Genomic DNA, 57671 nt, shown 5'->3' with positions numbered 1-57671 from the left:
GCAGAAGAGGAATGTGTAAAACTAAAGGATAAGATAAGCCAATATGATTTGGATAATATTTTTAGAGACATCCTTAGACTAAGGAACGAAGATAGGATTGATGATGTTAATATATTTGTGTCTTTCTTCAGTCATCCAGTGTGTTTCAGTCTCTATAATAAGAGTTTTTTAAGTAGTTGTTTATCAGACTTTGTAGATGGTAAAATGTTTGTCCGAATTATTGCTCATGAATTAATGCACGGTTTTTCAAATGGTGAGACAATTAATATCTTAAGGGGACTTGTTAGTAAAGATGATTTTCTTAACAAGACCTACAAGACCTTGGTTGAAAAATACTCTGGTGCTGAAGAGGAGCAATTTGTAGTAGCAGTAGAATATTACTTATCTGTAATAAACAGACTTTCTACATATGAGGACATTATTGAAATAGCAAAACAAAGATACGGAGGCTGCATGCCGATTTCCTTGATTATTTTTAACTTACTAGTTCAAGAAAAATCAGTACCTGTAAACTATAATCTTTGGCTCTCTCAAAAATTTAATTCTGGCTGCATAAATGGCGATAATATCGAAAAACAAATTGAAGAAATAGCTCCAGGGTTCATTAATTGTTATGAAAAAAGTTAGAAAAAGATACAAATATAAGCCTATGGAGGTGTAATTATGTTAGTATGTCCAACATGTAAATGCGAATATGAAGAAGGGTATACATTCTGCAATGACTGTAACTGTGAGTTAGTTCAAGTACCAGAGGTTTCTAATGAAAATATAATTGTTAATAAGGTTCCAAAGAAAGTGGTATTAACTGTAAGGTCATTAATTTCTGTGGCTGTATTTGTTGTTGGTATTATAATTTTAATGAGTAGTATAAATTTAGCAGATGCTGAAATGGCCAATATTATGAAGAGTCATGGTGGCAGTATGGATACTAGCTATTATTTGATTTATTTGGAACAGTCTATAATAAAATACAGGACACTTGGCTGTATATTATCAATATTGGGCGGTTTGGGTGTATTGATAAATACAAGAATTAAGTGATAATAGTAAATTATCATACATTAAATTTTATGTTTAAAGGGAGATCTTATTGAAACATCAAGTTACATGATTTTAAGATTATATAAATAATTTCATGATGCTTTTTAGTCGCAATTTGAAAAATATTGCGACGTAACATGTGAAATTTAGAATACGAACAATGCTCTTTGAAAATTGAATAATGCAGTAAAAAAATTATTTTAAAATACTCTAAGGTCTACAGTTTTCTTAGAGTTAATTGGTGTAATATGGTATAATAAATGATAATTAAGACAGAGTAGTAGGAAATTGCGAATTAAGTTGGTTTATATACTATATATAATACAACACAAAAACATTAATTTAATAGAATACGGGGGATAGAGAAATGAAATTTATGGGTCCTATTATACTGGTTGAAAATCTTGAACTTTCAAGGAATTTTTATGAAAAGATTTTAAAGCAAAAAGTAATATATGATTTTGGAGTAAATGTTTCTTTTGAAAGTGGTTTAGCAATTCATTTAAGAACTCACTTTGAAGAAATACACAGAATGAAAGGTTCTCGTATGATTTCATACGGGTCTAATAGTGTTGAGTTAAATTTTGAAACAGAGGAATTAGATGATATATATAATGAACTCAAACAATTAAAGGTCGAATTTATACATGAAATACAAGAAGCACCTTGGGGGCAAAGAGGGATAACTTTCTATGACCCTGATAAACATATTGTATCAATAGGAGAAGCAATGGAAGGTGTAGTAAATCGTCTTTATAAACAAGGACTATCCGTTGATGAAGTAGTTAGCAAAACTGCCATGCCAAGGGAATTTGTTGAACAAGCAATTAAATATGTACTTAATTAGAAAGAGTATTTCATAGATGATGGTAATTGTAATATATGTAAATTGTAAAGATTTAAATTTCATTTAGAACTTGGTTTCGATGAAAGAAATAGGGAAGTCAGTTCTAAGAAAAATCTGTGAGGATAAAATTTTGTTCGCAATCTTCTTATTTAACGTCATGTAAATAAAAAACTAATAATTAATTAAAACACTGCATTATTCATAATTGAGTTTTGCAGTGTTTTTACGTCGTAATTCAAGAATAAGGCGTCGTAACTAACTATATTATGTCTTGGTGGAAATTGTTTTTTGATGATATAATTACAAGGTGTTAAGTAATAGTAGTAGATAAATAATAACTACTTATTATTTATAAATTGAACGTCAGAGAATAATAAAGAATGGAATGAAAAATGGAGAAATTATGAATAAACGAGAGAGGATTCAAACAGTCTTTTTATATGGAGTTTTCATTTGTTATATACTTTTTTTAATTAAATTATTGTTATTTTCAAGAGTTTCGCTTTTTGATTTGTTTAATAATCAAAGGAATTCAGAGAGGTCAATCAATCTCATTCCTTTTTATAGCATTAAGGAATATATATTTAGCAATTCGGCCACTATAAAAAGATTCGCTTTTAGTAATGTGGTTGGCAATATAGTTATCTTTATGCCTCTTGGTACATATTTGTTATTATTCAAGAAAAATAAAAAAGTAATAAACAATCTGTTCTTTATATTCATAGTGAGTTTATTTATAGAAATCATTCAGGGGATTTTAGGCATTGGAGCATCTGATATTGATGACATAATTTTAAATTGTTTGGGTGGACTAGTTGGCATATTAGGGTACAAGTTTTTATTGTTTATATTGAGGGATAAGAAAAAAGTACGTGTTGCTATTACAATACTTTCTGCAATAGGATTACCTGTTTTATTATTTCTATTATTCAAGGTGAGATTGAGATTATGAATATTTACTTGAAACACCGCATTATTCAAATGAATCTTGCGGTATTTTTACGTGGTAATTCAAGAAGATTATGACAAAAGTCATATGCGAGCATGACTATTTGCAGTATGTTTTAATCAATATTTTGCATATAATTGAATTGGAAATAAAATGAAGTTAGGTTAGGGGGGGAAGCGTATGAAAATACAGTTATTAGGGAACTGTACAATATTATTATCAAGTAAAAATTCACAAATATTATTTGACCCATATTTTAATAATTTCGGAAACTTATTTTATAAGAGAACCGCTTCAGTTTCAACTTATTATAAATCTATTGACCACCTTGACGCAATTTTACTTAGCCATGAGCATTTTGACCATATGGACATAATGTTTTTGAACAAATTTAAAAACAAATGTCCTATATATTCTCCAAAGGGGTCACTAAAACCATTAATTTTTAAGAGTAAGTGGATTAGAAAAGGTGATGAACTTAATATAGGTGATTTTTCAATAACTGTTGTACAAGCCAATCATTTATGTCCTACTGTTGGATATATTGTTAGAGCAGAAGGTTCAACAATATATTTTTCTGGTGATACTTATTATGGAAAGTTCATGAAGAGTATATCTGAAAAATTTACAATAGATATCGCAATGTTAACTGTAACACGATATTTGCTACCAATGACAATGGGAGAGAAAGGCATGCTAAAATGTTTAAATGACTTAAAGCCTAAATATTTTATTCCAATACATCAAGATATTGCACAAAGATTTTCACTTAATAATTCTAAAATATCTTTTAGCAGACTAAATGATAAGATTATGGAAGAAAATTTATCTACTAAGACAGTCTGGCTAAATAATGGAGATGAATTTAAAGTAACACCAATAAAAAACTAATAATTACTTAAAACACCGCATTATTCAAATGAATTTTGCGGTGTTTTTACATAATACGTTAGCTTATTAAAATGGATCTATATTTAAGACAGTTTTTTCAGGGTATGGACTAGTTTTGGACTTAACTGTAACTGTAAAGTCGTACCTTATGCCTAAGGCTTGACTTGATGGTATAATTGCAATTATTTTTATTATTTTGCTTGTATTAGGGGCTAAGTTGGACATAGCAGGTAAATCAGCACTATATAAAGTATTTGGTGAGATATCAGCTATTTTAACATCGTCAATATAAAGCTTATAAGATATAGCAACTTTTTGTATAGTTAACGTAAAATCGTCGTAGCCTCCGCCAGTGTTTTTAAAATAGGTTAGTATCTCTGCTGTACCACCAGGTGGTGTAACTAAGAAAGAAGTTGATGGATTTAGTGCATATAGTGGGTTTGGATTTAGAGAAACCCCAGGTTGCAAAATACAGCTGAGCACATTACTTTTTTCACCGCTATATACTTTGGTAGGAGATATATCATTGTAATAGGCTACAGCGGTAGCTTGTGTATTGATTGTGGTACCAGCTTTTAAATTTGATTTAGGAAGCAGAGTGAAAGTAACGTAGCCAGAAGAGCTTGAAGCTAGCATTGGTATAGTTATAGCAAGTTTTTTTGAAGATGAATTATAAACAGCACTACATAACACTGAGGCATCTAGTGAAGAAAATAAAAAATTAGTGTCTATCGGAATTTCTATAGTTCCATTTACTATGCTGATAGCACTATTGTTTTGAAAAATCAATTTAAACTGCATTATAGCATTGGTGTTTATATTTGCCTTCTCAGTATATACAGTAGAAGTTGTCTTGTCCGTTGCGTTTAAATTCATAATAATATTTGGATGATTAACTGTTATGGTTAAACTCTTACTAATTGTACTAAAAGCTCCTCCTTGTATTTGTTGATATAAGCATTGAACAGTATTGGTTTGAGTTGAGGTTGTTGCATTAACACTCTTATTTGCATTACTTATTTTACTGGTAAAGATATAAGCTATAGTTTGAGCTTTTAATCTACCATCTACAGTGCCTTCACTAGGAAAAGTTACAATATTAGAAGAGACAGCAGGTGTAATATTAGTTCCATTTTTATAGGAAGGTCCTACATATATCTGTCCGCCGCTTGGAAGGGTATCTCTTATAAAAAGTCCATAGGCTATAGTTCCTTCAGGAACGGTTACTGTTAGTTCGTAGGTTATAGGGGAACCTACCTTAAAAGTATCGTTATAATTAGTTTTTGTTAGAGTAATCGCTGCTGAAGCTATTGTAACTGAAGCACTTTTGTTTAGACCAGTGTATTGAAAATTAGTTGAGGATGGGTTATAAATTTGTGAATAAGGATTAGTGGTAGTTGCTGTAGTTGTTAAACTAATGCCAGGAGCAAGTTGTGAGTTTATTGTAACTTTGTAGGTTAAAGCTATTGAACTACCTGGAGAGAGTTTATTTATATAGAGAACAACATTACTTCCTTGAACAACTGGAGGATTATAGTTCCCAGAACCAGTTACTTTTAAACTATTCAAATCAATTGTGAACCAGCTTGCTAATAAAGCATCTGTTAGTGTAAAGTCGAAGGCATCGGTTTCAGTTCCTAAATTATTAGAATTGCTTATGGTTATGGTATAAGTGTAAACTTCATTTGCTTTTATAGCATTTTTATTAGGACCTAGTACAGTTTTAGTTAAAGTTAGATTTGGAGCACCTATATTGAAATTTACTTGAGAACGACCACTGTATGCATTCCCATAGGTGTTAATACCTTTAAGTTTCATAAGGTTTGCATTTTGTGAGGAAGAGCCAAGCAGTGCTATAGGTACCTTAAACTTAATAGTGCTTGAAGACATTCCTGGAATATCACCATAATAGAAATCTATACCATGAGGACTTATGAGCTTTGGAGAAGTAATAGGCTTAACTCCAGAGTATTCATAAGAAAGATTATCTATTGGATCAGCAGATAGCGGAAAAAAGTCATCTATATAAACTTCTTTTTGAATAGCCTTTAGTGAAGAAGCATTATAGCTTAGGTTGTATTCAGCAAGGTCACCAGGAGCTAAAGTATTTATATTTTTCCGAGTTCCATCCTTATAATAGGCTCTAACAAACTGCTTAGTTATTTCACCAATAGCAATTGAGCAGCTAACACTGGAATTATCAGAGACTTGACTTAAGTTTGGAACAAGAGCACCTGTAATGTCTGTAGTAGCTAAAAATGGATCGGATGCGACTACAGGTAGATTCAAACCCTGACTATTAAATTTATATCTATAATAGCTATCGACCTTGGCATTAATGGTAACACTCTTACTAGAGTTTTCAGTGGCTAGTGAAAAATTGTAAGTTAAATAGAACCCTTGAAGTGTAGGATTATCTAAAACTGAGGTTGGATTAACTGAACTTGATATATAGTAAATTCCATCAGGGATGAAGTAGTGTACAAGTATACTTTGAATATTGTAGTACTGACCTACTTTAAATACATAGGTGTAGCTTACATTATTCTGTACATCAACATTAGCTTTATTTATAGAGGTGGTTATTATTAAGTCCATGGCTGAAAATTTAGTGCTGCTATCAGAACTAGAGATAACAAGTGGATCAGCTGAAACCATATTAACTGACATATTAAGAACAGTACCGTGAGTAATAAAACCTCCGGTATTATTATTATACTGATTCCAAACTGCATAGCTAAAGGTTAAGGTAGTGCTGCTGCTTACTGAAAGATTTATATTACCAAAGTACAGCTGAGTATAAAGCTTTCCATTTTTACTAATTAGGCTTACAGTAGGAGAATTAAACTGAGAGGCATCTGTTCCTGAAACTGAAAGGTTACCTATATATCTTATACCGTCATCTAAAAGCATAGTTATATTCACTAAAGAAGAGCTTATAGAATTGTTAGTGAACTTGCAAGTGGCTGTGGTAACCTGAGTATAGTTAGCTTGGGAAGCAGATGTTCCAGCACCCTTCAATACCTTTCCTGATGTAGCTATAGTGCTTGAAAATCTAATTGTAGTAAAGGTCATAGATATGCTCTGTGTGATAATCTCATTGTTTATATCGTAAATACCTCTCGGCATCGTATCAGCTTGGCAACTTACACTTATATTTGAGAAGGTATATCCAAAAGGAACATAGGTACCATTCTTAAATTTAGTATTACATTTTACTGTAATACTAAATAAAAAATTGATTTCCATTGGGGCTAGATCTTTAATATTTACCCATGAGTAGGTTGTGCTATTATCTGAATTTGAAGTTGTAGAGGTTTGAGGTAGCGTGGAGGAAGAAAGCGACATTCCATCAGGTAAGGTTAAAGTAAGCCCTAAATTATATAATCTTTGGGTAGAACTAATATTTTTAATGCTTATATCAAAAGCAGAAGTATTTCCTACTATAATTGGTACATTTTGAGTTTTGTCAATACTCATAGTAAGTATACTAGAAGGCATAGTGATACCACTCCTTATAAGTTTTATGCTTCAGTATATTCAGATTTAGTGGTGTTTGCTTAAATTTATGATTAAAAAATCACAATGCTGTAACGTATATTTGTTTTTAAAAATATCATATAAGGAGGCTTTTTATAGATGAGTCATTTGGAAGGCATTGTCTGAAGATATGTTTTATCTGTATATAAGGCTTATAATACTATGACTAAGAAAAGGAGAAAAGCAAATGGCAACTATAGAACGATTTTCAGCAATTGACAAATGTCAATTGGTGTCAACAGGAAACTCGTTAGTTGTATGTGGAAGCACTACTGCGCCAGATATAAATACATCTGACCTTATAAAAACAGATGGAACCACTACAAGAGATTGGACTCAAGCAGGGAGTACAGCAAGCTTAGATATTTTATCTAACAGCACAATAAGATATGCAGAACTCGTATGGTACTCTACAGTATTTAGTAATGTGTCAGGTGCTTTAGATCTTAGGAGTGTGCAAGATACTCCTATAAGTTTTACAACGCCAAGTGGTAGTTACTCAATAACTCCAACCTATACTGAAAGTTATACTTCAATTTCTGGAACCATAGATAGGTTTAGAGCTGCAGATGTTACCTCTTTAGTAAAGTCTGCTTTATCAGGGAGTTATTCAGTTATCGGTGTACCTATAAGTGTACCAAGTACAGGACTTAGTAACTCAAGAGGTGGATGGACTTTAGTAGTAATATATAGAAACGACGTCTTTAAGCCACAGAAAATTATATATAGTTCAGGTATAGCAGTTGCAACTCCAAGTACACCGCTTCAATATGCAGTCACTGGCTTTACAACTGGAGCAGATCAAGGAAATCTTAGAGGAAGTGTAACTTTAGTTTGCGCTAATGGTGAGCCCCTTAGTGGAAGCGAAATTGTATCAGTTGGGCCATCCTTTGCTGAGCTTACTAATATAGGTAATTCTGTAACTAGTCCCAATCCTAATCCAGGAACATCACCTAATAATCCAGGAAATAACTTTTTCACTGGAGCAATTAATGTAGCTAATCCACTAAGCAGCAGTAATGGACTTTTAAATATCATAGGTACTAATGGAATAAATAACAATGATGGGTTTGTACCTACACAAAAATTAGGAGCTAGAAATAAATGGGATATAACTAATGTAGATATATCTAAAACCTTAGTTCCTAATCAAACCTTATTAGCAGGACAGATAACAGAAGTCGTTGAAGGCGATGGAGTACAGCTTGTTGCTATAGGAACACAGGTACTTTCAAAGGCTCCAAATATAATTGCAACCTTAAATCTATACGATATTGATGGTGATGGAGAGTACAATGTAGAAGTAGGAGAAACTTTAGTTTATGCAGTTAAAATAAGAAATGATGGTGATTTAGCAGCAAACAATGTGATAATATCAGCATTACTTGATTCAACTACCTCATTTATACCAGGTTCAGTTACTATAAATGGAGTAGCCTATCCTTCAGCAAATATTTCAAATGGAATAAATCTTGGAACAATAAGTGCTAGAGGTATAGTAAATGTACTATTCACTGTAAGGATGAATTCAATTCCAGTTGGTGGAATGCTCCATCAAAATGTGAATTATAACTATCAATTTACCTCAGGCTTAGATAATATAACGAACTACGGAGCCACTAATACTATTGAGGTAATAGTACAGGACGGTTTATTATCAATAACAAAAGCTTCTTCAAAAAATAATATAACAATTGGAGATACTGTAACTTATACTGTAAATATTAAGAATATAGGAACAGAGCTTGCTTTAAATATGTTCTTTCAAGATAAGCTTGATGCAGCTTCATCTTTTGTAGATGGTACAGTGTTAATTAATGGAACAGCTTATGGAAGCTATAACCCTGTAGCAGGCTTTACTTTGTCAAATTTAGCTGTTGGAGATAGTATTCAAATAGTATTTCAAGCAAAAGTGAATTCATTGCCAGCTTCAACAAAGGTTACAAACGTAAGCTGTATATCTTTTGGATATATATATAACCAATTCGGATATTTAAGAGAAAAAACTATATTCAGCAATTCAACTTCTATTCAAGTTCAATATGTAGAAGTTATAGGAGAAAGATGTAATAACAATAATTATCCGAAAGTTGGAGATACAGTAACTTATACACTAAGTCTAACTAATGTAGGAAATCAACCTGCAACAAATGTTCAAGTCTTAGAACCTCAAATCCCAGGTGCTTCTTTTGTAAGTGGAAGTGTTGTGATAAATGGAGTTTCAAATACCAATCTCAATCCTTTTACAGGCTTCACTTTAACAAATCCAATAAATCCAGGTCAAACCACAGAAGTTCAATATAAGGTACTGATAAATAATCTTAATCCTGCAGATTTAATAGAAAATATTGCAAAGGTTCCATTTAAATATCAAATAAGCTCTGGTGGGACAGTTATAGATGCAGAAAAGGACTCTAATAAAGTTGATACAGTTGCTAATTTTGTATGTATGAATGTAAATAAAAGCGTAGACAAAGCCTATGCAGAAATCGGAGATATACTATACTATAAAGTTGACGTAACTAATGGTGGTAATATCAATGCTTTTAACACTGTATTTTTAGATAGTCTACAACCAGAAGTCTCCTTTGTCACAGGATCAGTAGCTATTAATGGTATCTCATATTCTTCCTATGATCCAACTAGAGGTTTTACTATTGGAAGTGTATGTCCAGAAGAGGTTGTTGAAGTAACCTTCCAAGCAAAAGTAAATACTATACCAGTTCCAAATATAATTTATAACCAAGCAAGTTTGGTATATAGTTACAAGCCAGATCCTAATGGCAGTGTTTTATCAGGTACTATTTTATCGAATACAGTTCAGACTATTATAAATAAAGCCCAATATACAGTAGTTAAAAGTGTAGACAAAGCTTATGCTGAAGTTGGAGATACTATTGTATATACAATAGCTATAAATAATACAGGAACAGTTCCTCTAACTAAAATGAAGTTTGCAGATTTTCTTGGAGTATATTTAGTATATTATACAGGAAGTCTTTATATAAATGGGGTTAATTACCCTGAGCTTGATCCAAGCAGCCAATTTCCAATAAATGATATGAATCCTGGAGATACTACAACAATCGTCTTTGGAGCAACAATCATAAGTAATCCTCCAGTGGGATATATCTCTAATGTAGCTGAAGTAACCTTATCTTATAAACAAAATCCAGATAGCATGGAAGTAACTAAGACAGAGTATTCTAATGAAGTGAAAACCTATGTTCCAAATGCGGTAATTGCACTTCTTAAATCTGTAGATAAAGCTTATGCTTCAGTGGGGGATATCTTAACCTATAGCTTTACAGCTACAAACACTGGAAACACTAATATAATTAATACTTTGTTTTCTGATATTATCCAAGCAGAGGCTTCCTTTGTTTCAGGTTCAGTAATCGTAAATGGAGTAAACAAACCTAATTATGATCCACAGGCAGGATTTACCTTAGGAACACTAGCAGCTGGACAGGTGGTGTCTGTAGAGTTTAAAGTGATAGTAAACAGCTTACCGACTCCAAACACCATAAAAGATAGTGGAACAGTGAATTTTAGCTACTATGTAGATCCAGCACAGCAGCCTATAAGTAAAACTACTAACAGTAATACAGTAACTACTATAATAAGCTCTTATTCAGCAACTCTAACTAAAGTAGTAGATAAGGCTTACGCAACAATAGGTGATGTTTTAACTTATACAATAACTGCAAATAATACTGGTACAGTGACGTTATCAAATGTTAGTTTTATAGATACGCTTACAAATGGTGCAACCTTCCTGCAAGGCTCAGTAGTAGTTGATGGAGTAAGTAAACCAAATGCAAATCCTTTAACAGGCTTCACTATTAACAATATATTACCAGGTGGGAATACTGTTATATTATTTAAGGCAACCGTAACAAGTGTTCCAACACCAGCACAGATTAAGAATACTGCTTATATTGCTTTTAAATATCAAATGAGCCCAACCTCACCATATTTGGATGGAAGTTTAACTAGTAATACTGTAACTACTAATATAACTACGATATCCGTTACTAATACAAAGAGTGTAAGCAAGGTTTATGCAACAGTAGGCGATACCTTAACTTATACTTCAACAATTGTTAACAATGGTAATACTAATCTTATCAATACAACCTTTATTGACAATGTTCCAAATAATACTACTTTTGTTGGTGGTTCTGTTAAGATAAATGGAGTTTCTTATACTGGATATGATCCTAATCTAGGATTTACCTTGGGAGTTATAAATCCAGGAGGTACTGCAATAGTAACCTTCGACGTAACAGTAAATAGTGTTCCACTAAATGGCTTTGTAAACAACTCATCTGTTTTAAACTATCAATATAAGATAGATCCAAATGGTCAGCCTATATCAGCAAATGTTACAAGTAATACTGTCACCACCTTTATCAATCTGGGTGATATGACAATTACTAAGACAGCAGATAGAACTATTGTAAGAATTACAGATGTAATAACTTACAATTTTGTTTTGTCTAATGCTGGAAACACTGCACTTAAGAATATACTTTTCAAGGATATTATTCAAGCTGAGTCATCATTTAATAATGGATCAGTTTATGTAAATGGAGTAAACAGACCTAGCTTTAATCCGAATACTGGCTTTGTGCTAAATGACATTCCTGTAGGGCAGCAAACAACAGTAAGTTTTACAGTAACTGCAAATGAAATACCACAGAATAATATCTTATTAAATAAAGCTGATGTGACTTATAGCTATTATGTTGATCCTAATGGAAATCCAATAACAAATACAAAGTCCTCAAATACAACTACGGTATATGTTTACAACACTATAGTATCTGCTAATAAGCTTGTAGACAAGGCAATAGCGAAGCTTGGTGATACTTTAAACTTTACTATAGCCATAAAGAATGAAGGTAATGTTCCAGCTCAGCATGTATTCTTCCAGGATATTTTGGATTCACAAATATCTTTCATAGCTGACTCAGTTTATATTAATGGAATACAAGAGCTAGGCTATAATCCTAACAATGGCTTCAATTTAAGTGATATTGCAGCAGGAGCAACTACAACTGTAACCTTCGCTGCAACAGTAGTAAGTAGGTCAACTGATAATTTAATATTAAACTATGCTACTATTAACTACGACTATACTGTAGGTACAGAAGTTATCACAGCTACAATAAATACAAATACGACTCAAACCTATGTAGCAGTAGGAGAGTTAACTCTTACAAAATCCGTTGATAAGGTTTATGCAACCCTAGGAGATAACTTAGCATATACAGTACTTGTTAAAAATACTGGGTCTGTAAATGCAACTAATATAAGCTTCAAGGATTTGATTTCAGCTTCAGCAACCTTTAACAGCGGAACTGTAGTAGTAGATGGAGTAGCTCAGTCCACTTATGATCCAAATATTGGGTTTACTTTGACAGACTTAGCACCAAACGGATATCATACTGTAAGCTTTACAGTAAATGTTAAAACTTTGCCTCAAAGTGGTAATATTAATAATACTGCTGATGCTACCTTCACTTATAAGCTTACACCAACAGACAATCCAGTTACTATAACAACTACTTCTAATACTGTAACTACCTATATTAGGATTGGTAATCTAACAGCTACAAAGGAAGTTGATAAAACCTATGCTACTATTGGTGATATCCTTAATTATACCGTAACCATAAATAATACAGGCAATTCCAATTGCTTTGCTGTATTCTTTAAGGATATAATCCAAAATAATGCAAGCTTTGTAAGTGGTTCAGTAAAGGTTAATGGGGTAACACATGTAGACTATAACCCAATAACTGGATTTAATTTAGAGGATATACCTGGATACGGAAATGCAGTAGTTACCTTTGCTGTTACTGTTCAAACCTTACCTCAAAATTATATTATCTATAACAATGCTACAGTAGGTTACAAATATTATATTAATCCTGCAAATCCTCCTGTAGTAGTAGAGGCAATAAGTAACACTGTATCAACTCTTATAAATGTTGGAGCTTTAACTGCAACTAAGGCTGTCAGCAAAGCATATGCTACTTTAGATGACTTAGTTAGCTATACAGTGACTATTTTAAATACAGGAAATACCACAGCTAAGAACGTAAACTTTAGAGATGTAATACCACAAGGTTTAACCTTTGTCACAGGTTCAGTAACAATAAATAATGTGTCTTATCCAAGTTTAAACCCATACTCTAGTTTTACTTTAGGTAATATAATTGCGGGAGATACCGTAGTTGTTAGCTTTGATGCTGTTGTAACTTCAATACCAACACCATCCCTTGTAAGCAATACAGCTAACATTACCTTCTCTTATAGAATAAATCCTAATGGACCTGATATACCTGTTATAGTAAACTCAAATGCAGTAACAACTCAGATAAATCAAGGTTCAATAACTCTTAATAAAACTGTAGATAAAGCATTTGCAACTATGGGATATGTATTAACTTACACTATAGTTGTGACAAACACTGGTAATGTAAGAGCAGATAATGTCATATTTACAGATAATCTTCAAAGTGATATAAGCTTTAATCAAGGTTCAGTAAAGATAAATGGAACTACAATGCCTGATTATAATCCAAATGCAGGCTTCACTTTAGGAAATATTGAACCTCTGAGCCAAGTTATCGTAGTATTTACAGCAACAGTAGTGGATGCACCAACTCAGGATGCAGTATTAAATACAGCTTTTGGAACCTTCTCTTATAAGATAAATCCAAATGGCTCGTATTATAATAAAACAACACAATCTAATACAGTATCAACGATTATAGTAAAACCTAATCTTAATGCAACAAAAGTAGTAAATAAGGCGTATGCAACCTTGCAAGATCTCTTAAATTATAGCGTATTAGTTAAAAATACAGGAAATACACCTATTTCACAATTATTCTTTGGTGATTTCTTATCTGATGGAGCAATATTTAAAGCAGGAACAGTTACTATTGATGGAGTAAGCTATCCAACTTATGATCCACTAATAGGCTTTAACTTGCCAAACAATCTTCTAGCTGGATTGACTTCTTTAGTTGAATTCCAAAGTATAGTGACAAGCTTACCAATTCCTCCAGTTGTAACAAACTATGCAGTATCAAATGGTTTATATTATGTAGATCCAAATGGACCTACCTATCCTATAAGTGCGACCTCAAATACTGTAGCTACAAATATTAATATTGGAAGTCTTTCAAATATTAAGACAGTAGATAAGCTTTATGCAAAGGTAAATGATACTGTAACTTATACTTCAACTATAATAAACACTGGTAATGTCTATGACACTAATATCTTTTTCCAAGACTTATTACAAAATGAATTAAGTTTTATAACTGGTACGGTATCAGTAAATGGTGTGATATATCCAACGTTAAATCCACAAACAGGTTTCGCTTTAGCTGATTTAGCACCAGGGCAATCTGTGACAATAGTCTTTACTGCAAAAATAACTGCTCTTCCAACCCCTGCTTATGTAGTAAATAACTCTCTAGTTAATTTTAGTTATAAGATTGATCCGAGTGGCACTTCTATAACAAAGAATCAACAGAGTAATACCGTTACAACTAATGTAGTGTTAGGAAAGTTAAATGTAGTTAAGACTGTAGATAAGCCAATAGCAACTATTGGAGATACTCTAACCTACACTATAACTTTAACAAATGTAGGAAATGTTATAGATAGTGAGGTATTCTTCCAAGATAATCCTTCTGAAGGAGTAAGCTTCGTAACAGGCTCTGTAAAAGTAAATAACGTAAGTCAGCCAGGTTACGACCCAACAGTTGGCTTTAGTCTAGGGGATATAGGTGTTGGTAATGTTGTTACAGTACAATTTAAAGTAAATGTAGTAGCTGTACCTTCGACAAATCAAGTGACCAACCAAGCTGTTGTACCATTTAAATATGTTGTAGATCCAAAACAACCTCCATTTAGTGATACTGCTTATTCAAATACAGTAACCACAAATATCGCGTATGGTAATTTAAACGTAACTAAAGCTGTAAACAAACAATATGCAACAATAGGAGAGCAGCTCACTTATACCATCACAATTGTAAATACTGGTAATATCGATGCGACTAATGTTGTATTTGTAGATCCAACTCCTCACAACTCAATGTTTGTAATTGGTTCAGTAACTGTAAATGGAGTAGCATACCCAAGCTATAATCCATCAGCAGGTTTCAATCTTAATACAATGACTCCAGGTCAGATAATTACAGTAGTATATAAGGTTGAAGTTGTGAATTTATGTTAAGGGTTTAAGCAGATAAAATAATAAAAACAGCCTGTTCAGAGCATATTTGAACAGGCTGTTTTGTTATTTTTAAATCTTAATGTATTTCAAGTAATATCAGGCTTTGAATTAATAATCTGTTGTTTTCTAAGATTACCTTTTGAAAGTTATCTACATGGAATTTTATGTTATTTATTTCCTCAAGATTTAATAAATTCATACTTTCTGGTACTAGAACAGAAACTATAAAACTATCGATAAAATCATCAGAATAAAAATTCATTTTTGAAGTTTTATTAAGCTTATCAACTATACAAAACAAGGTGTAATCAATATTTCCGATTAGGATTAATCTTAAGCATTTTGTTAAAGGAGAAGAGGCTACTGATATTATAGGAGTTGAAACTAACTTTTTAATAGACAATGAAATATCCTCTGTAATGTCGATATCGTCTATTAGTTGATTATCTTTAAAAGGTAGATTTAGTATGCTTAAAATATCAAACTGTTTGAAGATTGCTTTAATATAAGTAGTGGCAATATCGCTCTTCAATATTATTCTTGTTGGAGGAAGTTCAATATTAAAAAGATAATCATAGGCAATTTCAAAAAAATTATATACATTTTTACAGGAAGAGTCCTCATTAATAAGCATTTGAAAGTTTACTAATATTTCATCACAAGGATGCAAATCGCCAAGATATAAACCTTCCTCTGGAAAGGTACAGGGGATACTTTTGTTATTTACATATAAGGTATTGACTACAAAACTAGTTAGAAAAGATTTATGATCTATGAAAGTTATATTTTCAATCAGTTTATTCGATATGTTTTTTATAGTTACTGTATAAGTTAGCAGATCAAATACTACTGCTTCAGATTTGTTGACACAAATTGTTAAGTCTAAAACCTTATCGATGATTTTTGTGCAAACCACATTGCTAACTACAGTTTTTTTTATCCTATGTCCTCTTGGTCTTAATTTGTAATCAAAATCAGCTCTGCAGATATTAACCACTTCCATAGAGTACCTACCTAGAATTATTCAAGGATATATTCATTTTCATATTTTAATAATAGTGAAACTGCCACAAATATCTTTCCTTTTACAAGTACTGCTGCAGTTATATCTTCAATATAGTAGCTTAGATTAATTGGACCATCAATGCAAATATCTACTGGTACTACTATAAAAGTGCTGAAGGGTAATTTTTTATTTATAGTAAAACATTTTTTAATATTGTTAGGGTAGTGACAGAAAATTTTACTTTCAAAATGACCGATAATTATAAGTTTCTTTCCAGTAAGAATTTGTCCTTCAAAAGAATTTTCGCAAATTGTATCTACAAAACTAGCACCATCTATTATTAAATCTAATTTATTTCCCTCAAGACATTTATTATTAAAACCATCAAATGGGGCCGAAATGCTATCTGATACAGTAAATTGAGTGAAGCAAGTTCTTTTTGTGTAAGGTATTGAGCCAGTGAAGTTAGAAGATAATTTCTTTAAGATAACATTAGGCATTTTCTAAAACCTCCATAATACTTTTGTTCATTAAAAACTTAAATATGTTTTTATTAAATATAGGCTTAGTTGTAGAAATATCAATGCTTATAACATTATATGAAGTCTCAAATATATGTGTTATTAATTATAGATATAGCTCTTAACTTATAATAGATGATTCAAAAAATGGACAGATTGAGGAGTGAAGTATTTCATAGGTAATTAGAAAAAATTGCTGTGGGATATATTGGAATATAGTGATATAATTACAAGTAATTTAGAATTTATGGAAAGATAGAAGAATTACATTGAACAGAATATTTTAGGCAAAAGCAATGAAATAAACTTTAATGAAAGAGGATACTTATGAAAACACCTATATTAGAAACAGATAGATTAACATTACGACCATTTTATATGGAAGATGCACAAGAAGTATTTGAATGTTGGGAAAGTGACCCTGATGTAGCTAAGTATATGTTTTGGGAAAGTCATAATGATGTAAATAAAACTATTGGTTGGGTAAGGGAAGAAATAAGTAAGATAAATGCTGATGATTGGTATAGGTGGGCAATTTTATTGAAGGAAACTGGAGAGCTAATAGGAACTGGATTGATTTATGTTGATGAAGAATATTCAAAATTTGAAATAGCATATAATTTAGGTGAAAAAGCATGGGGATTTGGATACACAGTAGAGGCAATGCAAGAAGTAATAAAATTTGCTAAGGAAGAATTACGGATAAAGGAATTAATGGGTAGACATGCAAAAGAAAATGTTGCTTCCAAAATAGTATTGGAAAAGTTAGGCTTTACATATATTAAAGACATACCATATGAATGTAATAGAGGAAAAAATATATACGATGGGAGAGAGTATATTTTAGAATTGTAGAAAATTATAAAAATGAGAAATTTGAAATAGATGGAGCAGCATAAATGTGTTGATGCAAACTTTTTTTCATGAAGAGACTCGTGATTTCTTATATGAAGTTAAAGTGTAAAACATTATTACACTTAAGCAGGGCTAATATTAATATATGGTGTACAAAAAGGGGGGGATTTATATGGAAATTATTTTGATTCTTATAGTGATTGTTATTACTTATTTTACTATCAAACTAGCAGTAAAAAATGCAATATATGAAAGTTTAGAAGATATAAGAGGCACAATAAAAGAAGCAATAACTGGGGAATTATATGAACATGAACGTAGAAATACAGATAAATAGTGTAGAAAAAGTCTATATCTGTTTTGTTATTTTTTGTGAAAAAATATATATAGATTAGTAATTTTAAAAAAGCCTTCTAGTATGTATTAAATAAATGTTGTTACTGATACTTAAATGGACAATCTATAAAATATCAACATTTATCTAATACAGAAGCTAATGCTATAAAACATATATACATACGGGTTCCATTGTATGAGGTATTAGTCCATTAAATGTCATACTGGAAGAATTATTACTGGCGAAACATTTATTACTCATAATGAAAGAGGGGATCTAGTACAGAAATTTAATCCTGTATGTGTTGATATGGAAAGTGCTAGTGTTGCACATACATGCTACGTTAATAGAGTACCCTTTATAGTCATTCGCTCAATGTCAGATAATGCAGACGAAAATAGTTCAGAACAATTTAAAGCTACCGTTGAATTGGCTGCACAAAATTCTATAACAGTAGTTGAAGGACTAATAAGAAAGCTAAGTTTATCTATAGCATAGGAATGAATTGAGATACATGAAGAGTATTTATTTGATAGATAATTATAAGGAAAGGATGATGGATAGTTGGAGTTCAACCGTATATTAGATAAGTGGGATATTTCAAATGAGCCTATTAAGCAAATCTATAGTTCTGCTTGGCAAATTGGTGATAAATATGTCTTAAAAACTGGAAAAGACATAAATAACCTTCATAGCAATCTATTGATAATAAAAGCTTTATCAGAGCAAAATATACCAGTAGCTACAGTAATAAAGACCATGGATGGATTAGATTATATAGTTGAAGATAATTCTTATTTTTTTATAAGTAAAAAGATAGATGGTGAGCATTTAACTGATATTTATAATAGTAATTATCCTGAATTAGCATATTTAATTGGACAAGTAATTGGTAAGCTACATGTTGCTTTTAGAGAATGTCAGGAGGATATTTATTGTTATGATAATAATTTCTATGATGAGATTGTTGGTTGGGTATGTCAAACCTTCAAAAATAAAGATATAACTTTAATACCAGACAATATTTTAAAGCAATGCGTTTCGGAATTAAAAGATGTTTATCCTAATTTGCCTCGTCAGTTAATACATAGAGACATACATCCAGGAAATATGCTGTTTCAGAATAATAACTTAACAGGTTATATAGATTTTGACCTAAGTGAAATCAATGCACGGGTTTTCGATATATGCTATATGTCTTTGAGTTTTTTGATTGATAATACTGATGACAAACAAAAGACAAAGAAGTGGTTTGAAATATTAAACAACGTAGTTAATGGGTATAACTCTGTAACACCATTGAGCTCTGAGGAGAAAAAAGCTATGCCAGTTATGATGCTTGCAATCGAAATGCTTTTTGTAGCTTACTTTGTTAACAATGATAATACAGAAGCTGCTGAAGGATCTGCGAAAATATTGTTATGGTTGTGGGAGAATAAAGAACAAATCAGCTCTCAAATGGAATTATTGTGAGTTTAAAATGATTAAATGGAGAATATGAAAAAATGTGATACAAAGATTATTTATATAATACGAGGAGCGTTAAAGATGAAATTAGGAGCAACGTTATACATTAAGAACACAGTTGAAGCCGTGGAGTTCTATAAGGAAGCCTTTGGAATGACTTTGGGATATAATGAGAAATTTCAAGATGGAACATACATACATGCGGTGTTACTTAGAGATGGACAGGAAGTATTTGCCGTAAGTGAATCCCGAAATGATGACTTCGTAAATGCTATGCTATCCTCATCATTAAAAGATTCGCGTCCCACTATGAGTTATGGAATTAATTTTGATAACGAAGATGAAGTTAGAAAGGCATATTCCATGTTAGTAGAAGGAGGGAAGGTGCTTTTTCCATTAGGGTCACTTCCTTGGAGTTCTTGTTGCGCTGATGTGGTAGATAAATATGGTGTATATTGGTACATAACTGTGTAAATATATAATTCCAATAAATTGAACAATATAAGTGAAATCTTTAGTTAGGAACTGATTGATAAGTTTTAAATAGGGGGAGAATATTGTGGCTAATCAAGATATTTTGAATGTTGAGGATGTATTTAATATGTTAGATTCCAAACTTGCTGACCAAGCAATACAATGGAACAGTTTTTACTCAGAGAGATGGGCTAAGGCTCCATTTATAGTATATCCTGATTTACCTGATGAAAATCTAAAACGATATTTTGCAAGTGGAGTAATTGCTCCCAAAAACGTCCTTGAGCTTGGTTGTGGGGAAGGAAGAAATGCTGTATATATGGCTAAGTTAGGTAGTGAAATAACAGCAGTAGATTTATCTGAATCAGCAATTGCTAATGCTAGGATATTTGCTGAAAACAACAATTGTAGTGTTAATTTTATATGTAAATCTATTTTTGAATTAGATAACAAAGAATATGACTTTATATATGATAGTGGTTGCTTTCATCACTTGCCTCCACACAGAAGAATTTCATATGTTGAACTATTAAGAAATTCATTAAAGCAAGGTTCTTACTTTGGACTAACATGTTTTGCTTGGGGAGAAAAATGTGCAGATGAAGTTACGGACTGGGAATATTATGAAAAACACCGTAAAGGAGTTGCATTTACCAAGGAAAAACTTGAGCAAATATTTTGTAAAGACTTTGAAGTTGTAGAGATAAAAAAATATAACGAGGGAATAGAAGGTACTTTGCAAGGATTAGGTTTTATGTGGACGGCCTTATTTAAAAAGAAATAACTTTTGATATGGTGAACAATATTCTTATTTAACTTCACCTTAATAAAAACAGAAAATTACTTGAAACACCTCATTACTCACAATTGAATTCTGAGGTGTTTTTTTTGTATCAATCAAAGAATAATTTAGTAAGTGGCTTTTAACATCGCCTAATTTTAACATTTCTATGAACGATGTTTTTATGTAACTAAATTGTATTATTTTGGAGAAAGTATATGCTATAATTTTGTATATTATAATATTTTAGTAAAATAATTCAAGTTCATAAAACATAAATACTATAAATTATATGATGGGAGTAATTAGGAGGAAGGGTATGCAAAAGTGGGAGTATAAAATAATCACTTGTAAAAGAAATATTGGATTTTTTTCAGACTATAAATGGAATAATGATATGGAATCACTGCTGCCAGGACTTGGTGAAGAGGGATGGGAGCTTGTAAACGTGGTGGCTGAGTCCTCAGCATGGGGAGACAATAATTCAGGGGCAACTACAGAGGAAAAATGGATTTTTAAAAGGCCGAATTGTTAAAAATGAAAATTTGGTATTATTGGGAGGCACAATTATGTCGATGATGGATAAAGTTGAAAATGTGAAAGAACAGTATAGGGACGGTAACAACCTAGCAAAAAGAACTAATTTACATGTAAAACACAGTACAAACAAGCAAGGCTTTGTACCTTGGCTTTTTGAGAAATATGAATTTTCTAAAGGGGATCGCATACTTGAAATAGGATGTGGAAACGGCACACAATGGGAGAATAGGATTCATTTATTGCCTGAAGACTGTACCTTGGTTTTATCGGATTTTTCAGAAGGCATGGTGAAAGTTGTTTGGGAGAAGTATTCTGGTCAGAAGAATATGCTGGCACAGAAGTTAGATATTCAGAATATCCCTTTTCCTGATAATTGTTTTGATGTTATTGTAGCAAATCACATGTTATATCATGTTCCTGATTTACCAAAGGCTCTTTCAGAAGTAAAAAGAGTATTAAAAAATGGCGGCAAGTTTTATGCTGCAACAAACGGAAATGGTGGCATGAGAACATATCTACGCGATGCTTTTAAAGAGGTTAATCCAGATCTAAAATCTTTCACAAAAGATATCTCTTTTACTCTCCAAAATGGACAAAGCTTATTAATAGAGTATTTTGATGATGTTCAAAGGTATGATTATGAAGATTCACTGTCTATTACAGAAACACAGGATTTGATAGACTGGTTAAAATCTACAGTCACCATAGCAACTTATGCTGATAGTGACTTGAATGGTTTTTATGAATATTTCGAAGCTATAAGACAAAAAGAAGGAGCTATTAACATTCCTAAAGAAGCTGGATTGTTTGTATCCACTAAGGTGTAAGTTTATGGAAAAAATTACACCAATGGTTTTATGACATTTGATTTAAACACTGCATTTTTCAGAATCGAATTATGTGGTGTTTTTATGTGGAAAGACTAGAATTATGCTATATAACTATTGAAATTAAATATAGAAAAACTGCTTTTTAATTGAATATTACGTTATTAAAAAGTTAACTTTAGATAATATAAGTGAACCAGTAATGCTGAAAAAATTATAAAAAAACATAATCAATTCTAATATATTTAATGATTTTTGGAAAATATATCACTGTAAAAATAATCATGAATGTTATTATACAAAGGAGGAAATTATGAAAAAATCTATATGTTATTTCTTAATTGCGTGTACTGTTGTAGCAGCACAGTCTTTTAGGGACAATACTGTAAGTGCTAAGCCTGTTGTTGAGGTTTCTACCATTGAACAAAGCTCCGTAGAAGAAAATGTTCAACTTCCTGTTCCAATGCTGGCAAAATTAGAGCAGATTGCACCTAATCAAATTCAAATTAGCTATGATAGGGATGTCGATATAAAATTAGGTACAAAAGCAACTAATTACTGGATTCAAGATATGAAGAATGTTAATCCGAAAGGCATAGGTACTCTTGGGAAAAATGATAGGGTGAATGCGACAAATTCGCTTAAGGATAATATGGTTAAAATAGAATCAAAGAATGGTTCTGCAAAAACATATGTATTAACTTTAAATCGAGAAATTCCTAAGGGAGCAGAGTATAAGCTAATAATCTGTTATGTAACAGTTGAAGGAGCACCTCCTTACAACGGAGATAATGGAATGGCTACTTTTGTTGGTAAATAAACACAGGTTAATAAATCTATATCCTAAATGATATGAAAGTCTATAATAAAATATTAAATTGACTTAAATGAACTTGTATGCTAAATTAAATTAAGTAAGTTGCAATTTATGAATTATAAAAAGTTTATATAAGATAGTTTTCTAGGGTTCCGCAGTTTATAACTGGCTGGTCCGAGAGAAGACGCACAGGAAACTGTGTACACGGAAGGACAAAAGCCTGGGAGATATTTTTAAAATATTTCCTTAGGCTTTTTTTATTTTTATTTATTTTAGAGCAATGTAGACTTCTTTATTTTTGTAGTACTTTTACTTATTCCAATAGGTCTGTTGTTTTTTAAAGAAAGGGTTTCGTTAACTACTGTTTCAGGTGTGATATTATGTATAGTTGGTTTAATACTTATCTCCAAAAGATGATAAAGATGCATCAGTTGTACAGACTGTTTTATATATTAATAATCAAATGATATGAGGAGGAACAATAATGAAAAAGTTTGTTGTAGAGGATGATTTTTGGAATTTATTTCCTAATACTAAGATAGGAATAGTTATTTGTAATGATATAGATAACTCTATAAAAGATAAAGATAAATATAAGGAAATGATTTATAATTCAGAAAAGGAAGCTTTAAAATATTTGCAGAATGCAGAATTTAGCGCTAATGAAGTTATAAAAGTATGGAGAGAGGCCTTTCAAAAGTTTAAAACAAAAAAGGGTGCAAGATCGTCTATTGAAGCACTACTAAAGAGAGTGAACAATGGAAATCATCTAGGTACTATTAACCCGCTTGTTGATATATACAACTGTATTTCCTTAAGATATGCATTACCTTGTGGTGGGGAGGATATTGATACTTTTAGTGGTGATATAAGGCTTACTAAGGCAGCTGGAGATGAAGCTTTTATTACCTTAGGAACAGATAAAAGTGAACCACCATATGAAGGTGAAATAATATATAAAGATAATGAGGGTGCGATTTGCAGGTGCTGGAATTGGCGTGAATCAGTAAGAACTATGCTTACTGAAGATACAAGAAATGCTTTTCTGTGTATTGAACTCACTGATGAAAAAAGAGTTGAAGAGTTTGAAAATGCTCTAAAAGATTTAACAAAAATAGTGCAAGAGGAATTAGGTGGAACATGTAGAACTTCAATTCTTGATATTAACAATAAACAAATAACAATAGAGTATTTCTAGGAGGACATTATGATGGGGAGTTTTAGTTATAAAGATATTTATATTGAAGATGGAAGAAGAGTGCTGGAAGTAAACATACTACCTGAAAAGTATTGTAACTTTGATTGTATATTTTGCCCTATTGGAAGATCGCAAAATAAGGTAGATACACAGAAATCCTTTGATGAAATGGATAGTTCATTAAAAGAACTTGAAAGCATTATAGAAAATACTAAGGCAGAATTGATTTTTATTAACTCAAAAGGAGAAGCTTTTGTTAATGATAAACTTGGTTATATAATTGATTTAATTAAAGGCAAAGGGTTACCTATAAGACTGCTATCTAATGGATATCTACTAGGCAGAGCTGAATACATAGAAGTAGCAAATAGATGTGATGAGGTTATTGGAGAGATAAAAACAATAACTGAAGAGGATTTTCAGAAAGTTCAAAGACCAATTGATGGGTATACCATAGAAGAATACATTTCGAATATGGTTTCCTTTAATAAGCAGTACAAAGGAAAATTTATTTTTGAAATTACAATCATAAAGGGTTATAACGATGATGAAGAATCTGTTAGTAAGCTAAAGGATATCATTAAGAAAATATCTCCTGACAGGATAATTGTTGCAAAAATGGATGATGAAAGATTTAAGAAAAAGCTTGGTATAACTGATGAAAGATATGAGGAGATATCAAAGGCATTACTAAGTATTTAACAATGGCATTATATAATTTGGAGGAATAAAGTTTATGGAGAACTTTTTAATAAAAGAATGTACTTTAAAAGATATAGAAAAAATCAAATATATAGGTGAGAAAACTTTTTATGAAACTTTTTCTAATGAAAATACTGAAGAAGATATGGAAAACTATTTAAGAGAAAATTTCTCTTATGAGCAAGTTAAAAGTGAAGTGAAAAATAACGGCTCGAGATTTTATATAGTGGAAAATAATGAAGAAGTAGTAGCATACATGAAAGTTAATTTTGACAAAGCACAAACAGAGGAAGGCCATGAAAACAGCCTGGAAGTTCAAAGAATTTATGTATTGCAGGAGTGCAAAGGTAAACAGATCGGGAAGAGACTAATACAAAAAGCAATAGAGTTTGCAAGAGACAACAAGCTAAATTATGTGTGGCTAGGGGTATGGGAACACAATATAAATGCAATAAGATTTTATGAAAAGCTGGGATTTGAAAAGTTTGACACTCATATTTTCAAATTAGGTGATGATGAGCAGACAGATAATTTAATGAAATTTGTATTATAGGATTTGTTAATGTACTGTGTTTAAATTTAGTAGTTAGATATGATACTTGAATGTGATTCCCCAAAGGATATTTATATGGAAACACCGCATTATTCATGAAATTGAATTTTGCGGTGTTTTTGCTTTGCAAGATCAAAAATTCGGTATAAATTAAGTGAAATAAAAGAATAATGTTTTGAAAATTGAATGGTGTTGTAAAAAATTAGTAAGCTCAGTAAACTGTAAAGCTCGTGGAATAAATTGTATTTAGATGATATAATTACAAGTGATTAAGGCAAAGTGGTAATTATATTACGAAATAGAACTATTTATAGGAGAAAAATAATGAATAATGAACAATATGAAATAACAATAAAGCAAACTTGGTTCAAGTTGTTAGTGGACGGAGTTTTTAAATTTTATACAAAATATGAAGTTCTTGAAAAATATATAACATTATTAGAATCAGAAGGTTTGGATACTTACTTTTTTGACTGTAATGATTGGGAGAATGCAGAATCATTTTGGGATGATTATAGGATTAAGATTACTAAAGGTAAGTCAGAATCAGAAATTTTACCTAACAATGAAGGATATATATTCATATTCAAAAATTTTGAACATTTTTTTATAAATCATTTTAACGATGCAATTCGTGTGATTAATATAGGTGAGGAAATATCAAGAAATTATCTTTTATTTGGTAAAAAACTTTTAATATTTCTAAATTCTAATGGAGGTATAGTTAATAAAAAATTGTTGCAGATAAATGAACCACTAATAACTCCTATCAGAATGATAGATAGCGATTTTTCAGAAGATATGCTTAGAAGAAAGAGGCAATAGAACGTATTACTAGAAGAATTAAAGAGAAAGAACAACAAACATAATAATGAATAATTTTCTTAAGGGACGACCTTGTAAAAAAGTGCGAATTGAAGATTATAAATATAAGGTGGTGCAAAACATGAAAGTAAGAAAAATGGTTAAAGAGGATATTGACCTCCTCATAAAGATTCGTATGGAATACCTGTTTGCAGAAAAAGGTGTGTCTACTTCGGAAGAAGTGCAAGATATTAGAACGAAGTTAGAAGAATATTTTACTCAACACCTTAACAAGGGATTTATTGCTATCATTGCCGAAAATGAAAATGAAGTATTAGCAACTGCATTTATGTCAATCGTGGAAAGACCTCCGTTAATAGCGTTTTCATCATATCTTGTCGGTACGGTATACAATGTTTTTACATACCCTCCACATAGAGGAAAAGGAATTGCGACGAAAGTTATGACAGAACTTTTATCAGAAGCAAAGCTATTAGGCGTTGCCGCAGTTGATTTAATGGCGACTGAAAAAGGGAAACCATTATATGAAAATCTTGGATTTCAGGTATCAAATTATACATCAATGAATAAGTTCCTCTAACTCCTGTAAAAAAGCATAATCAGATGTTGTTTTACTTCATAATCTCTTATTCAGTGACACAAAAATAAAGAAGAATAATTACTAGAATTTTGGGATAGGTTTAGGTATTTAAAATAAAAGGTGGTAATCCATTTTATTTGTTAAATTCTATGAGAAAAGCAAACTGTGAAGACATCATGAAAAAATTGGTTCAAGAAAAAATAGTTGTTGGTATTAGTGCAGGTTAAAGAAAGGATAATTTGACACATGAAAGAATTAAATGTGATATTAAGTGACTTCCTTCGTCAACACTTTTATAATATACCTTTAGAATCTCCACTATTCTATAATTCTTCAGTTGGTTTAAGATTTGAACTTGGAATGCCGAATAGAGGAGTTGAACACGCTTCTTATTTTACAAATATATTATTACGTTCAATTATGATTTTTAGAGAAATATTCGATACTGATGAACAGATGCTTATTACCATAAAAAGATTTCGGTGTATCGAACCTTACAAATGCTCCAACCAAGGGGAAGAGGTTTTTCCAAAGTATATGAAAGATAAAGAACTTATTAAGCAAGTAAGTAGTATAGAGTTGAAAAAGCACTATGAGGAAAATGGCGATTTATCAGGTATTACATATCAACATATATTGCTATGTAATATTAAATCTATTGACTACATTGGAATTTTAAAAGCAAAAGCTCACCAGGACTTTGCTATTGAACCATATATTTCAGATGAAGTTTTTTTCATCAATTTGCATAAGCATATAATTTTTTATATGTATGACGATAGAGGGATGGATTTAATATCTGAGAGTAAGGGAGCCTTATTACCTATATATGAAAAATATAACAGTTGGATTTTAGCATATGATAAAGAACGAATTGATAATATTTTCATGAGCTAATATTATTGTTTATTCATTATATTAATAATCATTTTTATATTTATCGTAGTTAATATTATCTTTATTTCTTTGATATCGCTTCATTAATATAACATATAATCCAAGTAAAATAAGAAATCCAATTAAGCCTCCAGTGACCAAAATTATATTATCATAATATATCCCTATAAATCCGACAAACATAGGGGAAATTAGAATTAAACTTAAAAATGCTATTAAATAAAATTTTTTTTATAATCATAGAAATTATACATGCAGTTATTAGTAATATAGCAAAAAGTAAAATGAGCATTCTACCATCTAATCCAAAATACTTGTTATTTCCAAAGTTTCGGGAAAGCCACATGCCTAGAAAAGTGCCAAAAACACCCAAACCTTTATACTTATTTTTCATATAAGCTCCTTTTAAAAAAGTTATTAAAGTAATTAATCCAATCATAACATAAAAGTTATATGTAAGGAATGAGTATAAATTTGTTCTACGATTTTTTTGAATCGATTTTCTATTTATAAGTATTATAAAAAGTACGCAGACAAACATAAAATTAATATATTCTTAAAGTTGAAAGAGTTAACCACGGATAGTATTTACACATAAACTATAGAGAGAAATAGATGTTATATTAGGAGTAGAAAAATATTATTGAATAATTAAAAGTTAAAGGAAGGATGAGAGGTATGGAGAATTTTAACTGGGAGTTATTGAAATCTGAACATATTATTAAGGACAAATGGATTTCGTTGAGGGCAGATACATGTAAAATGCCAAATGGTAGGATTGTTACTCCCTATTACGTATATGAATATCCAATATGGGTAAATGTTGTAGCAATAACTAAACAAAAAGAAGTTGTTTTAGTTGAGCAATATCGTCATGGATGCCAAAAGACACTTTTAGAACTACCATCAGGAGGAATGGAGCCCTCAGATAAATCTCCTGTTGAAGCAATTAAGAGAGAATTGGCTGAGGAAACAGGTTATACAGGTGAAAAGTTTATTCATACATGTACCATATCTGCTAATCCAGCAAATCATAATAACCTTACTTATTGTTTTCTAGCCTTGGATGTTGAATTAACTAAAGATATTAATTTAGATGAAACAGAACAAATAAGGGTTGTATTAAAGCCATTGAATGAAGTAATCACAAGTCTTAAAAGCAATGATTTTCTCCAAGCACTACACGTTTCATCTTTATTTCATGCCTTAATGCAGATGGATTTAATAAAGATTTAATAAGTAATACTTTTATAAAGTAGCAAAAGAAATGAAATAGAATATTTATTAAAAACATCCCATTATTCAAATCTGGATTATGGGGTGTTTTTAAATGGTAATATAAAAAATAGTTCTAGAGTTCCTAACACAACTATTAATCTATACCAGCCCGCAAATCCACAGAAGTCGGGATCTTAGTGCTGGTACAGATTAAGTTTCGATACAGTAACTCTTTACTTATATATTAAATTTAAGATAGAGAGTTTGGATATTTATCAGTGAAAAAGATTAAAATGTCTCTTAATTTTGTGGGTGTAACTGGAAATTAATGATATAATTACAAGTGGGAAGTCGATAGTTGAAAATTATAACGAATTTACATATAAGGTGGACATCTTTGACAAAGGGATACTATTTGACTGGTATTGGGTGCTAGTTGAAAATAATATCAGTAATGATGAAAAATAAAATGTATCTATAAATATAATGAGTTTTGATATAACTTAACTGCACTAGAAAAATTGAGGTAAAGTGTTTAGAAAGGAAATATTATATGATTAATAAAGACATATGGAAGATAGCTATGGAACAATCGGCAATAGACTTAAACTGCAAAGCTACTGATTTCTTGAACAAAGGAAGTACCGTTGTAATATCTAAACTAAATGAGGGAAGAAAAAAGTGCTATAAAAAGCCGTTGTTCTGCGGATTAGCCTATTATGGTTCAGGATTGGTGGTTTCTGTAGATGAAAGAATAGAAGAGTTTATGAAGGGGTTTGTTGATAGGCATTCTGAATATAGATGCTTTGATACGCCTCAGTTAATTGTATTAAATAGAGAGTTTGAAAAATACGGCAAAAGTGTATGTTTTATTGCTGAATTCTTTCTACCTGATTTAGAAAAACAAGTTTTGATTAATGAAAATATTGAAGTGAAGATGCTTATTGAAGATGAAATTCCAGCATTGTATGAAGATGATAGATTTTCTATGGCATTAGGATATAACTCTGACAGTGATAAAAAGGATATTTTGGCGGTAGTTGGATATATTGATGGAAAAATAGCAGGTGTGGCAGGTGCAAGCAATGACTGTGATACAATGTGGCAGATAGGAATCGATGTTTTACCCGAATATAGAAGACTAGGAGTGGCAACAACACTCACAAAGCTTTTGACAGATGAGATTATTAAACTTGGAAAAGTACCGTTTTATTGTACTGCATGGTCAAATATTGCATCAAAAAGTAATGCTGTAAAGTGCGGATATAAAACCGCATGGGTAGAAATGACTGCTATTGATACCGAGGATGCCATGAAAATGATTGGTGAGTAAGTAAATTCTAGAGAGATTGTTTAAGGATTATATAAGAATACTGGAGGCTAATATATGGATATAGAAATGAAACATAAAAAAATTTTAGAAATTGTTAAGGAGAGATTAACTTGTTCAGCTCATAATTTAGATCATGTGCTTAGGGTTTTTAATCTTTGTTTATTGATTTCAAAGGATGAGAAAAATGTTGACTTAGAAGTTCTCATTCCAGCAGCATTACTACACGATATCGCAAGAGTAGAAGAAAGCCAAGATAAAACAGGAGAAATTGACCATGCTGTCTTAGGTTGTGACATTGCTGAAGATATATTAAGCGAGTTAGAATATGACAAAGAAAAAATTGATATGATAAAGCATTGCATCAGTGCTCATAGATTTAGGACAGGAAATGAACCTAAAACAATAGAAGCAAAAATACTTTTTGATTCAGACAAGCTTGATATTATTGGAGCAACCGGCATTGCTCGTTCATTTATGTTAGCAGGACAATTTGGACAGAGATTAACAACAAACACAGATCTAAATCACTATCTTAAAGCTAATACTGTTGAAAATGGAAGAATAAAAGAAGTATCAAAACACACACCTTTTATTGAATACGAAATAAAATTCAAGAAAATCCCCGATAAATTATATACAAAGACCGCAAAAGAAATCGGTAAAGAAAGACTGAAATTTATGGATGAATATTTTAAAATCCTAAGATCAGAAATTGATGGTTTAAATGAGGTGCTATATGTATAAATATGAATTTGTAAGGATAGAATTAAAAAAGTTTTCGCTAAAGGAATTAAAAACAAAGCAGGATTATCATGCCATAATTGAGCAAAATGCGAAAGCAGGATGGAGGTTAGTACAAATTTTAACTCCGCCAACAGGTATATATGGCTCTGCTACACATTATGAGTTGATTTTTGAGAAAGAAGTTTAAGGTTTAATATACTATTAGCGGTGCACTCAAAGAAGCGATATCTATAGGACTCTACAAATACAAACGTAGAAATAAAGATAATTAAAAAATGAATTAACTAATATAAAGGGGCTAAGATTTTGGAAAACTTAAAGGAATATAGAATTTGTAAGGCAAACTCAGAACAGTGGGCTAAATATCATGCTATTTATAGACTAAGTAATTTTAATGAATGGATGTCGTTAAGCTTTCAAAGTGATATTGATCGATATAAGAATGTAGATTTTTGTTTTTGGGTAGAAAAAGAAGGAAAAAGAATAGGTGGAGCATTAATTAAGCCAAATATTCTAAAATGTGTATTTGTTATACCACCATTTGATGATATTAGTAGACTAATTGAAGTGTTAACTTTACATGTAAATACAATATCGAATAAAACTGAGGAAATCGTAATTCCTGATGCTGATTTAAGAATAGCAGAAGCTTATAATAGTGCGGGATTTCAACTAAATAGAATTGACAAGCTTATGGTGTGTGCTACTGATGAGTTTAATGTGATTTGGGAAGAGCGATATAAAATAGTGGCTCCTGAAATTGAGCATGTTGAAGCTATGGCAAAACTTTATTTTAATTCATATAGCAATAATAAGTTTCAGTATATATCATCTCAATCCTATGATTTTCAACTTTTAAATGTTCAAGCTTACTTTAAGCATATAAAAGCAATGAATATTACTAATGAATGGTCTACATTGATTCTTGATACAATTTCAAATAAATTTGTTGGAGCATGTATGGTTGGCTATGTTAATGGATTGCCATATATACTTGATTTTGTAGTACATCCAGAATTTCAAAGAAAAGGTATAGGAGCAAAGCTGCTGCAAAGGACATTAAACTTATTATCCAAAATTTATCCAGCAATAAGGCTAAATGTTACTGTAGGTAATAATGCAGAAGTTTTTTACGATAAAGTAGGTTTTGTTAGCTTAGCAGAAAAGGGGTATATGACCAAAAAGGTTTAATCAAAAAGAATATAGTCTATTTTTAGATATATTAGTAATAATATTTAGAGAAAGTAAAAAAATCAAGAATAAAATAAATCTTGTTATACTTGAAATATAAAACTAAGAAAAAGGTGATGAAAATTAGTTATTTAGAAAAAGCAATATGTCTAGCAGTAGAAAAGCATAAAGGACAGACTGATAAAGGTGGTATGCCATACATATTACATCCAATATATGTGATGAACAAGATGGAAACTGAAACAGAAAAAATAGTAGCAATTTTACATGATGTAGTTGAAGATACAGATGCAACTTTTGAGGAGCTAAGAAATATAGGCTTCTCAGACGAGATTTTAAGTGCATTAGAATGTTTAACAAGAGGAGAGACTGAGGATTATTTTGATTATATTGATAGAGTTAAAACAAAACCGTTATCAATCAAGGTGAAATTAGCTGATCTTGAGCATAATATGGACTTTAGAAGAATTAAAGATATAACTGATGAAGATATAATTAAGCGCATTAAAAAATATAAGCAGGCATGGGATGAACTAAATAGATATTTATAAGGATACTGATATATTGACTTTACCCTAAGGGGATAGTCTAAATTTAGAAAGTTCTTTAATGAGAATCAAATTATCTTGCCTAAAGAGTGCAGTGTTTACTTGCGAATCTTAAGTAAGAAATATAATGAACTTTGTGAGTACATCTTAAATGTACAAAAGGTAATAGGATAGTTTAAGTGACATTTTTAGTTAAATAACATGCTTGAAAATATTAATTTCTAATGATGGATAATTCAATAAGAGAAATAAAAATAATAAAAAGTTAGTTGGAGTTCTATGTATTAAAAAAATCTGTGAAAAACTGGAGTGATTTTTATGAATTATATATTAATGTGCGGAATAATATTGATATTTTTTTTAGTATTAAGATTTGTAAAACAAAAGCATATCACAGGATTTGGATATAAATCGAAGCTTTCAATGCAGAATTTGACTACCTGGAATGAAGGAAACAGATATGTTTCTAATTTTATTATTGTGGGAAGCTTAATATCAATTCTTTTAGGTCTTATTCTGAATTATAGTAATGCTAGCAATTTATCCATAGCTGTATATATTAATATTGCGTTTATGTTAATAGCTAGTTTGTTTACAGAACTTCATTTGAGAAAGTTATTTAATAAGGATGGAAGTGCAAAATAATATATTGAACAAGCTCTGTATAGAGTTCCTAACTCAACTAGTAATTATACATGCCTAAAAATTCGCAGAAACTGAAATTTTCGTACAAGTACAAATTAAGTTTCAATATAGGAACTCTGTAGAGTAAGTCATGACAAACATATATGAATAAATGGTGTAGAAGTATATGGGCAGTATTAGGTTAAAATGTGAAAAGTATATGAAACTATATCCCATCAGAGCTGAACTTTTTACTAGTTATAAACGTATTTATTTATAGAAGTATAATGATACAGCAAAGTATTAATAATTTAATATTTTTAGGATTTTGCATAACATTAAATATAAGGGTAAAAAGGAGAGTCCATATGCGGAGTTATAAAAAAACAATAAGATATACTATTCTTATCATAGTGTGTCTAAGCCTCATGGTTGGCTGCCAAAAAAAGTCAAGCCAAAATCAAGAAAGTTCCTCTTCAAAATTGCTACAGCAAGGAATTAAAGACAAAGAATCAAAATATACTAGTGAATTGAAGGATATTACAAGCAGTGAAAGAATTGACATAGATGATGATACTCCAGCTCAAGGAAAATGGACTTCAAAGGATCAAGAAGCAACTCTATCAGAAGTATTACCTTGGTTAAAGCAAGCAAAACTATACAAAGGTGAGATGCCAGAGGCCAGCAATCTTGGTAAAGATGAACCTGTATTTAATGCAAATATCGGACCTTCTATACTAAGTATATCAACATCAAACAAACATATAATAAAGATAAAACCTGCATTTCATATAAATAGTGATAATGGTCACATTAACTATTATGTAAATGTAGTTGAATTTGATTATGATGGACAAAAAACTTATATCGAATCCAATCAGTTATACGAATGGTTGAAAAATAACAAATGGAAAACGGAGTTTGAGCATCTTTAGTTTAAAAATTTATAAAATAGAAACAAAATACAAAATAGCGTACATGGAGTATAATTATTGCTTTTGATTAACAGTATTTATTGTGTAAAAGAAAAGTTTATATGGGTACTAATTGAAGTGTAATAAGACTTCAATTAGTACTTTTCTTAATATTAATCTAATACCATGAGTATAATTTTAACTTCAAGCTGTAAACTCTAGTGATAAATTACTTCATATTTAAATCAATTAAAATAAAGATTCGTAGATTCATCGAAATCTTTATTTTGAGTTCAAGGACTGAATTAGTTTATACATCTACATAAGGAGCTAAATTAAGTTTCCATAAATGCAAAGACCTATCTAAAATTATGAATTATAAATTCGAAAAATTCAATTTTACAAATTTATAGATGTACTTTATACTAACAAACATAGATTAAATCTAGAAAGGGTTATAGTACTTGATGCATTTCAGAGACTGTACAGTGGAGGTAATATGAAACATAAAAATAATATTCATTATGCTTGGGTTATCCTGTTTCTATCTTTTTTTGGGCTACTAGCAGCACAAGGGGTAAGACTTTCCTTTGGAGCATTTATACAGCCTTTTGAAAAGAGCTTTTCTTTAGATCGCGGTACAATTTCATTGATTTCTACCTTAAGCTTTGTGATTTACGGTATCTCTCAGCCTATATCTGGTAAAATAATTGATAAGTTTGGTGTTCGCAAAGTTATGTCTTTCAGTGCTTTTTTTATAGGAATTAATATTTTTTTAGTACACTTTGCGACTGAAGCTTGGCAAGTATTTATACTGTATGGCATTTTAGCATCAATTGGGTTTGGAGGCCTATCCAACGTAGCTACAACAGTTATAATATCAGATTGGTTTTATGAGAAAAGGGGACTAGCCTTCGGCATAATGGAGGCTGGTGGAGGAGCAGGACAGATGCTTATAGTTCCTGCTAGTCTAGCTTTGATTAATAATTCTGGATGGAGAAATACTGTAGTTTATACAGGAGGCTTTCTCGTGCTTATTGTCTTTCCTATTTTACTTAAGTTTTTAAAAAATCATCCTTCAGAAAAAGGACTTAAGGCAATAGGGCAAGCAGAGAATGATATAAAAATAAAAAATGATGAAGTTGTAAATGAAACTAAGGTATCTTTTTGGGAGGTAGCAAAATATAGACAGTTTTGGTTTTTGCTTTTTCAATTTTTTATTTGTGGGATAACCACAACAGGTCTGATGGACACTCACCTTATTCCATTATCTCATGAATGTGGCTTTTCAAATGAGGTAACTGGTGCAGCGGTTAGCCTTTTAGCGGGATTTAATATCTTAGGCATTTTATTATCTGGGATACTTGCAGATAAATTGGATAACAGGATTATGCTTGGTGTGTTATACGCTGTAAGAGCTATGTCGTTGATAATTTTAATACATAGTCATAAACCGTTTATGCTATTAGCCTTTGCAGTAGTGTTTGGATTAGTAGATTTTGCTACGGTTGCACCTACTCAATTACTTGCAACAAGATATTTTAAAAATTATTCTATAGGACTTATATTAGGATGGGTATTTCTCAGTCACCAAATTGGTTCTGCTTTAGGTGCTTATGTTCCAGGACTTTTATATGATGTATCTGGAGGATATGAGATTTCCATTTATGCAGCCATAGTTTTATGCATATTTGCATCAATTGTATGTTTTTTTCTTCCAAAACCTATGAAGCTAAAAACTGTTTAGAGGTTTAAAAATATAAGATTTGTAGAGGAAGTATTATTTATTAAATAAATTTTCAATGATTAAAAAGCATATATTTAGGAGGGATAAATATGAAAGTATTAGTATTAGGTGGTACTCGCTTTTTTGGCAAACATTTAGTAGATTCATTAATAAGTAAAGGTCATGAAGTGACAATTGCTACTAGAGGTAAAGCAAAAGATAATTTTGGAGATAAAGTTGATAGAATAATTATTGAACGGACTAACTCAGATAGTTTAAAAGAAACTATTGGTAAACACTATTATGATGTTGTTTGTGATAATATTGCTTATTGTTCAAATGATGTGAAGGCTTTGCTTGATTCTTTAAAATGTGGAAGATATGTAATGACATCTTCTGCATCGGTTTATGAAAATCAGCATCTATTAACTTCTGAAAATGAGTTTGAACCTCTTTCACATGATCTTAAATGGTGTTCCAGAGAAGATTATCGGTATGCTGAAGTAAAACGCCAAGCTGAAAGTGCGTTGTTTCAAGAATATCCTAAGCTTCAAGCTGTTGCTGTCAGGCTTCCTTATGTAATTGGAGAAGATGATTATACTAATAGACTTTATTTTTATGTTGAGCAAATAATCAATGGAAATCCAATGAATCTAGATAATATAAATGAACAGATAGGATTTATAAATTCAGCTGAAGCAGGAGAATTTTTAGCATGGGTAGCAGAGCAAAAGTTTGTTGGCCCTATTAATGGCAATAATATTGGTACGATTTCATTGAAGGAAATAATTGATTATGTAGAACATAAAACAAAAATAAAAGCAATATATTCATCTGAGGGCTTAGAAGGATCCTATAATGGACAAGAGTCATTTAGCCTTGATATTGATCGTGCTAGTAATTTAGGTTATTGTTTTACTGAGCTAAATACATGGATATATGAATTGTTAGATAAATATATAAATAGAGCTAATTCCGCACTTTAGAAGTTGTAATTAAAAGCATATTTAAAATTAGAAAGGTACATCTTTATATAAAATATATTAATGAAAATATATGATAAAATAAATTTTAAATTATTGACTATTAAATTGATTCGAAGGAACTTGTAGATTAAACAAAACCAAATAATTTCGGAACCACTATACAAATATATATAAGTCTTAAATAATACGAAAGCCATGGGTAAATAGAGAGATAATTCTATATTGCCCATGGCTTTATTTGTATTAACTATGAAAGGTTCACTTAAATGATTTACTCGTAAATGATGATTAATATAAACCTTAACGTGAATTCAAGTTATCTGCTAAAATTTAAATAATTCATCAACTTATATTCTTATAAAATTTATTTTATATAGGCGTTATTTACATAGCGAAAAATGAATGGTTTTGTAGAAAATATAGAAAGTTGTACGGAATTATGTATAATCAAAATTGAGAAAAGGAATTTAAACAAAGAACGAGTGATAAACACATGTTTTAAATGAATTGACAATTATAGAGTATTTATAGAAAAAACTTGAAAAGCAATAATTAATAGTTTATAATATGGTTATTAATACTTCTTAAGGAGGACTTATGGAAACTAATAAATTAAATATCAATGCAATCAAATCTTGGTTTATTTCTAGAGCCATATCCACAGCTATAGTTTCAATCATATTAATTGGAGGTACTTATCTTCTAAGAACAAAATTTGATTTTCTTGATGGCACAGCTAGTATATATTTGTATATCGGAATTGCAATCATAATAGGATTACTACTTTTAAATACAATAGTATATCCAAAGCTCGAATATAAGCAATGGAGTTATTCAGTAAATAAGGATAAGATAGAATTTTCAGAGGGGATCTATTGGGTTAAAACTGTAATAATACCAATTGTAAGAGTTCAGCATATCAAAATAAATCAAGGCCCTATAAATAGAAGTTTTGGTTTAGCTGATCTTCAGATATTCACGGCAGGGGGAGAACATAAGATCCCTAATATTGAAATGTCTAAAGCAGAAGAGATAAGTGAATTTTTGAAGGATAAGGTTAAGGAAAAGGTGACAGAAAATGATAGATAACCCTACTAGAAATCATTGGATTGTTATAGTACAAGATGTATTAAAATCTCTAAGACAATTTTGGTTTTTGTTAATAATATTAATATCTGGTCACAATAAATATATATATATCGGTGGAGCAGTAATAGTGGTTAGTACAGTGGTTATACAAATAAAAAAATGGCTTAATACACAATATTATATTGCTAATAATATGTTGATTTATAAAAGTGGTGTATTTCAAAAATCTAGAGAGGAAATACCCTTTGATAAGATAAACACTATTGATATGGGCCAAGGAGTTTTTGATAGAATTCTTGGACTATGTACAGTTAAAATAGATAGTGGAAGTGCCATTGGAAAAGAAGCTGAGTTAAAATTAAAAATTAAATATAAATTAGCAGAAATGCTTAGAGACACTGTATTAAATATAAAAAATAACACAGCAGATATTGATTTCCAGGAAGAAAAGAAAGAAGAAATACCTAAAAAAGTGATTTCTATAAGAGAAATTATGCTTTATGCAATAACAAAAGGAAAACTAGGATGGGCGCTTGGGGGATATTTTGCAGTAATGAATTTTGCTGATGATGTAGAAAAAATCACAAATACTACTATAGTAAAAAATTTGACTAATTCGATTGATATGAATAATTTAATGCTACAGGATAGAGTAAAGCTTGTATTTATGATTATGGGAATGCTTTTAGCTGTATATATTGTTATGACCTTATTAGCAATAATCTTTGAAATAGTTAAGTTATACAATTTTACTATAAAAGTTCAAGATAAAAACTTTAATATAAGCTATGGACTACTTAGTAAAAAAGAGTATTCAATTCCAATAGATAAGATTCATGCATTAAAATATAAGCAGGGAACACTCCAGCAGGTATTAGGTATCTACACTATAGAAGCAATAACCATAGGTTATGGAGATGAAAAAAATGAAAAAGCAATATTATATCCTATTGCGAATGATGATTTTAAGCAAAGGTTCTTAGCTTCTTTGCTTCCAGAGATGATTTTTTCAGCTGATATTAAAAGACCTCCTAAGCATAGCCTAAAAAGATTTATTGTTATGAGAGTGTTGTTACCACTTATAGTAATTATACCATTATATTTCTTAGCTAAACCTATACCTAGTGAGTTTAAAATAGGAGTCATCGTTATAATAACTTTAATAAATATACTATTTGGATACTTAAACTACAGAAATACTTCTCTAGGAGTAACAGAAAAACTAATACTTGCTAGTGGAGGAAGTTTTACAAAAACAACAACTATAATTAAGCAAAGCAGTGTTCAAGCAATAGAAAGAAAACAAAATCCATACCAGAGGAAAGCCAAGGTATGCGATTATTTGATAAGCGTGTATTCAACTACACTGCCTGAAGCTGTTAAGGTAAGACATATGAACGAAAGTCTTGACACTGAACTATATGGAAATTTGATTATGTAATGAAGGAAAATTGAGAAATAAATGAAATTAATATTATGCTAGGAAATACAAATAAGCTTCAAGATAATATGGAATAGCATAATATTAAATTTATAAAGAAGTGAGGGAATATGGGTGGTTACTGTAATAATCTTTTTAGTTTCATATATTGTTTCATGCTGTATACTTATTTTCTTGGGATCTAAATTAAACTTAAAAAAATGGCTTAGCAAAAATAATATAGGAAAAGTCATTTCATTTATAATATCTTTTTCAATATATATGGCTGGCAGTATGGCTGTGGATAGAGTTAATATTAGTGGTAATTATCACACTATTTTCAAAGGAATATTACTTTCAACAATTGTAATTCCGATAATCTTTGGAATGTCAAATGTAGTAAAGGATAAAAATATAAATTCGTAATGCTGATAAAAAGTGAAACAACAGAATTTAAGTAGCTTTGATTGAAAATAAATATGTAAAACTTTAATTTGAAAATATAAATTATGGGATGAAGTGATATCGCTTTATATGGCTGAGCACGACTATCTTAAATCACTGAGGTTATGTACTAAAAAAATGTTGGTGATTTAACATCCATAGGTTGTCTACTAAATTTAAAAACAACCTAATTAGATTAGAGTGAAGTTTTTTCAAAACAAGACGAGATAATGACTAAATATTAAGATTGAACTTGTATAGCTAATATTGTCTTGTTGCCACAACAACATTTTTTTAATACATTTATAGAGTGAACCTAACATGTATATAGGAGGTACTAATAGAATTTAATATTCGAAAGCCTCCGTTTCACTGCAAATCTATACTTAATATCTGGATATCCGAAGATAACCATTATACCGTTCTTATTTTTCAATGGTATACCATACTTTTGCTTTATTTTCTTTCCGAAGAGATTTAATAATAAATTAGGAGTGCCAAGCATACAACTTCCTAATCCTAATGATTGTGCTGTTAACATAGCGTAAGTTGCTGGGATGTATGAATCAACAGGATCAGCATATGGAGATGAATGAAAAAGCATGGCCAAAGGTGCAGAATAGGTTAACCAGTTTGTTCCCTTATCATAATTTGTTATGAATGTGCCTATAGCAGTTGACGCAAAAGTTTTTAAGGAATCGTAGTTTTCTTTTCCTATAAATGGACGATAAATTTTAAGCATTATTGGGGAGAATAACCACTTATTCTTTTTTAGAGCATTAATTAATTCTAAAGTGAATTCTTCAACTTTTTCATTTCCATCTAGAACTAATACTTGAACATCAGAGCTACCTAGACCATTAGGTGCTGTTGCAGAGGTTTCTAATATTTTATCTATTATTTCACGATCAACTCTTTGCTTCTTAAAGTCTCTAACGCTTCTACGAGATATCATTAATGATTTTAAACTTTCATAATCAGCTCTATCGGGAATTCTAGGCAAGTCAATTACATCGTTTGGTGTCAGATCCCTTCCGGTAATTTTTATTGCTCTATTTGGACAGACTGCCATACATTGTCCACAAGCAATACACCCAAATACTCTATTTTGGTCTACCTTAACCATTTTCTCTTCTATATATAATGGAGCACCTTTACATACTTTTACGCAAAGCCCGCAGACAGTGCACTTATTCTTATCTATTTCAACATTTGCACATTCATAAAATCTACCTGTTTTTAGAGGCATAATTATCTACATCCTTTCATTTTATCTTTTCTACTTAAATTTAATATGCTGATTCTTAAAAATAGATGAGGTATTTTATTTTTCGCCCAAAGTTATTTTTATATGGTACAATATTACAAATGATTTATATAGTGATGACAATAGTGTATTTAATTTAAATATATACTTTGACAATGTTTTGTATTTACAATTATATACTTAAGAGTAATTAAATTCATCTTAAAGCATGTGAATTTAATTTTTTATATTGCAATTTAGCACGCAAAGATAGTAGATTTAAAAATATAAATTCTAGTGAGAGATGATATATTTATTAAAGTTGTTAAAAAAGATAAACAATAAGCTTAAAATATTTACTTAAAGCTAATAAACAGAGATTGGAGGAAAGTTATGAAAATTGTAGTAGCTATAGATTCTATGAAGGGAAGTCTTTCTTCAATGGAAGCAGGAAATGCAATAAAGGAAGGTATTTTGAGAGTGAAACCATATGCTGAGATTGTAGTAAAACCACTGGCAGATGGAGGAGAGGGGACTACTGGTGCACTACTGGAAGGCCTTGGTGGAGAAAAAATAATGGTTAAAGTAACTGGTCCAATGGGAAAACCTGTTGAAGCTTATTATGGTTATCTTGCTGAAAAGAAGGTTGCGATAATGGAAATGGCTTCAGCTGCAGGTATAACCTTAGTTAATGATTTGGAGAAAAATCCAATGGTTGCTACAACTTTTGGATTAGGTGAAATGATAAAACATGCTATCTTTAAAGGCTCACGTCATTTTGTTATCGGAATAGGAGGCAGTGCGACCAATGATGGTGGTATTGGTATGCTTATGGCTTTAGGTTATGAGTTCTTAGATGAGGATGGACAAAAGGTTGGAGAAGGAGCACAGGCCTTAGACAAAATAGTACATATTTCAAACCAACATATAATGAAGGAACTAAAAGATTGTAAGTTTCAGGTAGCTTGTGATGTTAATAATCCTTTATGCGGACCAAATGGAGCCACCTTTGTTTTTGGACCTCAAAAGGGAGTTACTGAGGAGAGGAAGAAAAGTTTAGATGAAGCTATGAGAAATTATGCGAAGGTTTCAGAAGAGTTTACAGGGAAGAAGTTCTCAGAAGCAAAGGGAGCGGGAGCAGCGGGAGGGCTTGGTTTTGGGTTTTTAGAATTTCTAAACGCAGATTTAACTCCTGGAATTGAACTTATACTTAAGACCATCGAACTTGAAAAAGAAATACTTGACGCAGATTACGTAGTCACTGGTGAAGGTAGGTTGGACTTTCAAACTGCAATGGGTAAAGTCCCTGTAGGACTTGCAAAGCTTGCAAAGAAATATAATAAAAAGGTTATAGCTTTTGCGGGAAGTGTCACTAAAGAAGCTAAAGAATGCAATAATGCAGGAATTGATGCGTTCTTTCCAATTGTAAGAGGAGTTACAACCTTAGAGGAAGCGATGAACCATGAAAATGCAAAGGAAAATATGATGGATGCTGTAGAACAAGTATTTAGATTGCTTTAATAAAGATGAAGCACTTCAATCCGTAAACTATTTTCAAAACCCCTCTGGGTTCAGAGAGGAGGATTTGAAAATATAAATTTAATTACGAAGTGGTTCATCTAAAGATGTGCAAGAAAGGATAATTTTTTTTACAACAATGGATATTAAAAATTAAAGGTTTACAAGCTATAATTTAATTCGAAGAACAGCTAAAATATTTGCTTAATGCCCACAAAGAAAAATCAGACTTACAAATTTAAGTCTGATTTTTTTTGTGTAAAATTCAATTTTCTTGGTTTGTATATCAATTTTTGCTCTTTAGTATAATAGACATCTATAGTTTCACCAATTGATATGAAGTCCACATTGGATTTTAAAGTTATGATTTCGTCATTCTGCAATTTTATTGTTATAAATCTTTGAAATAGAGGAAAGTTTCTTATATTGTAAGGTGAATTAATATCAAAAGTTTTATCATATGAATTATGTACTTAATAAATAATATATTGACAGATACCATTTTTTATGAAATAGTGAAAATGTTGTAGAATAAATAAATATTTAGTAGAAATTAGTCATGTAATAGGGGGAGACTTTATGCAACGTAACACTGTTTTTTATGATGAAGTAAAAGATGAATTAAAGACAGGTGATCTTATTCTTTTTCACGGATTGCTTTTAAGCAGTCAGCTTAACGAAGTAATTACTAGAAGTCCTTGGTCTCATGTAGGGATGGTAATAAGACCAGAGAATCTAGGAATAACTAACAGCAACAGACTACTACTTTGGGAATCAAACATATTGGTAAATTTGCCAGATGTGGAGCTAAAGGAATCAAAAATTGGACCAATGCTTGTTGATTTGGAGAAAAGGCTTATAACTGATGTTGAAGATAAGAAAGATAATATATTCCAAATTCGTTACAATGGTTGTGAAATAACTGAAGAAATGTTGGAAAAGCTTAAGACATTTGTTGGAAAAGTACATAAGGACACTTTTCCTGAGTCAGAATTTGATTTAAGCAAAGAATTTTTTGAAGCCAGAGTTTTTCACAAAGAAATTGTTAACGATAGTTATTTTTGCAGCGAATTAATTGCAGACACTTTTATACATATGGGACTTTTAACAAGAAGATATGCACCTAATAGTTACGCGCCAAAGGATTTTTCAAGTTCCACGGTTTTACCTTTTATAAAAAAAGGACAACTTATAGATGGACCATTAATTGATGTAGTAGGACAATAATTCACATATGTAAACTCTACATAATAGATTATACAGTAATTTATTATGTAGAGCTTTTTTGAAAATTTATTTAGAATAAATGAAATGTTATATATGGTATTGTAAAAAATGCATAGGAACCTTTCATCAAGATAAAATCCCCACAAAGTAAAAGAAGAAACTTTTGTTTTTTCGTAGGAAAATGCAGAAATATATAGATTCCTCGTCACGGGAAATCTTAAAAAAACATAAAATTATCCAAAGTATGTAATGGAATTTATCCAGTTATGAAAAAGAAGTTTATTTTATTTAATATATAAATAAACACTTTTGCAAAGTATATACATTAATGGTTAAAAATTATGGTGTTTTAATGTATAATTAATTTATACATTAGGGTAACAGTTGAAATTATTCAAATAATAAAAGTATTAAATAAGTATATTAAAACCAGAAATATACTTATTTAATATTTTAATAATCAAGATGAAGTTTACTCTTTAACTAACTAGTTCAACTAATTAATGGAAAAACGTAATATTCTTGACAAATATTAGCCTGTATGTAATAGTAAAAATAATACAGCTAAAATATGAAATTAAGTAAAATTCAAAAGAATAAAATAAATAAGGTCGAATGTTGCAGGAAAACTTAAAGAAGGGTCATTGAGTGATGTTTAAGAAAAATACTTCAATTTTAAAAAAGCAAAATTTAATTCTTATCTTCTTCATTTTTACAACACTTTTTTTATTTGGATGTGATGTTCAAAAAGATAATATACCTAGAGCTTTCCAAGGAAAAGTAGATTTAAGCGATGTTGATTTTGATAGTAGTAGAATAGCTAAGTTGGACGGCCAATGGGAATTATATTGGGGGCAGTTACTGGAACCAAAGGATTTTAATAATGGTATAAAGAAGGTTGATGATTATTTACAAGTTCCAAGCACAGTAAAAACTTCTGTGTATAATAAAATACTACCTAAATACGGTTATGGTACCATGAGACTTATCATCAAGCTGAAACCTGATGAGGATAGACTTTATGGAATAAAGACTCAATACCTTTTATCCGCTTCAAAGATATGGATTAACGGTAAGCTGCTAGCTTCTTCAGGGCAGGTAAGTAAAGACGAGAATAGTGCGTCAGGAAGCTTTGAGCATCAAATTGCATTTTTTAATAATAATAAAAGTGAAGTAGAAATAGTAATTCAAATGTCAAACTTTAATAATGTAGTAGGAACAGTTCAAAGTATTTATATGGGAGATGCGAAACAGATAAAAAAGGAATATGTTAGCGGGGTGGCTTCCGATGCCTTTATTATAGGTGCGCTTGTAATAATGGGAATCTATCATTTTGCTTTATATTATAGGAGGCCTCAAAATAAAGCTCCGTTATACTTCGGTATTTTTTGTTTATGTATATCACTAAGAAATGCAATAGTTAGCGAAAGAATTATTTTTGATATCCTTCCTAATATTTCTTTTGATTTATTTAATAAACTAGCTTATTTGACAGTATATATTTCACTACCATTTATAGTTATGTTTTTTAAAGAGATTTTTGAGCATGAATTCTCAGAAAAAGTAGTAAAAGCAATGAACATTATTACAATACTTGTTAGTGTAATAACAATATGTACAAACATCGAAGTCTACGATACTTTTTTACTGTATTTTGAGATATGGGGTGTTTTGCTATTTTGCTATATTTTATATATTATTATTAAAGAGATAATTAACAAGAATAAAGGGGCTATTATAATTTTACTTGGATTTTTAGTGTTCCTTACTGCAGTGATTCACGATATTTTATTGCAGGCAGGTATGATGTATACTAAATCACTTACTCCAATAGGGTTATTTATTTTTATATTTTCGCAGTCCTATATATTAGCAGCAAAATTCTCTGATGCTTTTGAAAAGGTTGAAAAGCTTCTTGAAGAAAACAAAGCTGTGTATATAGATGAATTGACAGGGCTTCTAAATAGAAGAGGTCTTTATGATCAAGGCAGATCCCTTTTTAGAGCTGCGCAGATTACTGGAGGCAAATTTACGTTGTTTTATGGAGACTTAAATAGATTAAAGCAAATAAATGATTTCCATGGGCATAAAGAGGGGGATGAAGCGATTAGAACTGCCGGGAATCTTCTAAGAATGTCCTTTGGAAAAGATGATATCGTAGCACATATAAGTGGAGATGAATTTATAGCTATTGCTGTTAACAAGGCTTCAAAAGTAGATGCAAAAGTAATTATAGATTTTGTTAATTATAATTTTAATAAATATAATGAGTATTCAGGTAAGACTTATTCATTATCCATAAGCATGGGATATTCTATATATAAACCAAATATTAAAACAACCTTTGAAAACATGATACATGAGGCTGACATTATGCTTTATGATGCTAAAACATTAATTGAAGGTAGATAGTAATTTAAATTTTCTAGATTCAAGCCATATAAAACCATATAATATAAGCATTAACAGATATATTATGAATATAAGCTGTTAATGCTTTTTTACTGTATAGAAAACTATAAAACTTTAACCGTTACTCTATTCCTACCATTTTCTTTAGATTCATAAAGTGCTTCGTCAGCAAGCTTTAGCACTTCGCTAAAAGTTTCAAGTCTTCTATCATATACTGAAATTCCTATACTCAAAGTAAAATAGATAGGTTTATTTCCACAAATAATAGGTTCCTTAGAAATCATATCGCAGAAGAATTCTGTTATGTTTTTTGCTGCATCTAGGCTAGTTGATGGCAATATTACAGCAAATTCTTCCCCTCCTAAACGTCCTATTATATCAGTTCTTCTAAAATACTTTTTCATTTCACATCCCAAATGAGCTAAAACAGCATCTCCTGCAGCATGACCATTCGTATCATTGATATGTTTAAAATGATCTATATCAATCATCAGAAGTGTAAAGTTGGTATTATAGTCAGATGAACACTCCATTTGAAGGTTGGCTAGCTGCATAAATCTATTTCTATTATAAAGGTTAGTAAGAGCATCTGTAGAGGCAAGTATTTTTAGCGCTTCCTGATCATTTTTTCTTTCAGTAATATTTATAAGATTTATTAGCCGACCTACAATATTACCAAAATCATTTTTTATAGTCACTGTTTTCACTTCAAAATATCCATAGCTATCACCAAGAGAAATTTTTATATCGCTAGTATCATTGGTATTTAATATCTTAAGAAGGTCAATTTGGCTCCCCAAAATGAACTCAATGGTTTTGCCTTTCATTGAATTGTTTAGTTCTTGAAAAAGCTCCGCAGCAGCAGGGTTATAATCCATAAGACGACTTGTATTGTCTATCAAAATCATACCATCAGAACTTTTCTCAAATAGAACATCTCTAGCTAAAGTTTTAAGTGCTAAGAAATCATACTTAAATATAGCTATAAGAATTAAAGAGAAAGAAAATGGAAGTATTAGAGCTACGTAATTTATACTCACATTACCTGGGTTCATTAAAAGCAGTTCAAAACTTATAAAAGGAAGTAGAGAAGCTAAAATCATAATCTTATAGCCTGAGCGTTCAAAGGCTGCAACTTTTCGATAGTTTTTTACGTAACATGATATAGCTATAAGAAAGTAAAGTGTTATATAAATACAGTAAAACAAATACCAAGGTTCTTTATTGAAAGTAAGAAAATTTAACCCAAATTCTTTCTTTAGCATAAGTGATTTATAGTAAATGTGATGCATTGGATTTGTAAGCTGCATCAAAAAAATCAAAATAGGTACTATAAATATAATGAAAAAAGTACTACTGCTAAAGGTTTTTATAGCTTTTGTATAAATTAGAGATAGTAAAAGCCATAAGGCTGGATAAAATGGTATCCCTATATATTGAATCTGATTCCAAAACATCATCTGAGGTAATGAACTACTGTTAATCTCCAGAAGATAGCTAAATAAATAAATACTAACAAGTAAACAAAGTGAAAAGAAGACTTTTACTAATGTGGTTGTTCCTTTTGATATAGCATATGCTGCAAAAAATACTGACAGTAATGCGGAAAGAAAAAAGTATATACTAAGGAACACAAGTGTAAATGACATATAATAGACCTCTCTTTAAGATTATTTCATGGTTAGATTTATCAATATTAAAACATCAGGATATATGAGAATGAATGATAGTATTCTAGTAAAACAAAAAAAGACTTTATATATCAATATTCGACATAAAATTACAAAACTTAATTGAAATAATGAAAAAAAGTTATATAGAATCAATGAAAAATGAATGGATTCACTTCTAAGAATGCAGGATAATTTAAAACATCATCATTTGGTGCATATGTTTTCAAAACAAGAAAATTCACACCTTTCATCTTGTGATAGAATTTTAAATGTAATGTAAGTGTGTAAATATAGCTGTAAGTTTAATTTAATTGATTACTTATGAATTAACTAAGCAATTTATTAATTCTATTGTTTATCATTGTGATATGATTCAAGATTTTAATAGTTAAGAATCATAATGTTATTAAATTAAGCTTTAATGTTATTAAACATAGTAGTATATACAAGGGAGAGGATTTATATGGGAAATAAGATAACTTTTTTAGATATCGATGGAACCTTAGTGGATGTGCCTTCTGGAATGATTGAGCCAGCACAAAGTACTATCGAAGCACTAAAAAAATTTAGAGAAAATGGTAACTATACAGTAGTAGCTACAGCGAGATCAGCAGTTCCTAATACTATCTCAAAATTAGACTTTGATGGGTATATATTTTGTAATGGAAATTACATAGTGTTTAAAGATGAAGTTTTACATGATAATTATTTTTCGATAGAAGATATACAATATATAATGGATTTGTCTGATAAATGTGATGCTCAATATCTATTAAGTGGGCATCACGGTGTATGGTGCAGCGACCTTGATCACCCACTTTGTGTTAAGCAAAGAGAATTATTTTTAGGTGGACCTGACAAACCTAAGGATTCTATAGAAATATGGAAGATAGAAGATGTACATGCTAATATGGGGACAATACTATTTAAAAGTGAAAAAGATATGACAGAATTCAAAGAAAAACTACCAACGAATTGGGTAGTACATGCTTATGTAGAAGCTAATATTAGATTAGATATACATTTACCTGGCTTTTCTAAAGGATCAGCAGTTGAGTTCTTATTCAAAAGATTAGGAATAGACAAAGAAGATACCTTTGCTTTTGGTGATGCTCAAAATGATATTGAAATGTTGAAGCTTGTGAAACATGGAATAGCCATGGGAAATGGTACAGATGAGATTAAATCTATTGCATATTATGTTACTGATAAAGTTGACAAAGATGGTATTGCAAATGCATTAAAGAAATTCAGAGCAATATAGTCGTTATCTAAAAGATGATGTGGTAATTTATATATGCTGAAAATCTCTATAATTGGGGATTTTGTGAAATGAATAAATTAAATTTTGATATGGCTGTTTCTTGAAATAAATATGATTAATAGTTACTATAAAAAACACTATAAGTATGTATTAAAAAAATGTTGTTGGATATTTGTATATAACCAACAACATTTTTTTAATACATAAACACAGGGATTTTATACGGTTATAATCCTTCATCAGAAGTATGTATTTAGATTTCCAGTGCAATTTTAACAAACTTTTAAAGTTAGTTTATAAATAGTTTAACAATTAATACTTTAGATTTAACCTGTTTAATTTATACTGAAGTTGGAAATATAAAAAATGTTTTAATAAATGTCAGAAGGTAAACATGTATGACATTTTTAAAGCATCATGTTGAAACTAAGCGGTTAGCCATCCGATACGTTATAGCATATCTTGAGAACCCACTTAATCTCAACATAATTCTTAAACATAGACTCAAGTATTAATTAATAGAGTGAAAATCATTTATATGATTAATAGATAAATTTTTATATGTAGCTTAATTATGAGTTAAAAGGAGTAAGGAGAATGAATATAGGACTTTTTACCGATACCTACTATCCACAAATAAACGGGGTAGCCACTTCGGTACTAATGCTTAAAGAATACCTTGAAAATATAGGTCACAAGGTATATGTGTTTACAACAACAGATCCAAAGGTAGTAGGATGGGAAAAAAATGTCTACAGAGTACCTAGTATACCTTTCGCAAGTGCAAGAAGGGTTGGGTTGTTCTATAATCCAAGACTGGCAAAGGTTATAAAAAGATTAAATTTAGATTTAATCCATACTCATACAGAATTTTCACTTGGTATCTTTGGAAGAGCAATGGCTAGAGAACTTAATATTCCTTTTCTTCACACATACCACACTATATACGAGGATTACACACATTATATTGTGAAACTTAAAATTTTTGATCCAATAGCAAAGATAGCAGCAAGAAGATTAAGTGTTAGTTTCTGTAATTCTGCGGACCAGGTCATTGTTCCAACAAAAAAGGTTCTAGATATGCTAGAATCCTACAATGTTCAAAAAGATATTTCAGTTATACCTACAGGCATTGAGATAAATAAGTTTTCTAGAGTTAATTATAATTTTGATACGGCACAAAGCTTGCGTAAAAGTCTAGGAATAAATACAAAAGATAAAGTTTTATTATATGTAGGCAGAATATCTAAAGAAAAAAACATTGAAGAAATAATGATAAATTTAAAAGGCTATTTAAAATCTAATAGAGATGTAAAACTAGTGCTAATTGGTGATGGGCCAGATAAACATAGACTAGAAACTATAGCAAATGCTTTAAACATAAATGATCAAGTAGTCTTTGCAGGAGAAAGACCTTGGGACGATATAGGAAGGTATTATCAAATTGGAGATGTTTTTGTAAGTGCCTCTCAAAGTGAAACTCAAGGACTTACATATATAGAAGCTCTTGCTGCTGGATTACCAGTTATAGCAAAAGCAGATAAGTGTCTAGATGGAGTCATTGAAAATTATGTCAATGGGTACCTTTTTAATGATACTGAAGACTTTATTGAAGCTTTGAATTTAATTATATTTAATGATTTAAAGAAGAAGCAATTGTCTTTGGAAGCAATAAAAACTGCAAGAAGATTTTCAGCAGAAGGTTTTGCAGAATCTGTTGAACAATTGTACAAAACTATGGATATATACAAGGTGTATGAAGAGGTTTCTATATAAAATTGAGTTAAAGATTTTAGTGTTTTTAGAGTTAGAAGTAAGACGTTTAAGTACCAGAGCTTCTTCATTCTGAAAGGTAAGTTAAATATAAACTTTTATTTTGATAAAGAGAGAAGAAATTTATATTGACGAGGGTTGTCTTTAGTAAACAATAGAAAATTAAGAGTTTTTCCTTAAAAATATATAAAATTATAAACTAATAATTAATTATGGATAGGAGAGCTTAACTATGAAAATAAAGACTCATGTAAAATTAGCAGAATTGGCTTTTAGAAACAATATAAATGCTACACCTAAAGGGTTTTCTAAATTTATGTTTAACTTTGGTCTTGTGATGATTGATCAGTGTTGGCATGTAAAAACTCATCCTCACTACATGCAAAAATCACTTGGATATATAAATGATAAGATAGAGAAGCTTATTGCTATAAAAAGATTTAATCTATATAATTCAATGCAGTTAGGAATAGTTGTACACTATTTATGTGATTTTTGTTGTAATGCACATATATCAGGAGGAGTTGGTAATATACCTTTCCATCTAAAATATGAACGTGATCTTCAAAAATATTTACTTGAAAACTATGATTTTTTAAATAATCATATAAGTGAACTATCAGATAAATTAGAAGATAAAACTAGGCAAATGAATTCATTAAAAGAAATGCTTCATGGTAAGCTTGCTGAATATGTACAAGGAGAAGCATCTTTTTTATGGGACATAACTAAAAGTGCTGAGATAGTGTCATTGGTTTGTTCTAGCGTTTTTGAATTAAAAAACTGTGTTAAAGAAAAGTATCAATATAATATTAGAAATGTTCAAATTGCACAACGAGAGATTATATAAAAAATTTTTAAAGATAAACCTTTGATGTACAAAAGATATGCTAGCAGAAAATATTGATTATTTATGTTAAAATATATTCTGTTAATAAAAAGAGAGGTGATTCACCTGAATATAAAGAGACGATTATTTATTTCTAACATCTTAGCACTAGTGGTGCCAATACTTTTAAGCTTTGTTATGTTTGTTGGAATGATGTTTGTTGTTATGGAAGTAACTAAAACTCATGATGAGAAATTATTTGATGGTGATGGGCAACCGTTTTATGATTCAATAAAAAAAATAGATCAGATTATATCTAATCTACCAAAGACTATTGAAGTAGAGCAAATAAAGGCTGTAGTAGATGAATTTAATAGAAAACATAGTGTTTTGAAAGTTTCATTATCAATTTATGAAGGTAAAAAACTATTGTATCCATCTTCTTCATACTTAGATAGTTCAATAATGAATATTGCTTTAGCGCAGAATAATAATCATACTTTTTCTATGGACAATATTGCTATTTATAGAGCTAATGTAGGAAAATATACTATCCTATTGACAGATACAAACTTTAATAATCATGATAATGAGAATTATAAAGATTATCGTAATAGGATAATTAATGAAGGTATAATAATGTTTTTATTCATTATTGTTATAATACTTCTTACAAATAGATTCTTAACAAAGTTTGTATTTAAGAGAATAATTACGCCAATAGAGACTTTGGTTTATGGAGTACATCAGATACGTGATGGAAATTTAGACTATAATATTGAGTATACTGAAAATGACGAGTTTGCAGGAGTTTGCTCTGATTTTAACGAAATGGCACAGAGACTTTCAGACTCAGTAAAGGCAAGACAAAAGGATGAGTCTAATCGTAAAGAATTAATTGCTGGAATTTCTCATGATTTGAGAACACCGCTTACTTCAATAAAAGCATATGTAGAGGGACTTGAGATGGGGGTTGCATCTACTCCAGAGACACAAAAGCATTACTTAGATACAATAAAAAGTAAGTCAAATGACTTAGAGCATATTGTAAATCAGTTATTTTTATTTTCTAAACTAGATATTGGGGAATTCCCATTCTATTTGGAGAAGGTTGATATCGGAAAATATCTATCAGAGATGGTATCAAATTTATCTTATGAGTATAAGAATAAAGGACTTAATATAATGTTAACAGAAAACGTTGAAAGTATTTGTGTAAATGTAGATAAGGTTCAACTTCGAAATGCTTTAATTAATATCTTGGAGAATAGTGTTAAATATAAGGAAAAGTCAGAGGGGGAAATGAAAATTTCCTGTACTAAAGAAAATGATTATATAAAAATTAGGTTAGAAGATAATGGCCCAGGAGTTTCAAGTGATGCAATTGAAAAGTTATTTGATATATTCTATAGAGGAGATTCTTCAAGAAGTAATCCGAGTAAAGGCAGCGGCTTAGGATTATCTATTACAACAAAGATTCTTGAACGTCTAAGTGGATCAATATTAGCAGAAAATGTTACGGATGGCGGATTAGCTATTATTATGAAACTCCCTATAAATAAAAACGTAGGAGGTAACAGAGATGGCCAGAGTTTTAATAATTGAAGATGATAAATCTATAGCAGAAATTGAACGAGACTTTTTGGAGATAAACGGATTTGAAGTTTTTATAGCGACAAATGGAGAAGATGGATTAAAGCAGGCTACTTCTGGGGAATATAATCTAATTCTTCTGGACTTAATGCTTCCAGGTATAGATGGCTATGAAATCTGTAAGAGGATAAGAGGAATTATTGATATTCCAATAATTATGGTAACTGCTAAGATTGAGGATGCTGATAAGATAAGAGGCCTTGGGATAGGAGCTGATGACTATATATCAAAACCTTTTTCTCCAACAGAGCTAGTGGCAAGAGTAAAGTCCAACATTGCTCAATACGAAAGACTTACTGCAGGACAATCCTATAAAAATGAAGAGATTCACGTTGGAAGTATAAGGATAAACCCAAAAACTCATAGAGTATATGTTAATGGAGAAGAGATAGAGTTTAAAAATAAAGAATATGAATTGCTTCTGTACCTTGTCACAAATTCTGATGTTGTCTTCAGCAAAGAGATGTTATATGAAAGAATTTGGGGCATTGACGCTTATGGAGACGTTAAAACCGTTGCGGTTCATATTAATAGATTGAGGGAAAAAATTGAAAAAGATCCTTCAAATCCAACTCATATAGAAACTGTTTGGGGCGCTGGATATAGATTCAAGGTATAGTTGAAAAATTAATATTTAATGAATTTTAATACCAATGGTATAATGACCACTTTTGTGCGAGGCAGAAGTGGTTTTTTATTTTTTATCATAAAGTAAACTTTATTTTCATTTAGAGCTCAGTTTAATTTTAGTTTAACTTTTCGGTATTTGCAGTTTACAATTGCTTGATATAATTATTCAAAAGAAGTTAAATGGAGAAAATTTCAAAATTATAATTTGTAACTAAAGATTTATCAGGTCGAACCGAAATCTATTTTTAAAATTCTCTCACATGGTCTGGTGAGAGAATTTTAAATAACATAAATAGTTAATATAACTATAGGATAGTGACAATAAATAAAAGGAAAACAGTTAAGGAGCTTAAGAATGGAATATACTGGGCGTGAAAAATGGAAAATAAATATCGTAATCAATAGCATTACGTTTTTAGGAATGGCTTTAGTAGGGTTATTTATAATCTATGGTATACAAAAACACTTATTCACTTCTCAGGCTGCCTTAGAAGGTTTTTTGCATAAATTTGGAGTGTTTTCACCAGTGATTTTTATGGTGTTTCAAGCAGTACAAGCCATATTGCCTATTGCACCTGGAGGTATAGGATGCCTAGGTGGAATAATAGCTTTTGGTCCGGTTAAAGGGTTTATTTATAACTATATAGGGATATGCATTGGATCAATTATAGCGTTTCTCATATCTAGAAGATATGGACTTTCTTTTGTTCAAAGTATTGCAAAGAAGAAAACTTTTAATAAGTATGTGAAATGGCTTGAAAAACCAAATTTTGAAAAGTTATTTGCTATAGCTATTTTTATGCCTGTTGCACCAGATGATCTACTGTGTTATTTAGCAGGTGTAAGTAAAATAAACTTGAGAAAATTTGTTGTTATTATAATCTTAGGCAAACCTTTTGCCATTGCTGCCTATAGCTTTGGTCTTAATTTAGTAATGCAATACTTATTGCCATTATTAAAATAGAATAGCAGTCATTTATAAAAGGTTATTATACAAAGTTATTATAATGAGCTAAAAGTTGGAGGAAGTTGTTAATGAAAATATTTTTATTTAAAGGATCTTTAAAAATTGTTGAAAAGAGTGGGGTAGGGAAAGCAATTCATCATCAGCAAAAAGCTATGGAAGAAAATAATATTGCATATACATCAAATAAAAAAGATTATTATGACATAATTCAACTTAATACGATTTTCCCTGATTCTGTGTTTGCTGCGATAATTGCAAAAATAAGAGGCAAGAAAGTGGTATACTATGGACATTCTACCATGGAGGATTTTAAGAATTCCTTTAAAGGGTCTAATTTTTTTGCACCAATTTTTAAAAAGTGGATTATGCTTTGTTATAGCCTAGGGGACGTTATAATAACTCCAACAGAATACTCAAAAAGGTTATTGAGTGCTTATGGTATTAAAAAACCAATATACGCTTTATCAAATGGAATTGATCTTTCTTATTTTAGACCAAGCCCTGAAGGAGCCAAAAGGTTCAGAGAAAAGTATAAGTTGAAACCAAGTGAAAAAGTAGTTATTTCAGTAGGACATTATATAGAACGAAAAGGAATCAGTGATTTTATAAAATTAGCTAAACGTATGCCTCATGTAAATTTTATTTGGTTTGGTTACACAAATTTAAAGCTTGTGCCATCATATATACAAAAAGCTATTGCAGAAGCACCAAAGAACGTAATTTTTCCAGGATATATTTCTGCTGATGAGCTAAGAGATGCTTATAGTGGCAGTGATTTGTTTTTATTTCTCACTCACGAGGAAACAGAAGGCATTGTTTTGCTGGAAGCTTTGGCAATGAAGATTTCAGTGCTGGTGAGAGATATACCAATCTATAGTGATGACTTTTCTGATGGAAAAGAGCTTTATAAAGCATCCACATTAGATGAGTTTCAAGATAAAATAGAAAAAATAATTGATGGATCTTTACCTTCCTTAGAGGATAAGGCCTATGAAATAGTTAAGAAAAAGGATATAAAAGCCATTGGAGATAAGCTACAAGATATTTATGCTTCAATAAATAAATCATACGAGAGTGTAGATCTAAAGTTGTAAATTTCAATAATGAAGTACTAGAGATACAATACTTTACAAAAGATTTAATAAATTCAGCGACTTTTTTTATTAAACGAGTTACAATTGTGTAGTGAATAATTTGTAATAAAGGGTAGGGGGAATTTGGTATGTTAATTAAGAAAATTCAACTATGGGAAGATAATGAACAGGTAAATCTAATTACTTATATTTTGGACAACTCTATGGAGTATCAGACAAATAAAAAGAGACCTTCCATAATTGTATGCCCAGGAGGTGGGTATCTTGGAACTTCTGACAGAGAAGCGGAGCCTATTGCTATGAAATTTGCAACACAAGGCTATAATACTTTTGTGCTTAGATATAATACTTGCTTTAATAAAATGGAAATTGACTTTAGTAATCTTCCTCAGGTGAACGAAAGAGCAGTTTATCCAGGTCCATTATTTGATTTAGCAAAAGCAATGATGGTAATAAAAGAGAATGCAGAAGAGTGGTTTGTAGACAGTGAAAAAATCAGTATATGTGGATTCTCAGCAGGAGCACACTTAGCTGCTAGTATAGGTGTTCATTGGCAAGATGAATTACTAAAAGAAAAATTCAAAGTTAGCAATGAAACATTTAAACCTAATGCAGTAATTTTAGGTTATCCATTGCTAGACTATAATTTGATGAAGGAAGAAGTAGAAGAAATCGGCAATGAATGGGTCAGAGAGTTTTGGAAAGTTTCAAATAAAGCTATATTTGGCAAATCAGAGCTTACAAAAGAAGAACTAGCAGAGCTTAGTCCAACAAATTATGTTACGCCAAATACGCCACCAACTTTTATCTGGCACACTGCAGATGATGGGTTAGTTTATGTATCTAACACATTAAAATTTGCATCTGAATTAACTAAGAATAAAGTGCCGTATGAACTACATATTTTTGAAAATGGAGTTCATGGATTATCATTATGTGATGAAACTACTGCCTCTGAGGCTGCTCATATAAATCAGCATTGTGCACATTGGTTTGATTTAGCTGTAGAGTGGTTAAAAAAACATTAGTACATCAAAGTTAAAAAATAATCACTATTGAAAAGAGTTTAATCTTAATACCGAAAGATTAAGCTCTTTTTTATTCTATTAAGACATTAAAAAGTAATTATAATAAATAATTTAGCTGTTATATTCACGACCTAGTGAAATGAAGGATATAGAAACAAAGTAGGTAAATATAATAGAAAATAAGCTAATTTGGATTTGTAAGTAAA

The 57671-nt window shown here is 30.5% G+C and carries 51 protein-coding genes and 1 riboswitch (1 of these 52 running past the window's edge); of the genes, 46 read left to right on the top strand and 5 right to left on the bottom strand.

What is annotated here, in order from left to right:
* The 5 genes from J3477_RS02650 to J3477_RS02630 all read left to right on the top strand — a co-directional run.
* On the top strand, positions 1-627 hold the 3' portion of the coding sequence (locus J3477_RS02650) for a hypothetical protein (RefSeq protein ID WP_206868003.1). 444 nt of this gene lie to the left of the window's left edge; only the last 627 of its 1071 coding nucleotides appear in the window; its start codon lies beyond the left edge, outside the window; its stop codon occupies positions 625-627.
* 36 nt (positions 628-663) lie between these two features.
* Positions 664-1041 carry a hypothetical protein gene (locus J3477_RS26040; RefSeq protein WP_228731189.1) on the top strand — a complete coding sequence of 126 codons (378 nt, stop codon included), beginning with the start codon at positions 664-666 and terminating at the stop codon, positions 1039-1041.
* 367 nt (positions 1042-1408) lie between these two features.
* On the top strand, positions 1409-1888 hold the full coding sequence (locus tag J3477_RS02640) for a VOC family protein (protein WP_206868002.1): 480 nt from the start codon (positions 1409-1411) through the stop codon (positions 1886-1888).
* A 403-nt stretch (positions 1889-2291) separates the two neighbouring features.
* Positions 2292-2840 carry a VanZ family protein gene (locus J3477_RS02635; RefSeq protein ID WP_206868001.1) on the top strand — a complete coding sequence of 183 codons (549 nt, stop codon included), beginning with the start codon at positions 2292-2294 and terminating at the stop codon, positions 2838-2840.
* Between the two features lie 177 nt (positions 2841-3017).
* Entirely contained in the window at positions 3018-3728 is a 711-nt protein-coding gene (locus J3477_RS02630) for an MBL fold metallo-hydrolase (RefSeq protein WP_206868000.1), read from the top strand.
* A gap of 66 nt (positions 3729-3794) precedes the next feature.
* Here J3477_RS02630 and J3477_RS02625 read toward each other — a convergent pair whose 3' ends face one another.
* Positions 3795-7229, bottom strand: coding sequence for an isopeptide-forming domain-containing fimbrial protein (locus tag J3477_RS02625; RefSeq protein ID WP_206867998.1), 3435 nt, complete (start codon positions 7227-7229; stop codon positions 3795-3797).
* 226 nt (positions 7230-7455) lie between these two features.
* On the opposite strand from J3477_RS02625, the gene J3477_RS02620 reads away from it, so the two are divergent.
* Positions 7456-15534: a DUF11 domain-containing protein gene (locus tag J3477_RS02620; protein ID WP_206867996.1), complete on the top strand. Its 8079-nt coding sequence runs from the start codon at positions 7456-7458 to the stop codon at positions 15532-15534.
* Between the two features lie 76 nt (positions 15535-15610).
* On the opposite strand, the gene J3477_RS02615 is transcribed toward J3477_RS02620, so the two are convergent.
* Both J3477_RS02615 and J3477_RS02610 read right to left on the bottom strand, forming a co-directional pair.
* Positions 15611-16537 carry a hypothetical protein gene (locus tag J3477_RS02615; RefSeq protein ID WP_206867995.1) on the bottom strand — a complete coding sequence of 309 codons (927 nt, stop codon included), beginning with the start codon at positions 16535-16537 and terminating at the stop codon, positions 15611-15613.
* Positions 16538-16554: 17 nt separating this feature from the next.
* Positions 16555-17040, bottom strand: coding sequence for a hypothetical protein (locus tag J3477_RS02610; RefSeq protein WP_206867994.1), 486 nt, complete (start codon positions 17038-17040; stop codon positions 16555-16557).
* 348 nt (positions 17041-17388) lie between these two features.
* Here J3477_RS02610 and J3477_RS02605 point away from each other — a divergent pair, with 348 nt between their 5' ends.
* The 29 genes from J3477_RS02605 (at position 17389) to J3477_RS02465 (ending at position 40133) form a co-directional block, all read left to right on the top strand.
* The gene (locus tag J3477_RS02605) at positions 17389-17916 is read left to right on the top strand and encodes a GNAT family N-acetyltransferase (RefSeq protein ID WP_206867993.1); all 528 of its coding nucleotides are present in this window, start codon (positions 17389-17391) and stop codon (positions 17914-17916) included.
* Positions 17917-18088: 172 nt separating this feature from the next.
* Positions 18089-18253 carry a DUF6019 family protein gene (locus J3477_RS02600; protein ID WP_206867992.1) on the top strand — a complete coding sequence of 55 codons (165 nt, stop codon included), beginning with the start codon at positions 18089-18091 and terminating at the stop codon, positions 18251-18253.
* Positions 18254-18463: 210 nt separating this feature from the next.
* Positions 18464-18751 carry a 5'-methylthioadenosine/S-adenosylhomocysteine nucleosidase gene (locus J3477_RS02595; protein ID WP_206869634.1) on the top strand — a complete coding sequence of 96 codons (288 nt, stop codon included), beginning with the start codon at positions 18464-18466 and terminating at the stop codon, positions 18749-18751.
* Positions 18752-18817: 66 nt separating this feature from the next.
* Positions 18818-19726 (top strand): phosphotransferase enzyme family protein, encoded by a 909-nt coding sequence (locus J3477_RS02590; RefSeq protein WP_206867991.1) that lies wholly within the window; start codon positions 18818-18820, stop codon positions 19724-19726.
* 75 nt (positions 19727-19801) lie between these two features.
* Positions 19802-20194, top strand: coding sequence for a VOC family protein (locus tag J3477_RS02585; protein WP_206867990.1), 393 nt, complete (start codon positions 19802-19804; stop codon positions 20192-20194).
* A gap of 85 nt (positions 20195-20279) precedes the next feature.
* The gene (locus J3477_RS02580; RefSeq protein ID WP_206867989.1) at positions 20280-20978 is read left to right on the top strand and encodes a class I SAM-dependent methyltransferase; all 699 of its coding nucleotides are present in this window, start codon (positions 20280-20282) and stop codon (positions 20976-20978) included.
* A 316-nt stretch (positions 20979-21294) separates the two neighbouring features.
* Positions 21295-21510, top strand: a complete 216-nt coding sequence (locus J3477_RS02575; protein ID WP_206867988.1) for a DUF4177 domain-containing protein — start codon at positions 21295-21297, stop codon at positions 21508-21510.
* Positions 21511-21544: 34 nt separating this feature from the next.
* A complete protein-coding gene (locus J3477_RS02570; protein ID WP_206867987.1) occupies positions 21545-22342 on the top strand; it encodes a class I SAM-dependent methyltransferase in 798 nt (265 codons plus the stop codon).
* 313 nt (positions 22343-22655) lie between these two features.
* Positions 22656-23162, top strand: a complete 507-nt coding sequence (locus J3477_RS02565) for a hypothetical protein (RefSeq protein ID WP_206867986.1) — start codon at positions 22656-22658, stop codon at positions 23160-23162.
* 130 nt (positions 23163-23292) lie between these two features.
* A riboswitch (guanidine-I (ykkC/yxkD leader) is annotated at positions 23293-23388 on the top strand.
* 255 nt (positions 23389-23643) lie between these two features.
* Positions 23644-24357, top strand: a complete 714-nt coding sequence (locus tag J3477_RS02560; RefSeq protein ID WP_206867985.1) for a B3/B4 domain-containing protein — start codon at positions 23644-23646, stop codon at positions 24355-24357.
* 12 nt (positions 24358-24369) lie between these two features.
* Positions 24370-25059: a radical SAM protein gene (locus J3477_RS02555; RefSeq protein WP_206869633.1), complete on the top strand. Its 690-nt coding sequence runs from the start codon at positions 24370-24372 to the stop codon at positions 25057-25059.
* 34 nt (positions 25060-25093) lie between these two features.
* Positions 25094-25612 (top strand): GNAT family N-acetyltransferase, encoded by a 519-nt coding sequence (locus J3477_RS02550; protein WP_206867984.1) that lies wholly within the window; start codon positions 25094-25096, stop codon positions 25610-25612.
* Between the two features lie 324 nt (positions 25613-25936).
* Complete coding sequence (locus tag J3477_RS02545) at positions 25937-26437, top strand: hypothetical protein (RefSeq protein ID WP_206867983.1); 501 nt, start codon at positions 25937-25939, stop codon at positions 26435-26437.
* 121 nt (positions 26438-26558) lie between these two features.
* Positions 26559-27017 (top strand): GNAT family N-acetyltransferase, encoded by a 459-nt coding sequence (locus tag J3477_RS02540; RefSeq protein WP_206867982.1) that lies wholly within the window; start codon positions 26559-26561, stop codon positions 27015-27017.
* Positions 27018-27130: 113 nt separating this feature from the next.
* Positions 27131-27244 carry a Type 1 glutamine amidotransferase-like domain-containing protein gene (locus J3477_RS02535; protein WP_228731242.1) on the top strand — a complete coding sequence of 38 codons (114 nt, stop codon included), beginning with the start codon at positions 27131-27133 and terminating at the stop codon, positions 27242-27244.
* Between the two features lie 19 nt (positions 27245-27263).
* Positions 27264-27914, top strand: a complete 651-nt coding sequence (locus J3477_RS02530) for a DUF3885 domain-containing protein (protein WP_206867980.1) — start codon at positions 27264-27266, stop codon at positions 27912-27914.
* A gap of 678 nt (positions 27915-28592) precedes the next feature.
* Positions 28593-29150 carry an NUDIX hydrolase gene (locus J3477_RS02525; RefSeq protein WP_206867979.1) on the top strand — a complete coding sequence of 186 codons (558 nt, stop codon included), beginning with the start codon at positions 28593-28595 and terminating at the stop codon, positions 29148-29150.
* Positions 29151-29685: 535 nt separating this feature from the next.
* Positions 29686-30465 (top strand): GNAT family N-acetyltransferase, encoded by a 780-nt coding sequence (locus tag J3477_RS02520; RefSeq protein WP_206867978.1) that lies wholly within the window; start codon positions 29686-29688, stop codon positions 30463-30465.
* Positions 30466-30519: 54 nt separating this feature from the next.
* Positions 30520-31209: an HD domain-containing protein gene (locus tag J3477_RS02515; protein WP_206867977.1), complete on the top strand. Its 690-nt coding sequence runs from the start codon at positions 30520-30522 to the stop codon at positions 31207-31209.
* Positions 31202-31396 carry a DUF4177 domain-containing protein gene (locus J3477_RS02510; RefSeq protein WP_206867976.1) on the top strand — a complete coding sequence of 65 codons (195 nt, stop codon included), beginning with the start codon at positions 31202-31204 and terminating at the stop codon, positions 31394-31396. Before J3477_RS02515 ends, J3477_RS02510 begins: the two co-directional genes overlap by 8 nt.
* 119 nt (positions 31397-31515) lie before the next feature.
* Positions 31516-32400, top strand: a complete 885-nt coding sequence (locus tag J3477_RS02505; protein ID WP_206867975.1) for a GNAT family N-acetyltransferase — start codon at positions 31516-31518, stop codon at positions 32398-32400.
* Between the two features lie 116 nt (positions 32401-32516).
* On the top strand, positions 32517-32951 hold the full coding sequence (locus J3477_RS02500) for a GTP pyrophosphokinase (RefSeq protein ID WP_206867974.1): 435 nt from the start codon (positions 32517-32519) through the stop codon (positions 32949-32951).
* Positions 32952-33266: 315 nt separating this feature from the next.
* Entirely contained in the window at positions 33267-33593 is a 327-nt protein-coding gene (locus J3477_RS02495; protein WP_206867973.1) for an SdpI family protein, read from the top strand.
* Between the two features lie 347 nt (positions 33594-33940).
* Entirely contained in the window at positions 33941-34507 is a 567-nt protein-coding gene (locus J3477_RS02490) for a hypothetical protein (RefSeq protein ID WP_206867972.1), read from the top strand.
* Positions 34508-34985: 478 nt separating this feature from the next.
* Positions 34986-36233 (top strand): MFS transporter, encoded by a 1248-nt coding sequence (locus J3477_RS02485; RefSeq protein WP_206867971.1) that lies wholly within the window; start codon positions 34986-34988, stop codon positions 36231-36233.
* Between the two features lie 89 nt (positions 36234-36322).
* Positions 36323-37198, top strand: coding sequence for an NAD-dependent epimerase/dehydratase family protein (locus J3477_RS02480; protein ID WP_206867970.1), 876 nt, complete (start codon positions 36323-36325; stop codon positions 37196-37198).
* 597 nt (positions 37199-37795) lie between these two features.
* A complete protein-coding gene (locus J3477_RS02475; RefSeq protein WP_206867969.1) occupies positions 37796-38287 on the top strand; it encodes a PH domain-containing protein in 492 nt (163 codons plus the stop codon).
* Positions 38277-39728, top strand: coding sequence for a PH domain-containing protein (locus J3477_RS02470; RefSeq protein ID WP_206867968.1), 1452 nt, complete (start codon positions 38277-38279; stop codon positions 39726-39728). Before J3477_RS02475 ends, J3477_RS02470 begins: the two co-directional genes overlap by 11 nt.
* Before the next feature lie 114 nt (positions 39729-39842).
* The gene (locus J3477_RS02465; protein WP_206867967.1) at positions 39843-40133 is read left to right on the top strand and encodes a hypothetical protein; all 291 of its coding nucleotides are present in this window, start codon (positions 39843-39845) and stop codon (positions 40131-40133) included.
* A 355-nt stretch (positions 40134-40488) separates the two neighbouring features.
* Here the strand turns inward: J3477_RS02465 and J3477_RS02460 are convergent, their stop codons facing one another.
* The gene (locus tag J3477_RS02460) at positions 40489-41400 is read right to left on the bottom strand and encodes a nitroreductase family protein (protein WP_206867966.1); all 912 of its coding nucleotides are present in this window, start codon (positions 41398-41400) and stop codon (positions 40489-40491) included.
* Between the two features lie 390 nt (positions 41401-41790).
* On the opposite strand from J3477_RS02460, the gene J3477_RS02455 reads away from it, so the two are divergent.
* The 3 genes from J3477_RS02455 to J3477_RS02445 all read left to right on the top strand — a co-directional run bounded on the left by J3477_RS02455 (position 41791) and on the right by J3477_RS02445 (position 46554).
* Positions 41791-42918, top strand: coding sequence for a glycerate kinase family protein (locus tag J3477_RS02455; protein ID WP_206867965.1), 1128 nt, complete (start codon positions 41791-41793; stop codon positions 42916-42918).
* 576 nt (positions 42919-43494) lie between these two features.
* The gene (locus tag J3477_RS02450; protein WP_206867964.1) at positions 43495-44142 is read left to right on the top strand and encodes a hypothetical protein; all 648 of its coding nucleotides are present in this window, start codon (positions 43495-43497) and stop codon (positions 44140-44142) included.
* 651 nt (positions 44143-44793) lie between these two features.
* Positions 44794-46554 (top strand): diguanylate cyclase, encoded by a 1761-nt coding sequence (locus J3477_RS02445; RefSeq protein WP_206867963.1) that lies wholly within the window; start codon positions 44794-44796, stop codon positions 46552-46554.
* 104 nt (positions 46555-46658) lie between these two features.
* Here J3477_RS02445 and J3477_RS02440 read toward each other — a convergent pair whose 3' ends face one another.
* Positions 46659-48203: a histidine kinase N-terminal 7TM domain-containing diguanylate cyclase gene (locus tag J3477_RS02440; protein ID WP_206867962.1), complete on the bottom strand. Its 1545-nt coding sequence runs from the start codon at positions 48201-48203 to the stop codon at positions 46659-46661.
* A 487-nt stretch (positions 48204-48690) separates the two neighbouring features.
* Here J3477_RS02440 and J3477_RS02435 point away from each other — a divergent pair, with 487 nt between their 5' ends.
* The 8 genes from J3477_RS02435 (at position 48691) to J3477_RS02400 (ending at position 57465) form a co-directional block, all read left to right on the top strand.
* Entirely contained in the window at positions 48691-49491 is an 801-nt protein-coding gene (locus J3477_RS02435) for an HAD family hydrolase (protein ID WP_206867961.1), read from the top strand.
* Positions 49492-50088: 597 nt separating this feature from the next.
* Positions 50089-51267 carry a glycosyltransferase family 4 protein gene (locus J3477_RS02430; protein WP_206867960.1) on the top strand — a complete coding sequence of 393 codons (1179 nt, stop codon included), beginning with the start codon at positions 50089-50091 and terminating at the stop codon, positions 51265-51267.
* 229 nt (positions 51268-51496) lie between these two features.
* Positions 51497-52114: a zinc dependent phospholipase C family protein gene (locus J3477_RS02425; protein ID WP_206867959.1), complete on the top strand. Its 618-nt coding sequence runs from the start codon at positions 51497-51499 to the stop codon at positions 52112-52114.
* Between the two features lie 96 nt (positions 52115-52210).
* Positions 52211-53698 (top strand): sensor histidine kinase, encoded by a 1488-nt coding sequence (locus J3477_RS02420; RefSeq protein ID WP_228731188.1) that lies wholly within the window; start codon positions 52211-52213, stop codon positions 53696-53698.
* Positions 53676-54365, top strand: coding sequence for a response regulator transcription factor (locus J3477_RS02415; protein ID WP_206867958.1), 690 nt, complete (start codon positions 53676-53678; stop codon positions 54363-54365). The genes J3477_RS02420 and J3477_RS02415 overlap by 23 nt, the downstream gene beginning before the upstream one ends.
* A gap of 366 nt (positions 54366-54731) precedes the next feature.
* Positions 54732-55340, top strand: coding sequence for a TVP38/TMEM64 family protein (locus tag J3477_RS02410; RefSeq protein ID WP_206867957.1), 609 nt, complete (start codon positions 54732-54734; stop codon positions 55338-55340).
* A gap of 71 nt (positions 55341-55411) precedes the next feature.
* Positions 55412-56437: an LTA glycolipid anchor biosynthesis glycosyltransferase, IagA/BgsA family gene (locus J3477_RS02405; RefSeq protein WP_206867956.1), complete on the top strand. Its 1026-nt coding sequence runs from the start codon at positions 55412-55414 to the stop codon at positions 56435-56437.
* A gap of 128 nt (positions 56438-56565) precedes the next feature.
* Positions 56566-57465: an alpha/beta hydrolase gene (locus tag J3477_RS02400; protein ID WP_206867955.1), complete on the top strand. Its 900-nt coding sequence runs from the start codon at positions 56566-56568 to the stop codon at positions 57463-57465.
* Positions 57466-57671: the final 206 nt, after the last annotated feature.

It is taken from the genome of Clostridium zeae, from assembly GCF_017312485.1.
In the GTDB taxonomy this organism is placed as follows: domain Bacteria; phylum Bacillota; class Clostridia; order Clostridiales; family Clostridiaceae; genus Clostridium_AR; species Clostridium_AR zeae.
Note: the sequence above shows the minus strand (reverse complement) of the source record. Positions and strands in the feature narration are given on the sequence as shown.

Bases quoted from the DNA above. Each gene is read 5' to 3' on its own strand.
- J3477_RS26040 (WP_228731189.1), top strand. From the start codon at position 664: ATGTTAGTATGTCCAACATGTAAATGCGAATATGAAGAAGGGTATACA.
- J3477_RS02640 (WP_206868002.1), top strand. From the start codon at position 1,409: ATGAAATTTATGGGTCCTATTATACTGGTTGAAAATCTTGAACTTTCA.
- J3477_RS02635 (WP_206868001.1), top strand. From the start codon at position 2,292: ATGAATAAACGAGAGAGGATTCAAACAGTCTTTTTATATGGAGTTTTC.
- J3477_RS02630 (WP_206868000.1), top strand. From the start codon at position 3,018: ATGAAAATACAGTTATTAGGGAACTGTACAATATTATTATCAAGTAAA.
- J3477_RS02625 (WP_206867998.1), bottom strand. From the start codon at position 7,229: ATGCCTTCTAGTATACTTACTATGAGTATTGACAAAACTCAAAATGTA.
- J3477_RS02620 (WP_206867996.1), top strand. From the start codon at position 7,456: ATGGCAACTATAGAACGATTTTCAGCAATTGACAAATGTCAATTGGTG.
- J3477_RS02615 (WP_206867995.1), bottom strand. From the start codon at position 16,537: ATGGAAGTGGTTAATATCTGCAGAGCTGATTTTGATTACAAATTAAGA.
- J3477_RS02610 (WP_206867994.1), bottom strand. From the start codon at position 17,040: ATGCCTAATGTTATCTTAAAGAAATTATCTTCTAACTTCACTGGCTCA.
- J3477_RS02605 (WP_206867993.1), top strand. From the start codon at position 17,389: ATGAAAACACCTATATTAGAAACAGATAGATTAACATTACGACCATTT.
- J3477_RS02600 (WP_206867992.1), top strand. From the start codon at position 18,089: ATGGAAATTATTTTGATTCTTATAGTGATTGTTATTACTTATTTTACT.
- J3477_RS02585 (WP_206867990.1), top strand. From the start codon at position 19,802: ATGAAATTAGGAGCAACGTTATACATTAAGAACACAGTTGAAGCCGTG.
- J3477_RS02575 (WP_206867988.1), top strand. From the start codon at position 21,295: ATGCAAAAGTGGGAGTATAAAATAATCACTTGTAAAAGAAATATTGGA.
- J3477_RS02570 (WP_206867987.1), top strand. From the start codon at position 21,545: ATGTCGATGATGGATAAAGTTGAAAATGTGAAAGAACAGTATAGGGAC.
- J3477_RS02565 (WP_206867986.1), top strand. From the start codon at position 22,656: ATGAAAAAATCTATATGTTATTTCTTAATTGCGTGTACTGTTGTAGCA.
- J3477_RS02560 (WP_206867985.1), top strand. From the start codon at position 23,644: ATGAAAAAGTTTGTTGTAGAGGATGATTTTTGGAATTTATTTCCTAAT.
- J3477_RS02555 (WP_206869633.1), top strand. From the start codon at position 24,370: ATGGGGAGTTTTAGTTATAAAGATATTTATATTGAAGATGGAAGAAGA.
- J3477_RS02550 (WP_206867984.1), top strand. From the start codon at position 25,094: ATGGAGAACTTTTTAATAAAAGAATGTACTTTAAAAGATATAGAAAAA.
- J3477_RS02545 (WP_206867983.1), top strand. From the start codon at position 25,937: ATGAATAATGAACAATATGAAATAACAATAAAGCAAACTTGGTTCAAG.
- J3477_RS02540 (WP_206867982.1), top strand. From the start codon at position 26,559: ATGAAAGTAAGAAAAATGGTTAAAGAGGATATTGACCTCCTCATAAAG.
- J3477_RS02530 (WP_206867980.1), top strand. From the start codon at position 27,264: ATGAAAGAATTAAATGTGATATTAAGTGACTTCCTTCGTCAACACTTT.
- J3477_RS02525 (WP_206867979.1), top strand. From the start codon at position 28,593: ATGGAGAATTTTAACTGGGAGTTATTGAAATCTGAACATATTATTAAG.
- J3477_RS02520 (WP_206867978.1), top strand. From the start codon at position 29,686: ATGATTAATAAAGACATATGGAAGATAGCTATGGAACAATCGGCAATA.
- J3477_RS02515 (WP_206867977.1), top strand. From the start codon at position 30,520: ATGGATATAGAAATGAAACATAAAAAAATTTTAGAAATTGTTAAGGAG.
- J3477_RS02510 (WP_206867976.1), top strand. From the start codon at position 31,202: ATGTATAAATATGAATTTGTAAGGATAGAATTAAAAAAGTTTTCGCTA.
- J3477_RS02500 (WP_206867974.1), top strand. From the start codon at position 32,517: ATGAAAATTAGTTATTTAGAAAAAGCAATATGTCTAGCAGTAGAAAAG.
- J3477_RS02495 (WP_206867973.1), top strand. From the start codon at position 33,267: ATGAATTATATATTAATGTGCGGAATAATATTGATATTTTTTTTAGTA.
- J3477_RS02490 (WP_206867972.1), top strand. From the start codon at position 33,941: ATGCGGAGTTATAAAAAAACAATAAGATATACTATTCTTATCATAGTG.
- J3477_RS02485 (WP_206867971.1), top strand. From the start codon at position 34,986: ATGAAACATAAAAATAATATTCATTATGCTTGGGTTATCCTGTTTCTA.
- J3477_RS02480 (WP_206867970.1), top strand. From the start codon at position 36,323: ATGAAAGTATTAGTATTAGGTGGTACTCGCTTTTTTGGCAAACATTTA.
- J3477_RS02475 (WP_206867969.1), top strand. From the start codon at position 37,796: ATGGAAACTAATAAATTAAATATCAATGCAATCAAATCTTGGTTTATT.
- J3477_RS02470 (WP_206867968.1), top strand. From the start codon at position 38,277: ATGATAGATAACCCTACTAGAAATCATTGGATTGTTATAGTACAAGAT.
- J3477_RS02460 (WP_206867966.1), bottom strand. From the start codon at position 41,400: ATGCCTCTAAAAACAGGTAGATTTTATGAATGTGCAAATGTTGAAATA.
- J3477_RS02455 (WP_206867965.1), top strand. From the start codon at position 41,791: ATGAAAATTGTAGTAGCTATAGATTCTATGAAGGGAAGTCTTTCTTCA.
- J3477_RS02450 (WP_206867964.1), top strand. From the start codon at position 43,495: ATGCAACGTAACACTGTTTTTTATGATGAAGTAAAAGATGAATTAAAG.
- J3477_RS02445 (WP_206867963.1), top strand. From the start codon at position 44,794: ATGTTTAAGAAAAATACTTCAATTTTAAAAAAGCAAAATTTAATTCTT.
- J3477_RS02440 (WP_206867962.1), bottom strand. From the start codon at position 48,203: ATGTCATTTACACTTGTGTTCCTTAGTATATACTTTTTTCTTTCCGCA.
- J3477_RS02435 (WP_206867961.1), top strand. From the start codon at position 48,691: ATGGGAAATAAGATAACTTTTTTAGATATCGATGGAACCTTAGTGGAT.
- J3477_RS02430 (WP_206867960.1), top strand. From the start codon at position 50,089: ATGAATATAGGACTTTTTACCGATACCTACTATCCACAAATAAACGGG.
- J3477_RS02425 (WP_206867959.1), top strand. From the start codon at position 51,497: ATGAAAATAAAGACTCATGTAAAATTAGCAGAATTGGCTTTTAGAAAC.
- J3477_RS02415 (WP_206867958.1), top strand. From the start codon at position 53,676: ATGGCCAGAGTTTTAATAATTGAAGATGATAAATCTATAGCAGAAATT.
- J3477_RS02410 (WP_206867957.1), top strand. From the start codon at position 54,732: ATGGAATATACTGGGCGTGAAAAATGGAAAATAAATATCGTAATCAAT.
- J3477_RS02405 (WP_206867956.1), top strand. From the start codon at position 55,412: ATGAAAATATTTTTATTTAAAGGATCTTTAAAAATTGTTGAAAAGAGT.
- J3477_RS02400 (WP_206867955.1), top strand. From the start codon at position 56,566: ATGTTAATTAAGAAAATTCAACTATGGGAAGATAATGAACAGGTAAAT.